This is a genomic window from Breoghania sp. JC706 (assembly GCF_037026715.1).
GTDB lineage: Bacteria > Pseudomonadota > Alphaproteobacteria > Rhizobiales > Stappiaceae > Breoghania.
Genome location: NZ_JBANCG010000006.1, coordinates 1 through 55,598, shown reverse-complemented (window position 1 = coordinate 55,598; position 55,598 = coordinate 1). Strand labels below are relative to the sequence as shown.

The following is a 55,598-nucleotide window of genomic DNA, read 5'->3' as shown; positions in this document are numbered from 1 at the left end:
GTGGGCGGCGTTCTCGATAGCCGCATCGACCGCCGCCTGATCGCCGATCTCCCAGTCGTAGATCAGGTTGCCCTCGCATTCGGGATGGATCTGCGGGGCACCGGCCTTCAGCGCCTCGGCCGGCGTCGTCACCGCCGGCAGTTCCTCCCAGTCGACCATCACCGCTTCGGCCGCGTCCCGTGCCTGGGCGTAGGTGTCGGCGACCACCATGGCGACCGACTGGCCGACGAAGCGCACCGTGTCGGTGGCAAGCGCCGACCACACGCCCATCTTCATCGGCGTGCCGTCCTTGGAGTGGATCATCCAGCCGCAGATGAGGTTGCCGACACCGTCGGCGACGAGCTGATCGCCCGTAAGAACCGCATCGACGCCCGGCATTTCGCTAGCTGCCGAGGCATCGATCGACTTGACCTTCGCGTGGGCGTGGGGGCTGCGCACGAAGGCCACATGGCCCATGCGCGGCAGAGTCATGTCGTCCGTATACCGTCCCTTGCCCGTGATGAAACGCTTGTCTTCCTTGCGCGGCACACGCGCACCGAAGCCTTCAACTCCCATTTCGTCCTCCCTGGGATACCCCTCCCGGGGCTCTCCCTCGTGAAACGTCCCTCCGTCCGGCACCCATTCGAGAAGCTTGTTCTCAGACGAAAACATCATGCAAGCGGTCCCAGGCCGTTTGCCGGCAATTGCAGGTTTCGGCTATTCCGCAGCCGTCGCCATGGCCCCGGCCATCTCGTCGGCAGCTGCCTTGATGGCCTTGACGATATTGTGGTAGCCGGTGCAGCGGCAGATATTGCCTTCGAGCTCATGACGGATGGTCGCCTCGTCGAGCTTGGCGTCGTAACGCTCGATCATGTCGACCGCCGCCATGATCATGCCCGGCGTGCAGAAACCGCACTGCAGGCCGTGATGCTCTCGGAAGGCCGCCTGCACCGGGTGAAGCTGATCGCCCTTGGCCAGCCCCTCGATCGTGGTGACGCTGCATCCGTCGGCCTGGGCGGCCAGCATCGTGCACGATTTCACCGCCTTGCCGTCCACATGGACGACGCAAGCCCCGCACTGCGAGGTATCGCAGCCGACATGGGTGCCGGTGAGCCCGAGCCCTTCGCGCAGGAACTGCGAGAGCAGCGTGCGGCCCTCGATCTCGCCCGTGACGGTCTTGCCGTTCACGGTCATTGAAACCGTTGCCATGAAAAATCCTCCCATTTCGTCATCGATGACCAGCGGCGTCCCAACCGCGTCGCCGCGATTGTGACGCGTCGGCGACCCGTTACATATTCGCAATCAGAATGATGATGATCAGCACGGCAAGGCCGATCAAGCCCCACACCATGGGACCGCCGAGCGTTCCCTTGCCGGCTTCCACTTCCAGCCGCTCCTCCGCGTCGCGAACCGCGTCCTCCATCGCGTTTTCCGCGCTCGCCGTGGCACCGGCGATCGAATGCTCGCCCTCCCCCGACACCTCTTCTTCCGCCGCCGCCTCACCCGCAGCGGCTTGCGCACCGCTGCCGCCGAGGGCCTGCGAGAAGTTGCCGAAGAACTCGTCAGCCATCTTGCGCGCGGTGGAATCGATGAGGCGGGAGCCGAGCTGGGCGAGCTTGCCGCCGACCTGAGCGTGGGCCTCGTAGGTGAGAATGGTCTCCTCGCCCTCTTCGGCGAGGTGCACGTCCGCGCCGCCCTTGGCGAAGCCTGCAACGCCGCCCTTGCCCTCGCCAACGATCGTGTAGCTCTCGGGGGCGTTGATGTTCTCGAACTTGACCTCGCCCTTGAACTTCGCTTTCACGGGGCCGACCTTCGCCGTCACTTCGGCCGCCATTTCATGTTCGCCCGTCTTCTCCAGACTTTCGCATCCGGGCAGGCAGTCTTTCAGGATTTCGGGATCGTTGAGCGCCTCCCAGACCTTCTGGCGCGGCGCCGGGATGCGATATTCCCCCTTCATGTCCATCGCGGACTTACTCCTCCAACATGATCATCTGGCACGATCTTCTGCCATGGTCGTTCGGCGAGCGGCCCGCAACAATTCGGGCTTTTGGCCGAAAGTTCAATCATGCCAAGGTGCTATGATCGAAGACATCGGACACCGCTCTGCAGCGGGTATAGCTTGTCGGCTGGACCGCAGGTTGACAAGCGGCCGAAAACAAAAAAGTTCCGGTAGCGGGCGATTGACCGGGAGCCGGGCCCGCCCTAAGCCAGCGACACCACTTCGCCGACCACTTGCTCAGATGAGGATGCCTTGGCCCGCAAGCCGCCCCGCCAGTCCCACAACCGTCCCGACGCCCGCCCGCAAGACCGCGCCAACAGGGCGAAGACCGCGCGCGTTTCAGCCTCCGGGAAGGACGCGGCATCCCCGAAGCCCCAAGACCATGCGGCCCCGGCTTCGCGCGTGGCCCCGCGCGGCGCACGGAAGGTGACCGGCCACTGGCCCGTGATGCTGGAGACAAAAGGCTGGGACGACTACGCGCTTCTCGACATGGGAGACGGGGAGAAGCTGGAGCGCTACGGGACTTATGTCATCCGCCGGCCCGAGGCCCAAGCGATGGGCGCACGGCGCCTCGCGGCTGCGCATTGGGAGCAGGCGGACGCCACCTTTACCGGCGACATCGAGGAGGAAGGCCCCGGCCGCTGGCGCTTTGCGCGGGAATTGCCCGAAACATGGCAGATGCAGGTGGGCGCGGCGCGCTTCAACGGCCGCTTCATGTCTTTCCGACACGTCGGCGTGTTCCCGGAACAGATCGCCCACTGGGAGTGGACGGAGGCGCGCATCCGGGAGGCCAAGCGCCCACTGAAGGTCCTGAACCTCTTCGGCTACACCGGGCTTGCATCGCTGCTTGCCGCACACGCTGGCGCGGAGGTCACCCATGTCGATGCGTCCAAGAAGGCGATCGGCTGGGCGCGCGAGAACCAGGCGCTTTCCGGCATGGACGACCTGCCGATCCGCTGGATCTGCGATGACGCGATGAAGTTCATCGCGCGTGAGGAGCGACGCGGCAACCGCTATGACGGGATCATCCTCGATCCCCCGAAATACGGGCGCGGCCCCAAGGGCGAGGTGTGGGACCTCTTCCGCGACCTGCCGGCCATGCTCGATCTGGTGCGCTCCGTCATGGCGAAGGACGCGAGTTTCGTCATCCTGTCGATCTATGCGATCCGCGCCTCCTTCCTTTCCAACCACGAACTTATGATGGACGTGATGCACGACCTTCCCGGCGCCGTTGAATCAGGGGAACTGGTGATCCGCGAGAAGGGCGACGCAAACCGGGCGCTCTCAACATCGCTGTTCTCGCGCTGGAGCGCAAAATGAGCGCCGACAGGAACGAGGCCGGACGCCCCGGCCAGGTCAAGACCGTCACCAGCGTCTCCAATCCGGTCATCAAGGAAATCAAGGCGCTCGTTTCCCAGCGCAAGCGACGCAAGGAGGCGGGGCTGTTCGTCGCCGAGGGGCTGAAGCTCGTCACCGACGCAATGGACGCCGGCTGGCCGATCAGGACGCTTGTGTTCGGCGGTGAAGTGCGCGACCAGCCGATGGTGTCGAAGGCGGCTGCCACCGCAAGGGCGCGCGGCGCGCTGGTGCTTGATGTTTCGCGCGCGGTGCTGACCTCAATCACCCGGCGCGACAACCCGCAGATGGTCGTCGGCGTCTTCGAACAGCAATGGGCGGATGCCGGCCGGATTGTGGCAAGCGACGGCGCGGTGTGGATCGGCCTGGACGAGGTGCGCGATCCGGGCAACCTCGGCACGATCGTGCGTACGGCCGATGCGGTCGGCGCCCAGGGCGTGGTGCTGATCGGCGATACGACCGATCCCTTCGCCGTGGAAGCGGTGCGGGCCACCATGGGCTCGATCTTCTATGTGCCGCTCGTGCGCATGAGCCGGGCGGACTTCCTGAAATGGCGGGTCAAGTGGCCGGGCGCTGTCGTCGGCACGCACCTGAAGGGCGAGACCGACTACCGCAAGGCGGACTATTCGCGGCCCACGATGCTGCTGATGGGGACCGAGCAGTCGGGTCTGCCTGAAGAAATGGCGGACGTATGCTCGGATCTCGTGCGGATTCCGCAAGCCGGCAAGGCGGACAGCCTCAATCTGGCCGTTGCCACCGCCGTCATGCTGTTCGAGATCAGGCGCAACAAACTGGAGCTTTGAACGATGCGGCTTTTCGTCTTCGGCCTCGGCTATTCCGCTCGCGCCTTCGTTGAACAGATGCGCGACCGGCTCGACTGGGTCGGCGGGACGACGCGCTCGACGGAGAAGGCATCGGTCTTGCGCGCGGCTGGGATCACGCCCTTTCTCTTCGACGGAGAGACGCCCGGCGCCGGCATCGCCGAGGCGCTCGGCCAGGCGACGCATGTGCTCGTTTCAATCGCGCCGGACGCGAACGGAGATCCGGTGCTCGCCCATTACCGCGCCGATATCGCAGCCGCCCGGCCCGAGTGGATCGGATATCTCTCCACGGTCGGCGTCTACGGCGATCACGACGGGGCCTGGGTCGACGAGGACACCGAGCCGCGGCCAGTCTCCGAGCGCTCGATCCGGCGCGTGGCCGCGGAAAAGGCATGGCTCGACCTTGGCCGAGAGACCGGCATTCCCGTCGGCATCTTCCGGCTTTCCGGCATCTATGGCCCCGGCAGGAACGCGTTCGTCAATCTGGAAAAGGGCAATGCCCGGCGTCTGATCAAGCCCGGACAGGTCTTCAACCGAATCCATGTGGAAGATATCGCCGGCGCTCTTGAAGCCGCGTGCGCCAAACCGACGACGCGCATCTACAACGTCACCGACGACGAGCCGTGCCCGCCGCAGGACGTGGTGGAATACGCGGCCGAACGGATGGGAGTGCCCTGCCCGCCGGCGATCGATTTCGCCACCGCCGACCTCTCGCCGATGGCGCGGTCCTTCTACGGCGAGAACAAGCGCGTCTCCAATGCCCGGGTGAAGCAGGAACTGGGCTACCGTTTCCGCCACCCGACCTACCGTGCCGCGCTCGACCACATGCTCGCCGAAGGCTGGCGCTGAAAGGCAGGATCAGGGAGCAGGCTGCCCCTTTCTGCGCCCCGCTGGACGTTCTACCCTTCGACAACAGCCAGAAGGGGAGGACAAGACATGGCGCACATTCCGCCGCTGCCGCGCGAGACGCATTCCGAATTCCAGGAACGCTTCGACCATTACGAGGCCACCCGGGGCTTCATTCCCAATTCGATCCTGACCATGCAGCGCAGGCCCGCGATCGCCGCCGCTTTCATGGCGCTCAACAAGGCCGTTCTCTACGAGGGCACAGTGCCTGAAGAACTGAAGATGCTGGTGAGCCTGATCGCCAGCCAGGCCGCGGGCTGCCGCTATTGTCAGGCGCACATGGCCAATCTCTCAGCGATCTACCAGGCCTCAGACGCCAAAATCCGCGCCGTGTGGGAATACGAGACGAGCGACCTCTTCTCAGACGCCGAGCGCGCCGCCCTCAACCTCGCCTTCAAGGCGTCGATCGTGCCAAACGCGGTCGAGGAGGCCGATTTCGCAGCCGTAAAGGCCCATTTCGATGAAAGCCAGATCGTCGAGATCGTCGCCTCCATTGCCCTCTTCGGCTATCTCAACCGCTGGAACGACACTATGGCGACGGACCTGGAAGACAAGGCCCGCCAGCTTGCCGAACGCGTGTTGAAACCGGTCGAATGGGAGGTCGGCAAGCACGGGGCCTGACCGGTTGGTCAATACCCCGGCAGCACGAGGATCTTCGGTCGCTCCGGCAGCGCATTCAGCGACAATATCACCGAGGGGCCGGCGTTCACCTGCACCGGCACGTCCTTGCCCATTTCGGCGAGGAACCGGTTGAAGCTGATCTGGCCGAAGTAATGCATGGGCAGGATGATCGAGGAGCGCAGGCGCCGTGCGACTTCAAGCATGCCCTCGCTGCCCATCGTGTAGCTGCCGTCGACCGGCACCATCAGGACGTCGATCCGACCGATCCGGGCGTAATGCTCGTCGGTGAGGCGGTGATGCAAGTGACCGAGATGGCCGATGCACAGACCCGCGACCTCGAAGATGAAAATCGAGTTGCCGTCCGGCTCCATGCCCTGAAAGCCGGAACGAATGTCTGTCGTCACGTTGCGGATGAGCACATCACCGACCTGCAGATGATAGTCTGCCGGCCCCTCACCCGTGTCCCAGCCGCGCAGGACGTGTTCGATCGCGGGATCAAGCAACTCCGTGTAATGGCTTGAATGGGCATGGTTCATCGTGACAACGCGCGGGATCACGCCGCCGGCATTGCCATTGTAGTCGGTGGCGATGGTAACGCCGTCGGCGCTCTCGATCAGGAACGTCGAATGGCCGATGAAGGTGATGCCGACCTCGTGTGGTGACAGCCGGCGATCGACCGCGGCCAGACGGAAGGGCGGCGGCGCCTCGGCAACGGCGAGACAGTGGCTGACGGGTGGCCTATCGAATTGCCTGTCAGGCGCCTGGACAGGCAAAGGCCCCGCCGCCATGGCCGGGACCGTGACAAGGATCGCGAACACCACCGCAACGGCGCGCAGCCACGCAGAGACGTCCGGTTTTGTCATGACGAGCTCCCTACCGTTTCAAAGATCAAGGGTATCTCGGTCACAGAACCAAACAAGACGCTACGTCAGATCCGCCGGCACACATCCTCGTGAAGAGCCGCCGGCGACGCCCGCGCCTTTCAGAAACGAACCGAAAGCCGGCCCGCGAAACTGTGATCGCGACTGTCGTCGGCTATCTGGCCGGAATAGCTCACATCGAAATGCACATCGGGCGTCAGCGTGATGTCGAGCCCCGCCTCCACAAGGGCGGCGTCGTCGGCGATTGGTGTGCCGGAGACCGCGAAGCTGTTGCCACCGGAAAACGCCGCCGTGACCGTGGGTTCGATATCGCCGAAGGCGTGCCGCCAGCCGAAGGCTCCAGATATGGTCGCGTCGACCCCTGTGAGGATCTGGAACGCCGAGGAAACCCGAAGGCCCAGGGTCGTCATCCCGACGTTGGATGTTTCGTCGTCGATCGAAAGCCCGGCGATGGTCGTTTCGCTGTAGGCGTCGCTCTGCACGCCGACATAGGCGAGGCCCGCGAAGGGATCGAGAACCACGCTCCCCATTGGCATTGCATAGTCCGCCTCGCCGAAGACCTGGATCGTATTGGCCGTATAGGACGCGCGTGGTCGATAGCTGGCGGCACCGACGGCGACCGACCGGGCGCTGTCGATATCGTGCCAGGTGTCGGCCGCACCAAAACTGAAAGTCACGGGCCCAAATGCCGCGCCGCCATAGGCGGCGATCGTGAAATTGTCCGCCTTCGAGGAAGAACCGAGCGCGTTGGCATCGTAGAAGCTGCGCCCGTAGCCAACCGCCAGCCCCGCACGGAAGGTGTCGCCGAACGGCATGTCGAGGCCGGCCATGATGCCGGCGGATGTGCGGTCCATCGAGGAGACGCCACCGCCGACAGTGCCGACGGACCCATAGACGCGGGCCCAGGTGTTGAGACCGAGCGGCGCATCGGGGTTCTCGCCGTGAGTACCGACGGCGGCCGAGGATACATCGCCGAAGACGTCGCGGACCCGTGCGTTCATGATCGAGCGCAGATCCGCCGTTTCCAGCACCATGGCGCTCAAGGCGCTTGCCTGTGCCTCGCCCGACAGTGCTGTGAAAGCCTGACGCGCGTCAGAGGTCGTGAGGCTGGTGATCTCGTCGTAGAGCGTCGTGCCGGCCCCGAGGGCTTCCACGGCGCCGGCCACACTCTTCTGGTTGGGCGTTGAGCTCACGTCGGTGAAAGAGGTCGAGGAACGTGTGACGTCCAGTGTGACACTATTGGTGTCATAGCTGACGGCAAAGTTCAGGAACGGCAGGTCGTCGGGCGTGTCTTCATCGTCAAAGGTCGTCGCGATCGTGCCCACCGAGGTCAGGATCGTGTAGCTGGTCCCGGCGGAATAGATGCCGGAGGCATCCACAAAGGACACCGTTCCGGCAAGGGTCGCCGTGCCGCCCACCTCAATCATGCCGGAGAGCCCGTCCGCGTCGACACCGACGACGTAGGTCGTCCCGCTCGACTGCGTGTAGTCCCCGACGACGGTGAGCGTGCCTTCGACGATAATCGTGCCACCGCTCAGGGAGACGTCGTCGGAATAGGACTGGTCGCCGGTGAGGGTCCACGAGCCTGCGAGAATGTTCAGGTATTCGAAATCCGCGCCGCCGGCGAAGGCACCCGCGTCGTAACCATCGCTGTCGAGGTTGATCGTATCCACGCCGTCGCCGCCCTCGACCGTGCCCATAAACGTGGCGCCGGTGTAGACGTTCAGCGTGTCGTCGCCGCCGCCCATGTCGAGCGCCAGTCCGTTGGCACCCGAGATCGTGCCGTAATTGGTGATCGTGTCGTCCTGGTCGCCGACCAGCCTGATACCGTAACCGGCGAGCCCTTCGATCGTGCCGTAGTTGACGATTGTGGTCGCGTAGGGCGCATCGCCGGCGTCGCTGTCGTCGATCAGGATGCCGTTATCGGCGCCGCTGATCACCGCATCCGCCGTGGCGTTGGTGATCTCGCCGCCGCCCATGGCGATGCCTTCGGAGGTGTTGGCCGAGCCGTCCTTCTCGCCCTTGGCGCCGGTGCCCTCGATCGTGCCGTAGTTCGTGATGACGCCATAACCGTCGATATCGACCCCATCGCCGTCGCCGTTTTCCGACACCTCGTCGATCGTGCCGGTGATCGTGCCGTAGTTGATCACGGTGCCGTCGCCGTCGGAGCCGATGCCGGAGCCGTTACGGCCGGTAACGGTGCCGTAGTTCGTAACAGTCAGGTTCGTGTCCGCGGTGATGCCGTGGCGCGCACCGGAGATCGTGCCCCAGTTGTAGATCGTGCCCGCGTTCGCCTGAAGATCGATACCGTCGGAGCTGCTGTCGGCCTCGTCATAGGAAACGATGGTGCCGTAGTTGTAGACCGTGCCGTTGCCAGAGCGCAGCGCATCCGCTCCCGTCGACTGGATCAGGCCGGTGGCACGGTTGGTGATCGTCACGCTCAAGTCGTCGTCGGACAGGTCGTCGAGATCGATGGCCTGTCCGCCACCGGTTGAAATGATTGTGCCCGAATTCTCTATATTGACGGTGCCCTCGGCGCCGCCCTTCGCCATCTTCAGCTTGATCGCGTCGTCGTCGCCGGCAATCGTCGCCCCAGCCTCGTTGACGATCGTGACGTACAGCTTGTCATCCTTGTCGGACTCGATCGCCCGGTCGTCGGACGACGTGATCGTGCCCGCATTGGTGATGGTCACGACGCCGCTGTCGGAATTGTTGATATAGACGGCAGGGTCGCCGGAGACATCCACCGTGCCGCCGGCATCCACCGTCAGGCCGTCGCTGTCCTCCAGCTCGATCTGGGTGGTTACGACCTCGCCGGACACAACGGCGGTGTCGGCGGCGAGCGCCGCCACCGGCGCCACGCCGCCCAAAAGAGCGGTGGCCAGCGCGGCACCGGTCGCCCGCACGACAAGACAGGACATTTACGAAGACCCCCAAGCACAGATTTGAAACCGTGCACTAGCGGGGATTCATGACATCTTAATTACAATCCGGTCTCACAGAACGCACTGTCGTCATGGCTGCACCTTACAGAGACCGTGTCGGGACCCCGCCCCTTACCCCGCGGGCTGGGCCACCATGCGCAGGTAAGGTTTCACGGTCCGGAAGCCTTCCGGGAAAGCCTTTTTCGCGTCCTCATCCGATACCGTCGGCACGATGATGACGTCCTCGCCATGCGCCCAGTTGGCCGGGGTGGCGACCTTGTGCTTGGCGGTGAGCTGAAGCGAATCCACCACGCGCAGCACCTCGTTGAAATTGCGCCCCGTGGAGGCCGGGTACTCGATCTTCAGCTTGATCTTCTTGTCCGGCCCGATGACGAACAGCGAGCGCACCGTGGCGGTGTTGTCCGCGTTCGGGTGGATCATGCCGTAGGCGGTGGCGACAGTCTTCGAAGGGTCGGCGATCAGCGGGAAGTTCAGCGCCACGCCCTGCGTCTCCTCGATGTCGCCGATCCAGGCGCGGTGGTCCTCGATGGGATCGACCGACAGACCGAAGACCTTGACGCCACGCTTGTCGAACTCGTCCTTGAGCTTGGCCGTCATGCCGAGCTCCGTCGTGCAGACGGGCGTGAAATCGGCCGGATGCGAGAACAGGATCGCCCAGTGGCCGTCGATGGCGTCGTGGAACTTGAGCGGACCCTGCGTGGTCTCGACTTCGAAATCGGGCGCGGTGTCACCGAGAAGAAGAGCGGACATGAAAAGCCTCCTCGCTTTTGAAAAGTGAAAAACAAACGTAACGGCAGTGCACAAAAAATCAAACGGCAGCGCAAAAAGAAAGGCCGGCGCGCTCTGACTATCGCGAACCGGCCATCGAAATTCAATCGACTATTGCGGGCGCGGAAACCGCAGCCCGATCAATCGTCCATCTTGAGCGCCTGGATGAAGGCTTCCTGCGGGATCTCCACCTTGCCGAACTGACGCATGCGCTTCTTGCCCTCCTTCTGCTTGTCGAGGAGCTTGCGCTTGCGGGTGGCGTCGCCGCCGTAGCACTTGGCGGTCACGTCCTTGCGCAGCGCCGACAACGTCTCGCGCGCGATCACCTTGGCGCCGATAGCGGCCTGGATCGGGATCTTGAACATGTGCCGGGGGATCAGTTCCTTCAGCTTCTCGCACATGGCGCGGCCGCGCCGTTCGGCCTGGCTGCGATGGACGAGCACGGAAAGCGCATCGACCGGCTCGTCGTTGACGAGGATCGACATCTTCACGAGATCGCCGGCGCGGTAGTCCGTAAGGTGATAGTCGAAGGAAGCGTAGCCCTTGGAGACGGATTTCAGCCGGTCGTAGAAATCGAACACGACCTCGTTGAGCGGCAGGTCGTAGACCACCATAGCGCGCGAGCCGACATAGGACAGATCGACCTGTATGCCGCGCCGGTCCTGGCAGAGCTTGAGAATGGCGCCGAGATATTCGTCCGGCGTCATGACCGTCGCACGGATCCAGGGCTCCCGGATTTCCTCGATCTTGACCACGTCCGGCATGTCGGCCGGATTGTGCAGCTCGATTTCGGAACCATCCGTCAGGGTCATCTCGTAGACCACCGAAGGCGCGGTGGCGATGAGATCGAGATCGAATTCCCGCTCCAGCCGCTCCTGGATGATTTCCAGATGCAGAAGCCCAAGGAACCCGCACCGGAAACCGAAACCGAGGGCTGCGGAGGTTTCCATCTCGAAGGAGAAGCTGGCGTCGTTGAGGCGCAGCTTACCCATGGCGGAGCGCAAATCCTCGAAATCCGCGGCATCGACGGGGAAGAGACCACAGAAGACCACGGGCTGCGCCGGCTTGAAGCCCGGCAGCGCTTGTGTCGTCGGCTTGCGATCATCTGTGATGGTGTCGCCGACCCGGGTGTCGGCCACCTCCTTGATCGAAGCGGTAAAGACGCCGATCTCGCCGGGCAGCAGTTCGTCTTTGATCAGCAGCTTCGGCGTCATCACGCCGACACGGTCGACGTCGTACACCGCGCCCGTGCCCATCATGCGGATGCGCTGGCCCTTCTTGAGCGAGCCGTCGATGACGCGCACCAGCACCATGACGCCGAGATAGGCGTCGTACCAGCTGTCGACCAGCATGGCCTTCAGCGTCGCGTCCGGATCGCCCTCGGGTGCCGGCAGGCGGTGGACGATCGCCTCCAGCACGTCCTCGATGCCGAGGCCGGTCTTGGCCGAGATCATCACCGCATCCGAGGCGTCGAGGCCGATCACATCCTCGATCTGCTGCTTGATGCGGTCGGGTTCTGCCGCAGGTAGGTCGATCTTGTTGAGGACGGGAACGATCTCATGGTCGTTGTCGAGCGCCTGGTAGACGTTGGCGAGCGTCTGCGCCTCCACGCCTTGCGAAGCGTCAACGACAAGCAGCGAGCCTTCGCAGGCTGCCAGCGAACGCGAGACCTCGTAGGCGAAGTCGACGTGGCCCGGGGTGTCGATCAGGTTCAGGAAATACTGCTTGCCGTCCTTGGCGTTGTAGATCAGCCGGACGGTCTGCGCCTTGATCGTGATGCCGCGTTCCCGCTCGATGTCCATCGAGTCGAGCACCTGCTCCTTCATTTCACGCTCGGAAACCGTGCCGGTCGACTGAATCAGCCGGTCAGCCAGCGTCGACTTGCCGTGGTCGATGTGCGCGACAATGGAGAAGTTGCGAATATGGTCGAGTTTCTGCGTCGTCATGGCCGCTCAGATAGCATTGAGCGATGCCGGCGCAAAGCGGAATTGGCGAACGAGCCGATCGCGGGCGCAAAAACAAACAGGGCCGCACAAGGCGGCCCATCTCAAATACAAAGAGGGCCGCACAAGGCGGCCCTCCGTGAGATCGATATGACCTTGTGTCCGGATCAGATCCCGACGGAAACTCTCTTCGCCAGAGGCTGCTCCAGCGTCGATACCTTCCGCCCAGACATCAGGGCCACATTCAGGGTCTCACTCGACATGGGCTCACCTCCTTTCGGTTGTTGACGACTTCCCAAAAGTAGTGCGCATCCAAAGCCGTTCAAGAGCGGGTCGCGCCACCGAATTCACGCAAGAATCCATCGACCTCGGCAAAGGTGACAAGGCGGAAGCGGGCTTTGCCTGCGGGCACGCGCTCGTAAAGCCGCTTCATTTTCTCCCGAGCGGTTTTGCGCGTGCTCCAGATCCAGATCAGAAACTCCAGATCGAAGCGTTCGGGACAGCCTGGCGGCAGATCCGGACGAGCATGTCCATGGAAGCGGAATGTCCGTCTGAGAACACGGAGCGAACGCGTTGCGAGAGGCACGTCGAGCCAGATCAACATGTCGCAACGCTCCAGCCGCTCCTCCCAAGTGGAGGAATGTCCCCCCTCGATAATCCATCGCGGTCGGGCATGGGCTTCGCGGCAAAGCACGTCCACCTCAAGCCTTGGACGCTGGATCCAGTCGCTCTGCCAGAGCAGTTGATCGATATGGACGACCGGCAGGCCGGTCGCGTTGCCGAGCGCCCGCGCAAGCGTGGACTTGCCCGAACCGGGCTGGCCGACAATCATCACACGCTGCATTCGCCCGGCCCGTCGCTATCGCGCCTGCAATACGGAGATGCACTGTTTCGGCAACGCCGCCAGTGTCAGCGGCGGCTTGGGTTTCGCGGGCTTTGCGTCCGGTTTCGGCACCCAGGGTTCGTCCGACATCCACCAGGCAAGCGACTTGCCGCAACCGTCCCCCGGCGGCGGCGGCGCCTGATTTTCACAGGCCGCATCGCCGGACGGACACTTGAGCCGGACATGGAAATGATAATGGTGCCCCCACCACGGCCGAACGACCCGGAGCCATGAGCGGTCGCCCGTCTCGAACTGGCAAAGCGCCTTCTTGATGCCCGGCGAGACGAAGATTCGCGCAACGCGAGGATCTTGAGCAGCACGGCGGATGAGCCTTGCATGTGCGGCGGTGAATTTCTTCGGGTCGACCGTGCGATCGGCGCCTTTCACGTCGAGGCGTCCGCGCAACATGGAGACGGCGGAGACGTTCTCGCGCTCCGAGGCGGTCATCACGTGATCGGGCATCTGCTTCAGCCAGATATCGGCATCGAGCCCGATCTGGTGGCTGGCATGGCCAGATGTCATCGGCCCGCCGCGCGGCTGCGCCATGTCGCCGACCATCAGCCCACGCCAGCCGAGCTTCGGCGCGTCGCGGCCGAGATCCTCCAGATAGTCGATCAGTTCCGGCTGGCCCCAGAAACGGTTGCGCGACAGACGCATGACCTGGAAGCCCGGACCGTTCTGCGGAAGCGCCACAGCGCCGGCCTGACAGCCTTCGGCGTAGGATCCGATCGCCTGCGGCTTCATCGGCGCGGGGCCTTTCGCCTTGCCAAAGTAGTCGCGCGCCGGCGCGTTCAGGCTCACCGTGACCGGCGCCCGGGAAGACGACTCGGGCAAAGAAGGCGCCGTAAGAGACGCCGCCCCCGCTCCGGGCTTGGGGACCGGCAGCGGCTGGGCCGACAACGCGGGGGAAAACGCAAGAACAGCGAAGAGTGCCGAAATCGATCCGGTTCCAAGTACCCGCATCACCGGCACAGGACAGTGCGTCATTCCTCTCCCCTTCTCCACGCGCCGCGCCTGCGGCCTGGGTGATTCGCGCCTGCGATTGAGAAGGGCAATCGTGAGCACATTATGGTTCGGCGTCGCGAGGGAACCGCCGTCAGCCGCCGCTGCGCTCGGCTCCACGCACCGCTTGCCCCACGCCGAATTCGGCCAGCGCCGGCAGCAGACGCCCTTCGATATCCTGCGGGCGCGAAAGCCGGTGGTCGCCGTCACGCACGAGCGTCACCGTCACGTCGCTCGACGGCAGCCGCGAGACCAGTTCCATCGCATGCTGCCAGGGAACGTCCGCATCCTGCATGCCTTGGAGAATACGAACCGGACAGCCGGGGTCGATGGAACCGCCAAGCACAAGGTTCCTGCGTCCGTCCTCGATCAGTTCGCGGGTGTAGATGTAGGGCTCGTCCGAATATTCGGAGGGGCGTTCGTAGCGGCCGGTCGTCTCGATCTGGTGCTTCACGTCATCCGGGAACTCCTTCCAAAGCAGTTCCTCGGTGAAGTCGGGCGCGGGCGCGACGAGAACGAGGCCGGCGACGTTTCCGGTGTGCTTGCGCGACAGGGCGAGAAGCAGCGCAAGCCACCCGCCCATCGATGAGCCGACGATAATGGTCGGCTGTGTGCAGAACCGGTCGAAAACGGCTTGGGTCTCCTCCAGCCAGCGCGAGATGGTGCCGTCGACGAATGCGCCGCCAGACTCTCCGTGGCCCGAATAGTCGAACCGCGTGACGGCATTGCCCGCCTCGCGCGCCGCCCGGGCGACCTCAACCACCTTGGAGCCGAGCATGTCGGACTTGAAGCCCGACAGCCAGATGACGCCGGGCGCCTTGCCGGGCTCGTGGCGCACGGCAATCTGCCGTGCTGCGGCACCTTCGCCCACGGAAAGGAATTGCGGTTCGCGCTCACTCATCTAATAGGTTCCCGTCAAAAGCCTCGCCCCCGAATTCGGGTGTGGCACAGGCGCAAGGAGAATTAAACCCCGTGACGACGATCCTGCAGGTCCTGCCCGAACTGGAAACCGGCGGCGTGGAGCGCACGGCCGTCGATATCGCCCAGGCCTGCACGGCACGCGGCTGGCGGGCGCTGGTGGCGAGCCAGGGCGGGCGGCTGGTGGAGGAGCTTGAGAGCGTCGGCGGCGAGCACATCTTCATGCCGCTTGCCTCCAAGAACCCGTTCGTGATGGCCGCCAATGCCGGCAGGCTTGCCGAGGTCGCGCGGCGCGAAGATGTTTCCATCCTGCATGCCCGCAGCAGGGCACCTGCGTGGTCGGCCCTTCATGCCGCCCGCAAGACCGGCACGCCTTTCGTCACCACTTACCACGGGGCCTATGGGCAGAAAAACCCGCTCAAGAGCCTCTACAATTCCGTCATGGCGCGCGGTGACGCCGTCATCGCCAATTCGCATTTCACCGCCGGTCTCATCCGCGACAGGCATGGCGTTTCGGGAGACCGCGTCACGGTGATCCATCGCGGCACCGATATCGACGAGATCGCCAAGGTTCCGGCAGAGCGGATCGCCCGGCTGCGGGCCGCATGGGGTGTTGAGGAGGGCGAGCGCGTGGTGCTGCAGCTCGCCAGGCTCACGACCTGGAAGGGACAGGGCGTGACGATCGACGCCTTTGCGGCGCTGGACCCGGCTCTTCGAAAGGATTGCGTGCTGATCCTGGCCGGAGACGCACAGGGGCGCGAGGCCTATGTCGCCGAACTGGAAGCGTGCATTGCCTCACACGGCCTGACGGGACGGATCCGCCTCGTCGGCCACTGCGCGGATGTTGCCGCGGCCATGAACGCGGCCGAGGTGGTCACTGTTTCCTCCATCGAGCCGGAGGCGTTCGGTCGCGCGGCCGTGGAAGCACAGGCTGCCGGCAGGCCGGTCATCGTCTCCGACCTCGGCGCCGTTCCCGAGACGGTGCTCGCACCGCCGCAGGTTGCGGCCGACGAGCGTACAGGTTGGCGCGTCCCGGCGAATGATCCGGCCGCCCTGTCGAAAACCTTGAGCGAAGCTCTGACGCTCGACGCGAGGGACCGGGACGCCCTTTGCGCGCGCGCCCGGGCCAATTCGACGCGGTTCTCGCTTGAGGCGATGTGCGACGCGACACTGGCCATCTATAGCCGCCTCCTCGGCTAACCCCTTGGCACTAGGTACCACGGACCCCATATCCAAGTTCGTGAATCGAAACGACACTCCCCACCTGCTTTGGCGGGCTTGGTTGACTTTTCCGCACTTTCGCGGAATTCTGACAACTGCAACGTAAGCGCGCTGACCCTGTTGCCCTGCTCGTGCGCATGCCGGGCGGGGCTGAGTTGTATGGATGATTGTTCGTTGAATGGGCGATTGTCCGGAGCGACCGCGCGGGAATGTGTCGCGTTTCGTTTCCTAGAGCAGCGATCGGCAATTACAGAGGAGATACCGACCATTCGCCGTCCGTTCCGCGCACCGCCGCCCCAGAAGGAGGGGCCGCGCATTAACGAAGACATTCGCGTTCGCGAAGTCCAGTTGATCGACCACGAAGGCCAGAACCGGGGTGTTGTCCCGGTGGAAGAGGCTATGGAGATCGCCGGTGAGGCCGGTCTCGACCTCGTGGAGATCCAGCCGAACGCAAATCCGCCCGTTTGCAAGATTCTCGACTACGGCCGCCACAAGTACCAGGCGCAGAAGAAAGCCGCCGAGGCCCGCAAGAAGCAGAAGACCGTCGAGCTCAAGGAAGTGAAGATGCGTCCCAACATCGACACCCATGACTATGAGGTGAAGATGAAAAGCATGCTGCGCTTCTTCGATGACGGCGACAAGGTGAAGGTGACCTTGCGCTTCCGCGGCCGCGAAATGGCGCACCAGGACCTCGGCTACAAGTTGATGCAGAAGGTCAAGGAAGAGACCGCCGAGATCGCCAAGGTGGAATTCGAGCCCAAGGTCGAAGGCCGCCAGATGATCATGATCCTGGCGCCGCGCTAAGGCGACAGGGTTTTCCGGTTTCAAAGGTTCAAATGCCCGGCCTCGTGCCGGGCATTTTGCTTTGAATGCCGACCTTGAGGGAAACGGCGGGCAAGCGGCAATCCCCCGCTTGCATTGTCGCGCCCTTCCTCCTATAAACCCGCGGTTCCGAGCCGCCCGGCGCAAAGGGCATGCCGCGGTGGCTCACGAATGCATCCAACGATCAGCGGCCTTGCCGGTCCCGTCAGGGGATGAGAGCAGGTCGCGCCAAGAAAGGACGCAAAATGCCCAAGATGAAAACGAAATCGGGCGCCAAGAAGCGCTTCAAGGTGACGGCGTCGGGCCGGGTGAAAGTCGCCCAGGCCGGCAAGCGGCACGGCATGATCAAGCGGACGAAGAAGTTCATCCGCAATGCCCGCGGCACGATGGTCCTCGCGGATCAGGATGCCAAGATCGTCAAGAAGTACATGCCCTACCTCTGAAGGTAGCGGCTAGAAGAGACGACCAGGAGATCAGCCAATGTCGCGCGTCAAACGGGGCGTTACCGCCCATGCCCGTCACAAGAAAGTCATCAAGGCCGCCAAGGGCTACTACGGCCGCCGCAAGAACACCATCCGCGTTGCCAAGCAGGCAGTGGAGAAGGCCGGCCAGTACGCCTATCGCGACCGCAAGGTCCGCAAGCGGAACTTCCGCTCGCTGTGGATCCAGCGCATCAACGCTGCCACCCGCGAGCACGGCCTGACCTACGGCCGCTTCATCGACGGCCTGAACAAGGCCGGCGTGGAAGTCGACCGCAAGGTTCTTTCCGATCTCGCCATCGCTCAGCCGGAGGCCTTCAAGGCCCTGGTCGACAAGGCGCAGGCGGCTCTCGCCTGAGGCTTTAAAGCCTGAAGAGTTGACGAAAAGGGCGCGCCCGCCGGGCGCGCCCTTTTTGTTTGCGCCGAGGACCGGGCCAATAGCGCGGGGATGACAATCGCGCCTGGGGTCGCCTGGGGCCGCCGGGGGCCGACACCATCCGGCCAATCCATGTTGGACCTTGCCCGCGCGGTGCCTATCTACCGGGAAAACCCGCATTTGAAGCCCGGAAGGCCATTCCATGAAACTTTCCGTCCTCGATCTCGCCTTCGTCGGTGAAGGCGAAACCCCGCGCGAGGCCCTGCATCACTCTCTCGACCTCGCCCGCCATGCCGAGAAGCTCGGCTACGAGCGCTTCTGGCTCGCCGAGCACCACAACATGATCGGCATCGCCAGCGCGGCGACCTCCGTCGTGATCGGTTACATCGCGGCCGGCACGTCCAGGATCCGGGTGGGCGCAGGCGGCATCATGCTGCCGAACCATTCGCCGCTGGTGATCGCCGAGCAGTTCGGCACGCTGGAAACGCTTTATCCCGGCCGCATCGACCTCGGCCTCGGGCGGGCGCCGGGCACCGACCAGGTGACGCTGCGGGCGCTGCGCCGCTCCTACGAGAGCGCGGAGAACTTCCCTCAGGACGTGCTAGAGTTGCAGGCGCTGCTGGCGCCGGCGGGCGAGAACCAGATGGTGCGCGCGGTGCCCGGCTCCGGCACCAACGTGCCGCTGTGGATCCTCGGATCGAGCCTCTTCGGCGCCAAGCTCGCGGCCATGCTGGGCCTGCCCTACGCCTTCGCTTCCCATTTCGCGCCGCAGGCAATGGAACAGGCGCTCAGCGTCTACCGCTCGGAATTCGTCCCCTCCGGCGTCATCGACAAGCCGTACGCGATCGTCGGCGCCAATGTCTTCGCCGCCGACACCGATGCCGAGGCCAAGCGGCTCGCGACCTCCCTGCAGATGCGCTTCACCGGCATGCTGCGCGGCGACCGCGGCCTGACGCAGCCGCCGATCGACGACATCGAGACCTACTGGACGCCGATGGAAAAGGCCCGGGTGCAGGAAATGCTTCGCTGCACCTTCATCGGCGCCCCCGAAACGCTGGAACGCCAGCTCTCGGAATTCGCGCGGACCGTGAAGCCGGATGAGATTATCGTGTCGTCATCCATCTACGATCACGCAGCACGGCTGAAATCCTACGAGATCCTCGCCGAGGTCGGGGCGCGAATTTCAGCCGGGGAAGCGGCCTGCGTCTAGCTTGGCGGCACAAAAGCCTGCGAGATCTCGATGAAATCCGGCAGTGCCTCGCAGGCCGCCGAATGAGCGGCGAGATACGGAAAGCGGGCTTCATCGAAGAGATCGCCATGCGCGTCGCGCACGAAGCGCAGCGCGCAGGCGACGGCGATGTCGGCGTGGCCAAGTTGGTCGCCGAACCACCACGGTCCCCGGCGGGCGGCGCGGTCGCGTTCGAGTGCCGTCAGCACGTCCGCGACCTGAGCGCGGCAGCGTGCGATCCAGGTATCGGAGGTCGCCTCGTGCAGCGCGCGTTCGTAGACGAGAGCGACCGCCTTGTCGGCAAGCCCGGTGCCGAGCGCCATGATCTTCAGCGCCTGCCGGCGCCGGACGCCGCTTTCGGCGATCAGCGCGCGCGCCCGACCGGCTATCTCGTCCAGATGATCAAGGATCGCGGCGCTTTCGATCAGGACCTCGCCGTCGTCGAGAACGAGGGTCGGCACGCGCCGCATCGGGTTCACGGCCGCGATCTTTTCGGCATCCCCGAAGACCGACCACGGGCGATGCTCGAAGCCGATGCCATAGAGCCGCATCGCGATGGCGACGCGGCGCACAAAGGGTGAATCGAACTGGCCGATAAGGATCACTGGCATCTCCCGACATGACAGAAGAGCGGGCGCCGGATGATTGGCGAGCCCGGTCGGCAATTAGGCCGACGCCCCTTAAAAAAGACAAGTACAATTGGCGGGGCGGTTCCTCTTTCCGACCCGACCGGAGCCAAAAGGCCAATTGGTCGCATCGTTGCTTGAGAGGCATCGCACAAACGGCTAAACCGCAGGCGGGCTTTGGTCAGGGCAAAGAGGCAGGTGCATGGACAATCTCAAGGCGGAGCTTCTGCGCGGCCTCTGGTACGTGGCGACCGTCGGCTCCGACGTGGCGCCCGGCAAGATGATCTCGAAGAAGCTGCTCGGCGAACTCGTGCTGATCGGACGCGACGCGAAGGGCCGCGTCTTCGCGCTGCGCGATATCTGCCCACACCGGGGCATTCCGCTGTCCTACGGCCGCTTCGATGGCGAGACCGTGCAGTGCTGCTATCACGGCTGGCGGTTCGACACGGCCGGCACCTGCACCGAGATCCCCTCCACCCACGAATACCAGACCATCGATCTGGAAAAAATCACCTGCGGCGCCTACCCCTGCAGGGAGCGGCAGGGACTGATCTGGATCTACTTTTCCGAGAATGGTGAGAAACCTGCGGACGGGCGCCAGCCCGAGCCGCCGATGCTGCCGGGATTTGCGGAAGGCGATGCGCCGAAGCTCGCGATCATGCAGCCCTTCGACTGCTCGGTCGACCATGCAGCGCTCGGCCTGATGGACCCGACTCACGCCGCCTTTGTGCACACCTCGTGGTGGTTCAAGAAGAACGGCGCCAAGCTCCGGCCGAAGGTGAAGGAATTCGCGCCGTCTGAACTCGGCTGGGCGATGGTGCGCCACAAGATCCCGCCGCAGAACATCGCCTACCGCTATCTCCTCGGCGACAACGTCACGACGGAAATCTCCTACCGCCTGCCGGGTCTCAGGATCGAGTATATCGAGGGCGACAAGCATCAGGTGTTGGGGCTCACCACGATCACCCCGATCGACGAGGATCACACCGAGGTCCGCCAGATCTTCTGGGCAAGCATGGGCTGGATCGCGCCCTTCAAGCCGCTGTTCCGGCACCTGATGAACGTCTTCCTCGGCCAGGACCGCCGCGTCGTCATCCAGCAGCGCGAGGGGCTCGTCTACAACCCCAAACTGATGCTGATCAACGACGCGGACACGCAGGGGCGCTGGTGGATGCAGCTCAAGCGCGAGTGGGCGGCATCGGCCGCCGCCGGACGTCCCTTCGAGAACCCGGTGAAGGCGAAGACGCTGCGTTGGATGAGCTGAGCGGAACGGATCAGCCTGAAGTCGCGGCCGCCCGGTGTCCCCAGGCCAGCGTGAAATTATAGCCCGCAGCCCGGAAATCCGAACGATCCAGCAGCCGGATAAAGGCATTCAGCGCGGGCGCGTCGAGAAAACCGTCCGCGATGATCTGTGGACCGATGGCGAGCGCGGTATCGCGATAAAAGCCCGTTGCCGCCAGCGTCGGCGTGTTGATGCCGCCCTGGAGATAGCTGGTCTCGCCATAGCTCTCCACGCGCTCCAGACCGGCCCTCGAAAGACGCAGGGCGAGGCTGCGACCAAGCTTGTAGTCGATGTCCCGGCTTTCGCTCCAGGCGCAGAAGGCCTCCCAGTAGGTCACCCATTCCGGTGTGCGGCAGGTCCAGATCATCTCCGTGTCGGGTTCCATCACCGCAAGCACCCCGCCCGGCTTCAGCGCTACCGCCAGACGCGCGATGATGGCGTTTCGCTCCGGAAGGTGATGCAAAACGTTGCGCGCGAGGATCAGCTCGAAACCCTCACCGTCTCCCTCCTGCAGGATGGGATCGTGCACCACGTCTAGCCTCCGCACGATGACGCCGTCACCCGCCAGGCGTTCGATGAAGCTCGTCTCCAGATCCGTGCACACGGCCCGGCCGGAAGGCCCGACACGTTCGGCTATCCAGCGCGACATGGATCCGTTTCCGGCCCCAACCTCCAGGCACGTCCAGCCGGCGGCGAGGCCCAGTCGTTCCAGCCTGAAGCGGACGTAAGGATCGAGGAGTGACGACAGCAGCCCCAGCCGGCCCTCCTCAACCGGATTGTCGTGTGGCAACACGTATCCCAACATGATTTCCTCCCGGCAATAAATTCATGAAGTGAAACGATCCCAGCATAGCTGCACGCCGAAGAAACCGTCAGCCGGGATTCGCGCGCCACGCATACTTTTTCTTGCCGCGTGGAAGGGTCCGGCCGGCGTTCCCAGACCTTTGCGGGCGCATAACGGCGCGATCTGATTCCGGCTTGCGCTCGCGCGGTCGCCGGGTATGATCGCCGGGCTTTGCCATGGGGCTTTTCGATGACTTTCGGTCGCGGACAGTGCGAGATCGCCACGACGGCGCGGGAAACCGCAGCTGACGGCGCGCGCGCATTCTCCTTCCCTGCCCATCAGGGTCCCGCCTGCGGGCGATTTAGCCGCAACCGCTGACCGCGTCTGCATCAGGCGCGTCGGCGGTGCGCGCAAACGCATCCGAAGCCGCCCCTTGTGGCCTGCCCCGTGTGGATTGTCCTGACGTTTCTGCTAAAAGACCCATCGACATTCCGCCGCTGCCCGCGTGATCCCGCGCGGCGCGAAGATATCGAGTGACCATGTCCGACCTGCAAACCCTGGAATCCGAACTGACGGCCGCCATCGAGGCAGCCGAAGACGAGACCGCACTGGAAGCCCTGCGCGTAAGCGCACTCGGCAAGAAAGGCGTCGTTTCGGAAAAGATGAAGACGCTCGGCAAGATGAGCCCGGAAGAGCGCCAGACCATGGGGCCCGCCCTGAACGGCCTGAAGGCGCGCATCACGGATGCGATCGCGGCCCGCAAGGACGTGCTGGAAGACGCAGCACTCGACGCGCGCCTCGCCTCCGAGCGCGTCGACGTGACGCTGCCGGTGCGCCCGGGGCCCGCCACGGAAGGACGCATCCATCCCGTTTCCCACGTCATCGACGAGTTGACCGCGATCTTCGCCGACATGGGCTTTTCCATCGCCGAGGGGCCGGACATCGAGACGGACGAATACAACTTCACCGCGCTCAACTTTCCCGAAGGCCACCCGGCCCGCGAGATGCACGACACGTTCTTCTTCCCCGAGAAGGAAGATGGCGACCGGCTGCTGCTGCGCACGCACACCTCCACCGTGCAGATCCACACCATGCGCGAGAGCGAGCCGCCGCACCGGGTGATCATTCCCGGCCGGACCTATCGCTGCGACAGCGACCAAACCCACACGCCGATGTTCCACCAGGTGGAAGGCCTCGTCATCGACAAGGGCGCCCATATCGGTCACCTGAAATGGGTACTGCAGGAGTTCTGCAAGGCGTTCTTCGAGGTCGACGACATCAAGATGCGCTTCCGGCCCTCGTTCTTCCCGTTCACCGAGCCCTCGATGGAGGTCGATATCGGCTGCGAATTCGCCGGCAACGAGATCCGCATCGGCGAGGGCAACGACTGGCTGGAGATCCTCGGCTGCGGCATGGTCCATCCGAACGTGCTCCGGAATTGCGGGCTCGACCCGGATGTCTACCAGGGCTTCGCCTGGGGCATGGGCATCGACCGCATCGCGATGCTGAAATACGGCATGCCGGATCTGCGCGCCTTCTTCGACGCGGACCTCAGGTGGATAAAGCACTACGGCTTCCGCCCGCTCGACCTGCCGACCCTGTTCGGAGGCCTCAGCGCCTGATGGGCCCGGGCGCCCGACGCGCCCGCCCGCCGCCGTCCCCTTTTCCGCAAGTAGAGCGATCCAATGAAATTCACCCTTTCCTGGCTCAAGGATCATCTGGAAACGGATGCCTCTCTCGACGAGATCGTCGAGACGCTGACGATGATCGGCCTCGAGGTCGAGGAAGTCATCGACCCGGCCGCCAAGCTCGCGCCGTTCCATATCGCCAAGGTGCTGGACGCCAAACCGCACCCCAATGCCGACCGGTTGAAGGTTCTGACCGTGGACGCCGGTTCCGGCGAACCGCTGCAGATCGTGTGCGGCGCGCCGAACGCGCGCGCCGGCCTCGTTGGCGTCCTCGCCCGCCCCGGCGACTACGTGCCCGGCATCGATGTCACGCTCTCCGTCGGCAAGATCCGTGACGTTGAGAGCTTCGGCATGATGTGCTCGGAGCGCGAACTGGAGCTTTCCGACGAGCACAACGGCATCATCGACCTGCCCGAGGATGCCCCCGTCGGCGCGAGCTACGCCGCATGGGCCGGGCTCGACGATCCGGTCATCGACATCGCCATCACGCCGAACCGGTCCGATTGCCTGGGCGTCCACGGCGTCGCGCGCGATCTGGCGGCGACCGGCCTCGGCAAGCTGATCGAGCCGCGCCGCGAGCCGGTGCACGGCGACGGCCCCTGCCCCGTTTCCGTGACGCTCGCCTTCGGCGATACGCCCTCGCTTTGCCCCGCCTTCGGCCTGCGGCTCGTCAAGGGCGTAAAGAACGGCCCCAGCCCGAAATGGATGCAGCAGCGCCTCATCGCGATTGGGCTCCGGCCGATCAATGCGCTGGTCGACATCACCAATTACATGACCTATGACCGCGGCCGGCCGCTGCATGTGTTCGATGCCGCCAAGGTCGCCGGCAACCTGGTGGTGCGGCGCGGCCGCGCGGGCGAGAAGATCCTCGCGCTCGACGGCAAGGAATATGCGGTCGATCCGAGCATGTGCGTCATTGCCGACGACAATGGCCTTGAATCGATCGCCGGCGTGATGGGCGGCGAGACGTCGGGATGCTCGGAAGAGACCACCGACGTGCTGATCGAATCGGCCCTGTGGGAGCCGATCAACATCGCCCAGACCGGCCGCAAGCTCGGGCTCAATTCCGATGCCCGCTACCGGTTCGAGCGCGGCGTCGATCCCGCCTTCATGATCCAGGGCCTTGAGGAGGCGACCCGCCTCGTCGTCGACATGTGCGGCGGCACGGCGAGCGACATGGAAATCGCCGGCGAGGTACCGGACCACGACCACATCGTCGATTTCCCGCTTGCGGAAGTGAAGCGGCTTTCCGGCCTCGAAGTCTCCCCCGCCGAGATCAAGGTCTTTCTGACGCGTCTCGGTTTCTGGGTGTCGGGCACGGGCTCGATCTGGAAGGTCGCGGTGCCGAGTTGGCGCCCGGACATCGAGGGCAAGGCGGATCTCGTGGAAGAGGTCGTGCGCATCGTCGGCGTCGACAAGGTGCCGACGACGCCGCTGCCGCGGCTCGATACCGTGGGGCGGCAGGTGCTGACCACCGGCCAGATCCGGCGTAACAAGGCGCGTCGCATGCTGGCGGCCCGCGGCCTCAACGAGGCCGTGACCTGGTCGTTCATCCCGCATGCCCATGCAACGCTTTTCGGCGGTGGACAGGACGAGGTCGTGCTCGCGAACCCGATCTCGTCCGACATGTCCGACATGCGGCCGAGCCTGATCCCGGGTCTTCTTTCTGCTGCACAGCGCAATGCAGACCGGGGCAACGGCGACGTGGCGCTGTTCGAGGTGGGCCAGGTGTTCCAGGGCGACAAGCCTGAGGACCAGAAGATGGTGGCGACCGGCGTGCGCCGCGGCACCGCCGTGATGACCGGTGCCGGACGGCACTGGTCGGGCACCGCTCCGGTGGTTTCCGTCTATGACGCCAAGGCTGACGCCATCGCCGCGCTGGAAGCCATCGGCGCGCCGACGGGCAATCTGCAGGTCTTCGCGGAAGCGCCGGGCTGGTACCACCCCGGTCGTTCCGGCACCCTTCGGCTGGGTCCGAAGAACGTGCTCGCCTCCTTCGGCGAGATGCACCCGAAAGTCCTGAAGGCGCTCGATGTCGAAGGCCCCATCGTTGCCTTCGAGGTCCATCTCGATGCGGTGCCGCTGCCGAAGGGCAAGTCCGGCCGCAGCAAAGGAGCGCTCGCCATTTCCGGCCTCACCCCGGTCCGGCGCGACTTCGCTTTCGTCGTCGATGAAGATATCGAGGCGGAAAAGCTGCTGCGCGCGGCGCGTTCGGCCGACAAGGCGCTCATCCAGAACGTCAATGTCTTCGACATCTACCGCGGCACCGGCGTGCCGGAGGGCAAGAAGTCGATCGCGATCGACGTCACGCTTCAGCCGGTGGAGAAGACACTGACGGAAGAGGACATCGAAGCCATCGCGGGCAAGATCGTGGCGGGCGTGGAGAAGGCGACCGGCGGGACGCTGCGCGGCTGACGCACATCGCGGGCGTCGCCGCCTCCGAAGCGGCGCCTCAATACCAATGGCCGAGGCCGCGCACCCGCATGCGCGGCCGCCCCACCGCGGGCACCAGGGAACGTCCGACCTTCGGCCGCGCGTCTGGATACCGGTCGCGGCCGCTTGCGCGCGGCACCAGTTCCATGATGCGGCGCACGCGCTCCTCGGTCGTCGGGTGCGTGCGCAAGAGCGATGGCTCCGGGATCCTGGAGCCCGGCAGGGCCATCGCCTCCCACATGCGCCCCTGTATCTGCTCCAGCTTCACCAGCGCCGCCGCGAGCCCTTCCGGATCGCCGGTCAGTGCGACCGCATCCAGATCGGCATCGTATTCGCGCGTGCGTGACAGGGCGAGCTGCAGCAGGCCGCCGACCGTCGGAGCGGCCAGAAGCAGCAGGATGCCGAGCCACGGCACCCCGACGCCGTTGGCGACCAGCATCGGAAGGTTGAAGAGCAGCATGAACAGACCGATCAGCGACATCGAGCTCGTCATGCGCGAGACGATGTCGGCCAGCGCCATGACACGCACATCGCCGTTGGCGACATGGCTAAGCTCATGCGCCATCACGCCGGCGAATTCGCGCAAGGAAAGCTGACGCAGCAATCCGTCTGTCACGCAGATCACCGCGTCGTCGCGCCCGCCGACGGTGAAGGCATTGAGCATCCTGCTCGGAACGAAATAAAGCTCGGGAACGGACGGAAGATCCGCACGCGCCGAAAGCTCGCGAATGATGTCATGTCCTTCAGGGAACACGTGGTCCGGCAGGCGGCGGGCGCGATAGAGTTTCAGCACCAGCCGAGGCGAGACGCGTGAGGCGAAATAAAGCGAAAGCCCGCCGCCGATCGTGACCCACACGACGCCCTCCAGCCCCGCAAGGGCCCATGCGCACACGGCCAGCAGCATCAGGCTGCCCCCGGCAAGCAGCCAGGTGTGCGCGATATTGAGAAGCTTGTGCCGCCTGCGAACGGTCGGGCTGAGGCGCTGCGGTTCCATCATTGTCCTCATATAGGACGTGAAAATGGAATACGCACCCTGCCGGGACATCGAGACCGGGAGCGCCGGTACGATGACAAGCGTCGTTCAGTGACGCCGGCACCCGGCATCCCGCCGGGCGTCGGGCAACATGACCTTACGCAGCCACATCTCTCAAGAAGGCCTCTACAGCCTCGTTGAGCGCCGTTGCCTGGTTTGCCACATCGAGCGCGGCTTCCTTGACGTCGGCAGCCGAACGCGTGGTCGCCCCCACATCGGTTTGGAGACCTGATATCGTCTCCACCACATGCCGCGTGCCGTCCGCGGCCTCCGCAATGTTGTGCGAGATCTCGTCCGTGGCCGCACCTTGCTGATCCATGGCCGCAGCGATGGACGCGGTGTAGTTGTTGACCTCTTCCATTGTTTCGCTGATGGAACCGATCGATCTGACCGCGTCGACCGTCGATTCCTGAATCGCTGCGATCTGGGAGCCGATTTCCTCCGTCGCCTTCGAGGTCTGCGTCGCCAGCTCCTTCACCTCCGCCGCAACGACCGCGAACCCGCGTCCGGCCTCGCCCGCGCGAGCTGCCTCGATGGTCGCGTTGAGCGCCAGCAGATTGGTTTGCTCCGCGATGGCCTGGATCAGACCGACAACCTCGCCGATCTTGCTCGATGCGGCGGCCAGCCCCTCGACCTTCTCGTTCGACGTGCGCGCGCTCTCCGTCGCCTTGGCGACGACGCGGGTGGTCTGTTCGATCCGCCGGCGGATCTCGCCGATGGACGCTGACAGTTCCTCAGCCGCGCTTGCGACCGTCTGGACGTTCGATGAGGCCTGCCCGGACACCGTGACCGTGTCGGTAACGCGCCCGGTCGTGTTGTCAGCAACGCCGGACAGCGTGTCGGCCGTGCCGCTCATGGTGCTGGTCGTCGTCAGGATCGCCTCAAGCCGCTGCCGGATTTCTCCACGGAAATCGGAGATGCGGGAGGCCACCGTGGCCTGTTTCTCGCGTTCCATCGCCCCGCGCTGTTCCTCTGCCTGGAGAAGGCCGGCGGATTGCGCGCGCGCATCGCTGGACTCATCGACCGCCCGGCGGGACGCGGCAAAGGCGCGGGACAGCCGGTTCACGAGCCACACCAGAACCGCAAGCTCGACGATAACGACCGACGCATGGACAACCACCCGCAGGAAATCGCCGCCGTTGGGAAACACCGCGTATGGAAACAGGAAGTTCAGCGTGAGGTGATGGACGGCGACAATGGCCGCGTAGGCGACGAGCGCCCGCCAGTCCACCCAGCCGGCCAGCATCGCCATGACGGCGAAGAAATACATGTGGGCGTCGATCTGGAAGGACGAGCCGTCATTCGTGCCGGCGAGAGCGAAAACCAGAAGGCTGACCATGGCCGCCATGGAGACGGCCGATACCAGCCGCGTCATCACGCTGGTGGCATCGCGCAACCATGCAAGTGTCGCGGCCACGGCCAGGAAAATCGCCATGATCGAGATCGCCAGATCCGGGCCCCCGTCGTGGTAGAGGGCGACGGCGATCACAAGCACGACGTTGCACCAGATCACACCCACGAAGGCCCGCGCGAATTGCAGCCGCAAGGCATGGAGCGAATTCAGCCGAATATCGGGCTGCACGTTCTCGGACATCAAAAGGCTCTCCCATCAACAAGGCAGCCCCCCGCAGCCGCGGGATCGACCACGATCCACGCTCCGGCAGAATAGAGGCGGCTCACGAAATCCCGGTGCGAGGAGGAGGCGACAACGACCCAGTCGGCGAAGCCGGAGCGCACGAAGCGCCCCTGCGCGGCCGCCACGACCTGCATCGCGGTCGAGGGCGGTTGCCACGGACCGACAATGACCGCAACCCGATCGCCGGATTTCGGCTGCAGACCGATCACGACGATTGCGACCGCGACCAGACCGGCGAAAGTCATAAAGAAAGTCCAGTCACGGATGCTCACGGCAAACGCCCTCCCCGCAATGTGCGCAATAGGCATTTCTTACCTAGGGATATTTAAATTTATACTAATGGTAATTACTGAAATTCGGCATTTTTTCGCAGGCATTTACGTCAAATGACAAGAGAATATGCCGCGTTTCCGTTCCCGCGATGACACGGCATAGGCGCCACTCACGCCGGTGGAGAAAACCGCAAAAGACTGTTCCCGAAAGAGAATTGCGCTGTCGGAGCAGTTGACACGGACCGGCGGAAAGCGAATTCTGCTAGCCCTTCGCTGCGTCAGGGAGGTTTTGCAGGCTCAGGCGCGCGAAGCAGGAGGAAGCTGCGGCACGGTTGCTCTACAAGGACATTTCAATGACCGATGACAGACGGGACGAAACCAATCGCACGCGCAAGGCCGGGCAATCGCCGACCGGGAGGGGATCGCAAGGGGTCAGCCGGCGCTCGTTGATCGCCGGTGTCGGCGGCGGTGCGGCGGCCGTACTCGCCGCACCGGCCGTGGCACGCGCCCAGACCCAGATCGCCTGGAAAATGGCGACGAGCTGGCCGAAAGGATCGCCCGGACCGGGGATGAACGCCCAGCGGTTGGCCGACATGATCACCGCAATGTCCGGCGGCCGGCTGACGGTGCAGCTGTTCGGCGCCGGAGAGTTGGTGCCTCCGTTCGAGGTCTTCGATGCGGTGGCATCGGGCGCCGCCGAATGCGGGCACGCCACCCCGTACTACTGGCAGGGCAAGGACCAGGCCTTTCATTTCTTCACCGGCGTTCCCTTCGGCCTCACTGCCGCGGAGCACGCCGGCTGGCTCTATTTCGGCGGCGGCCAGGAACTCTGGAACCAGGCCTACGAGCCATTCGGCGTCGTCCCCTTCCTGGCGGGTTCGTCCGGGCCGCAGGCCGGCGGCTGGTTCGCCAAGGAAATCAATACGCTCGATGATTTCAAGGGCCTGAAGATGCGCATCGCCGGGCTCGGCGGAACCGTGATGCGGCGGCTCGGCGTCAATGTCGTGCTGCTGCCGCCGGGCGAGATCTTCTCCGCCCTTCAGGCCGGGACGATCGATGCCGCGGAGTGGGTCGGACCGTGGAACGACCTGGCGTTCGGGCTCTACAAGGTCGCCCACTACTACTACATGCCCGCCTTCCACGAGATCGGACCGGCCCTTGAGCTGATGGTCAACAAGTCCGCGCTTGATGCGCTGCCCGATGATCTGAGGGAAATCGTCAAGCGCGCGGCGATGGCCTCGTCGATGGAGGCGCTTGCCGACTTCACATTCCACAATGCGGAAAGCTTCCGTCCGCTGCTCGACAAGCCGGACGTGAAGCTGCGTACCTTCTCGCCCGAAATCGTCAGCGCGCTGGCGGTCGAATCGGAGAAGGTGCTGAACGACATCGCCTCGGCGAGCCCGCTTGCCAAGGAGGTCTACGCCTCCTTCAGCGCCTACCGCGCGAAGGCGGTCGACTACTCCCATTCGGCCGAACTGGCAGCGCTTCAGATGCGCGATCACGGCCTGCAGCAACAGCAGTGACGCCGGTCCGGCCTGTCTGATCGCAGGCACTCGCCGATATCATCGCCGTCGCCCCGAACGAAACCGGGGCGGCGGCGCCTTTTTCGCAAAGGCTTGGGCGAAACCGGCATCCCCAGTCGGCATCCGCAGTCGGGCACCCGTCCAATTTCCCGACCATCACACTGAGCAGATCCACCGCGCAATTGCGCTAGGCGCCGAGCCCCACGGGACAGCTGACGCCCGTCCCTCCGATCCCGCAATAGCCGTTCGGGTTCTTGGCCAGATATTGCTGGTGATAGTCTTCGGCGAAATAGAATTCGGGCATGCTGGCGATCTCGGTGGTGATCTCGCCCAGACCCGCGGCATGGAGTGCCGACTGATAGGCGGCGGCAGAGGCCCGCGCCGCTTCCAGGCTTTCCGCATCCGGCAGAAACAGCGCCGAGCGATACTGCGTTCCAATATCGTTGCCCTGTCGCATGCCTTGCGTGGGATCGTGGCTCTCCCAGAAATGGGTGAGCACTGCATCGAGAGAAAGCCGTGCGGGATCGAACACCACCTTGACGACCTCCGCATGTCCGGTTCCGCCGGAGCACACTTCCTCATAGGTCGGATTGGGCGTCCGGCCGCCGGCATAACCGACCGCGGTCACCCACACGCCGTCAAGCTGCCAGAAGATCCGCTCTGCCCCCCAGAAGCACCCCATTCCGACGAGCAGGCCGACGGTGCCGTCCGGATAAGGCCCGGCAAGAGGGCGACCGTTCACGAAATGACTGGCGGCCGTCGGTATCGGCAGCTCACGGCCGGGCAGAGCTTCATGCGGGGCCGGCAGGCGGGTCTTTCTGCCGAGAAGATCGAACAGGCTCATTTTCGGCTCCTTGCGGTTTGCGGCACTGGGCCAGGCTCGAACTTGGGCCCAGCTTCAGGCGAACAGATCCCATTGCTAGCGTCCCCCATGAGGGGATCCCACACCAGGGCAACTTCGTCACCGAGGGGAAGCGAACACCTAGGCCAAGCCGAATGTCCGGCGGCGGCGCGTCCCGAGCCACACGAAAAAGGCCCCGAGTGCTCCGGCAACGACCCAGGTCGGCAGCATGAGTACCCACAGCATGACCGGGTCCCAGAGCCAGGGGGCCACATTATGCCGAATATTCGCTTCTGCCGCGTTCAACGATTCGGGAAAGAACTCCATCCAGTGCGCGCCGAGCGGCGTGGCGACCAGATGCGAGGCGGCGATCGACTTCGTTCCATCAATCACCGCTGTGACGAGAGCGACGGCCACCAGAAGGATCCCGCCAAGACGTGAAAAGAACGACAGCATCGACTGCTCCAATTGTCTGCGACCATGCGCCGCCTGCGGGACCGGCGGCTTTGACCGGCCCTGGCGAGGGCCACCTGAAGCCCGCGCCACGCTCCTGAAATAGTCCCTTCCTTCCGGCCCGACAATGGCCGGTGCGGCCAGGCTTGCGCACGGGTTGGCGATCATGAGCCGGGATGGCGAAATAGCCCCTTGCGGATAATGCACAAATCCCGTCCGACAGGCCCTTGCGCTTGAGCCAGCGATCGCTATATTGCGCCTCCCGTGGGCACTGGTTCCGGCGCAGCAAATCCTGCTTTATGCGTTGTGCGACCTGTCTCCGCCGAACTGGCGGATACGGCCTGCGAATGGAGAGGTGGCCGAGTGGTCGAAGGCGCACGCCTGGAACGCGTGTAGGCGGGCAACCGTCTCGAGGGTTCGAATCCCTCTCTCTCCGCCACTTCAGTCCCTGAGTGGGCACTGAATTTACGCTATTTTTCCCGGTAAGCGCCTGTAGCAGCCGGGACTTCGATCCCATGATACGAACCTCGCCCTCGGCGACCTCGACGCGCTGCGCGAGCGCGCGCAGGTGGTCGCGGCGGTAGCCGCCGCCTTCGAGACGGATGCGCTGGCGGGCGGTGCTGGCGAAAGCCCGAACCATCTGCGGGGTGACGGCCTTGGAGCCAGAGTTGTCGAGCATGGCCTGCGCCCGGTCGGAATCGACCTTCGCCTGATCCCGGATGGCCTTGAGGCCGTCGATGCGGTCTTTCAGGGCCGGATCGTCGATGTCGGCCACGCCTGCCTCTATGGCGTCGTAAAGACGCTTGAGGCGCAATTCCGATTCGGCGGCGCGCTTGTTGAGTTCGGCGATATGTTCGCGGCGGCGCTCGGACTGCTCCTGCCGCCGGTCGAGCACGCTGGCGAGGATGGTTTCCAGCCGTTCGGGCTGGAGAAGCTGCTGCTCAAGATGATCGGCGACCAGATCGTCCAGCTTCTCCATCGGCACGGCCATGCCGGTGCAGGCGGTCGGCCCCTGCCGCGCCCTCATGGAGCAGGCATAGTAACGATAGCGCCCGCCCTTGCCGGTGCGGATGGTCATGGCCCCGCCGCATCTGGCGCAATGGATAAGCCCGGTCAGCATGGTCGGGCCGCTGATGACGCGGGCGGGCATGACCTTGGGATTGCGCGCCTTGAGGCGGGCCTGCACGGCGTTGAACGTCTCCGTGTCGATGATCGGCGGGACCGGAACCGTCACGATCTCGCTGACGGGTTTCAGTTCCTTGGTCTTGGTCCGCTTGTTGAACTCATGCTCGCCCATATAGGTGCGGCGGGTGAGAATGCGGTGCACCTGACCGATGCCCCAGCGTCCGCCGTCGCGGGTGAAGATGCGGCGCTTGTTGAGATAGGAGACGATGTTCTTGACGCCCATCTGGCCGGTGGTGCCGTCGCCTTCCAAGGCGAGGCGGTAGATCAGCCGCACGGTGTCGGCGTGGAGCGGGTCGATCTCCAGCTTCTTCTTGGTCTTGGCTCCGCGCTGCTCGGCGGCGACCACGCGGTAGCCGATAGGGGGAAGCGAGCCGTTCCAGAAGCCTTGGCGGGCGTTCTCCTTCAAGGCCCGCATCACATGCTTGGCGTTTTCCTTCGACTGGTATTCGTCGAACAAGGCCATGATCTGCCGCATCATGACGTGCATGGGATCGTCGCCCATTTCCTGCGTGATGGAGACGAGCTTCACGCCGTTCTTCGCCAGCTTCCTGACATAGAACTCAAGCTCGAAGTGATCGCGGAAGAAGCGGCTGAACGAATGGACGACAACGATATCGAAGGGCGCGGGTTTGGACGTACCCGCCTCGATCATGCGCTGGAACTCCGGGCGTCGGTCATTGGTCGCCGATGCGCCCGGCTCCACGAAGGTCTCGACAAGCTGATAGCCGCGTGAGGCGCAATAGGCTTCGCCCTGCCGCTTCTGGTCGGGAATGGAGACATCATGCTCGGCCTGCCGGGCCGTCGAGACGCGGAGATAGAGCGCGGCGCGCTGGGGGATCGTGGAAGCGGGTGCGGTCATGTCCGGTCTCCTTCTCAACTGTGGCGGACCGAACAAACAGGATTTTCCTGGCGCGATGCCGCTGGCCGGTCGTCTCTGGCTCAGGCGGCCTGGCTTTCGCTTTCTGCGGCTTCCCTGATCGCGCCGACGATCCATTCATTCAGGCTCTTGCCCGCCGCCGCCGCTGCAATGACCGCCGCCGCGTGGTCGCCGGGATCGAGGCGGACATTGAACTTGCCGGAGAACTTCCGGCGCGGCTCGATGCCCTTTTCCCGGCACATTTCCATGTAGACGGCCAGCGATTTGCCACCTTCCTCGATCAGATCGTGTACATTTTCGGCATAGAAGTCGGCACCGCCATTGAGGCCGACAAACTCGCCGCGCAGCATCTGAATCTCGGGGTCGAAGGCGATGACCGCCTTTTCACCATTGATCTCAACGACATTGTTCATGGCTTCACTCCGTGTTCGTCCAGCCATTTGCGAATGCTGGCGACTGCACCTTTGTCCGTATCCGGCGACGGGTGCGGACGATGAAAGACGCGCACCTCGTCGAAGAGGAAGACGCCGACGCGCGAACCTTCCCGCTCGCTGATCTCTGCTCCGAGGGCCGCAAACAGGGCCTCGATATCGGCCCAGCGGATCGAACCGTTGACGGGCCGGGCGAAGATCAGTTCGAGCGTGGCTCTGTGGCGTTTCTTCATATGTGTTGGTATCATTATTCAGTACCATTATCAAGGTGGATTTTATGCCCCCTCAGCCGCCGGGGCCGAAGAGTTCATCGAAGAAATCGCCGAACCACTGCTCGAACACGGCGATCTCGGCGTCGGTGACCGGTACGGGGTCGGGCCAGTCATCGGTGACGGTCCAGGTGGACATGTCGTATTTGGGCGGTCGGCCCATGGGGACGCGGTAGCCGAGCAAGGCTTCAAGCTGCTCCGATGCGGTGGGCGGCCTGACGCGCCGGATGCGGGACGCACCGTTTCCGGGATCGTCAGTCATCGAAGTCGAACGCGTTGTAGGTCTTCTTGCGCCACGCGACGGGGTTTTCGATCCAGCGGTTGATATCGGATTCATGCCAGCCGGCGCCGTTGGTGCTGATCCTGAGTTTGGCCGGGAACGTTCCCTCGGCGATCTTGCGGTAGATGGTCGAGCGCGACAGACCGGTCCGCGCAAGGACGGTCTTCATGCGGATGATACGGTCTGGCTGATACATGGCTGCGGCGCCTCCTGCTGGTTGCTTCTGGTGATTGCAGAGACCAGACGAAGCAATGAATGCCTCCTGCGCAAGAGGTGTTCAGGTGTCGGCGTACTGTGGCGAAGTATCGGCGGTGAATAGGACGGTTCTCAAAGCCCGATCCCGCGTCCTCTGCCCATGTCGATGCCGTGCGCGAAGGCGAGCGCCGCCCCGAGTCGGCGTCCGCTCTCCATCTGGATACCAAGCTCGGCCTTGCGGTTGGCGAGAATGGATTCCATCTGCGGATCGCGTTCGAGGCTCTTGGCCATATTGCCCATTTCGGCCCGCGTGGACTTGTAGCCGGACATGTCGCCTGCCTGGTACTGGCGCTGGCTGGTCTGGTCGAGGGCCTGCCAGCGCTGCACGAAGCGGTCGGCGCGGAGGCCCGGGTCGCGAGCCGGATCGGCATCCCGCCCGGTGCCACGTCCCGTGCGGATTTCGGCCTCGAGTTGCAGGGCGCGGATGGTGCGGTTGATGCGCCCCGTTCCGGCTTCACGCGCGAGACTGTTGTCCTTGGAATATGCGGCTTCCGCATCCTGCCAGCCATTCGGGCGCACGGCATTGAATGCGTCCCGCGCCGCACCGAGTTCGCGCCGCTGTTCGGCGGAAGGCGTCAGGCCCTCGCGTTTCGCCTCGATGATCGCGTCGGCGGCGCGGGCATGGCGGATCAGCGCATCGGTGCGGGCCTTGCGCATGGCGACTTCAGGATCAACCGCCACGGCCCTTTCCGGCGCGTCCGCCTGCCGCTGAACCGGCGAAGCGGCGTTCGGCTCCTGCGTCCTGTCAATGCCTGACGCCGCCCTGTCGATGGATGCTGCGGGTAGCCGCAGGCCGTCGAACATGCCGCGCACCGTCTCCGGCACCTTGCGCACGATCTCGGCGACGCGCTCGCGGAAGCTGATGCCGCGCCGCTCGGCATAGGCTTGGGCCGGGTCGGCGCGTTCGTAGTCCGTCGCCATATCCTTGGCCCGGTCGCGCGACAGGGCGTTGACCAGCCTGTCCCGGCTGGCGAAGTCGTCGCGGCCATAATGCAGGTCCATGCCGTCACGGTGGCGCGACAGGGCGACGTAGCTGCCATGGGCGTCCATGCCCGGCGTGGCGAGAACATGGGTACGGTCCACCGTCATGCCCTGCGCCTTGTGGATCGTGGCGGCATAGCCGTGGTCGATCCTGTTGTAGTCCTTCAGGTCGAACGAGACATTGCGGCCATCGTCCGTGCGAACGGTCATGGCCTGCGGGCTGACCTGCTCGATGGTGCCGAGCGTGCCGTTCTTCACGCCAAGGCCGCGCTCGTTAGCGAGGAACATGACGCGATCCCCGGCGGCGAAGCTGCGGTCTCCCCGCTCGACGGTGACGCGCACGTCCTCGCCCAGATCGCCAGCCTCCCGCATCCGCTGGCGGGCCGCCTCGTTCAATGCCCGCACCTCGGCGTTGGTGTGAGTGAGGATGATGCGGCTGCTGTCCGGTGACGCCTGCCGCTCCCGGTCCCAGCGCTCGATAAGGTCGCCACGCGCCTGCTCGCGGGTCTCGGCCACATGCACCATATCGTGCGCGTCATAGGCATGGATCGCATGGCCGGTCCTGCCGGTCGCCAGATCGCGCGTGGCGTCCCGCTGCCAGTCCTCGCGCTGGCGGCGCACCTCGCTGATTTCGACACCGGCATGACGCTCATGGAGCGACCGGAAGGCCGCGCCGGCTTCGATGGATTGCAACTGCTGCGGATCGCCGACCAGAACGACCTTGGCTCCGGCTTCCCGCGCGTGGGACAGCACACGCTCCAACTGCCGCGCGCCGACCATGCCCGCCTCGTCGATGACAAGCACGTCGCGGGATGTGAGCAGGTCGCGGCCCTGCCGCCAGCCATGTTCCAGGCTGGCGATGGTGCGCGAGGCAATGCCCGACCCGCCTTCCAGGTTTTCCGCCGCGATGCCGGAGAGCGCCGCGCCGCGAACCTCATAGCCCGCCGCTTCCCACGCCTCGCGCGCCACGCCCAGCATGGCGCTCTTTCCCGTTCCGGCATAACCCACGACGACGCCGAGATCGCGACCGCTCGTGACATGCGCCAGCGCCTCCGCCTGCTCGCCGGACAGGACAAGCCCGCGTCGTTCGGCGCGGGCCAGGGCCGCTTCCCTGTCGCGGTCGCCGACCTCGTGCAAGTCCCTCTCGGCCATCAGGTCCGCCGCGCGGTGCAGGCGCTGTTCGGCCTCGATCATCTCGCGCGTGGTGAACCGGTCCTCGCCGCGTCCGTCTCTGCCCAGTTCGACCAGATCGGGCGCGCCGCGCATCGCGCCCATGACGGCGTTGAACTGGTCCAACCCATCGCTGTACCGGTGCGCGAACATCGCCATATCGCGCCGTGTGAAGGTCGATTGCTGATGCGTGATCGCGTCCAGCGCCACCGATGGATCGGCGATGATCCGCGCGCCGTTGTTACGCGCGATCTCGCGGTGCATCTCCGCGCGATCCGCCGCCTCGATCCCTTCGCCCTCGATCCTCTGCGCGGGCGCGCCGATCTGACTTTGCGGCTCAAGGCCGATGCCCTGCGCTTCCAGACTGCGATGGTCGATCCGCGCATCGATGTCGAGTTCGGCCAGCCGTTCGTTGACGTGATCGGCCCAACGCTCGCGCCAGCGTTCGACCATCTCCGTCCTGTTCCAGTCCCGCACCTTCGAACCGAACCCGTTCTCATCCACGCTGCGCATGGTGAGCATGACATGGGCATGGGGCTTGGGGCTGCCGTCCTCGCCGATATCCCAATGCACGTTGAGATCGGCGATCATGCCCTGATCGACGAACTCGGCCCGTACGAAGTCGCAAGCGAGGGAAATCCCTTGTTCCTGCGTCATCTCTCGCGGAATGGCGAACTCCACCTCGCGGGCGAGCTGGGCGTCCTTCCTGACCTCGAACGCCTCGACATCGTTCCACAGCCGTTCGCGGTCGCTCCATGGCTCAGGCGCGTTCTCCGGAAGCATGACCTCGGAATGGACGACACCGCGTTTGCCGGAGAAGTCGTGGCTGCGTTCAAGCCGGTCGTCGCGCAGCCGCGAGGCCGAGCGGTAGGCGGCGGACGCCACCGCGCTGGAGCCTGCCTTGCGGCCAATGACCTTGACGTGAAGATGATAGATCGCCATCGCGATCCCAACATAGCCACGGAAAAGCGCACGTCGGAACGACGTATAAGCGCGCCCTCGAAATGAAATTCTCGGGAATGCCCGCGCCGTGTCAGACTGTCCCGGCGACAATACAGCATTCCGCGCCACGCTCCACTATCATTGCTCCAACGGCAACTTGCAGAGACGATTGGAGACCATGATGCGCAAGCCACGCGACTATGACGCCGAACTGAAGGCGCTCGAAGACAAGGCCAAAGACCTCAGAACACGCAAGGTCCAGCAACTCGGCGAACTGGTCATCGCCACCGGGGCCGACACGCTCACCGCCGACGAACTGGCGGGCGCGCTGATCGTGCTGGTGGAAACCACCGACGCCGCAAAGAAGGAGGCATGGGCCAAGCGCGGCGCGGCATGGTTTCGGGGCAAATCACGGCGATCTGCATCAGCGCCTGAGCGCAACAGCGGCGGCGCTCAAACGCAACCGGGCGGCGCGCCACCGGCATCAGGCGCAACGGGCGCGGCATGACATGCGCACCTGGCAGGTCGAGCGCCGCAAACGCACGCGGCATCTGATCGAACTCGGCGGCCTCGTCGTCAAATCCGGCGTTGTGGACCTGACCGGCGACGACCGCGCCACGATCCTCGGCGCGCTCATCTGGATGGCCGACAAGCTACAAAGCGACGGCGGACAACGCGCGCGTCAACTCTGGGCCGGAAAGGGAAAGCAGGCGTTCGACGCGGAGCGAAGCGAGCAAAAGGAATCTGCTCCCGCTGCTGCTGCAACGGACACGCCCCATGGCGGTGCATGACCGATGGCGGGCGGCGCGGAGGCCCCACATATCGCAGCGGCGACCGCCATCGCGCGGCAGCGCCGCGCAAAACAATTACGCTTCAAGAGATTGTGCTGCCGCGGCGGCTTGTGCGATCTTGCCGATATTGCGCGGCGAAAGGGCGAATACTGTATGCGAGATCAATATGCCGGAGACGTGAGCGATGTAATCAAATTCGCTTTCCTGCGCGCACTTGCAGGCCAGGATAAAACACTTGGTATCGCATGGTACTACGCGCCGAGTCATGATGGACGTTTGGACGGTCGGCATCTTGAATGGCGGGACGAGAAGGCGTGGCGCGCACTTGACGAGGAACTGCACGCAGGTCTTGCGAACTTGCCGGAACGTAGCGTTGCCGCTCTCGAACAAGCGATGATCTGGCCGGAGGGTACATTATTTCACCGCGAGCCGGTCCCACCCCGGTTAGAACGACATGTGTGGGGAATGCGCAAACGGCACGCGCTTGATGCTGCCGACATTCTGTTTCTCGATCCCGACAACGGGATTGGCGGAGAAACCGAGAAACATGCGACTCTCTCGGAAGTTCGGCTATTGCGCAAACCGGGACGGGCCATCGTCTTCATCACGTTTCCGGGCCGGAACTTAACGCACGATGCTCTTTTGCAGCAACTGCATGAACGGCTTTCTATCGAAACCGGCACCGACAACATCGCCACGTTGCGAACCAACGTGTCCGTGCCGCGCGCCCCCGACTCGTCGTCCTATGTGCAGCGCCAACGCTGGTTCACAATTATGGACCCTGACGCCGACCTAATCGCTAGGGCACACGCCTTTGCCACCGCGCTTGCAAATGTTCCCCGCGTTCGCGCGAAATTGGAGCGTTGGACATGAGCGTTTCCGAAAACATCCGCGCGTTAGCACGCGAAGGATTGAAGGTTGCCGAAATTGCACGGCGGCTGGGGATTCGCTACCAGCATGCCTACAATGTGTTGAAACAGTCTCCTGCGCCGTCATCGGCTGAACGGGAATGTCAGGGGAAGGCGTCAATAGACTTAACAAATGCCCTTGTTCTCGTTTCATGTGTGAGTCAGAAGCTCATCCGACCGGCTCCTGCCCGGCTGCTTTATCGTTCAGATTGGTTCCTCAAAGTCCGAAGCTTGGTTGAAAGCCAAGAGGCTGATTGGCTTATACTGTCTGCGCTCCACGGTGTAGTCGCGCCAGATGTCGAAATTGCCCCCTATGAAAAGACACTCAATGCCGCTGGCGTGCCTGAACGCCGGGCATGGGCTGAAAGCACTTTCCGACAGCTAAACTCACATCTGACCGGACGACGGCGGATCGTGATGTTTGCCGGACTCCGCTATCGAGAATTCTTGGTCCCAGCGTTGCTGGCAGACGGCTATGAAGTGGACGTACCAATGGCGAACCTGCGTATCGGGGAACAATTGGCATGGTTGGGCGCGCGATCATGAGCAGAACAGATGATCTCATTCGCTTGTATCGGATCTTGGACAGGCTGGAATCTCTGACAGGTGGCAAGAGGTATCTCGCTCGGCTCTCCCCTTCGAAAACTTGGCCACGAAGGGGCGTGTATTTCTTCTTTGAACCGGGTGAAACCCGCACGGGTAGCGGTCAGGGGCAGAGGCTCGTCCGTGTAGGCACGCACGCTTTGACAGCAGGAGCGCGTTCGACTCTGCATCAGCGTCTGCGCCAGCATGCCGGAAAGTCATCCAGCCTTGGCGGAAACCATCGAGGGTCAATCTTCAGGTTGCTTGTCGGCGAGGCTCTCATTGCGCGTGGCGACTGCCGCGAATGTCCTTCTTGGGGGATAAAAGGTGATCTGGGGAAGGCCGCAGAGATACTGACTATGCAAAGAGCCAAGTTGGCAATCGCTGAGGCCCCAATCGAAGCTGCCGTATCTGAATATCTGGGCCAATTACCCTTTTTGTGGCTTCCCGTTGACGATGAGCCCGGCGCTGACTCGCTACGCGGTTACATCGAGAGAAATGCGATTGCGCTCACAAGTTGCCTGCACGAACCGATGATTGATCCACCTTCGCCGTCATGGCTGGGGCATCGCTCCGGTCGAGAAAGGGTGCGCCGCTCCGGCCTTTGGAACCAGCGTCATGTGGACGATAGCTACGAGCCTCGATTTCTTGATGTGCTTGAAACAGCTATAGAATGCAGCACAGAATTGTAGAGTGATATAGTAATCAGGGGAATAAATGCATGGCAGGGGCGTCCTTTCAGACCAATCCTATTGACCTTCACCGGCTGCTCGATGAGTGCCATCGGGGCATCATCCAGTTGCCGGATTTTCAGCGAAGCTGGGTCTGGGACGAGGATCGGATCAAGAGTCTGATCGCCTCGATTTCGCGCGCCTTCCCAGTAGGTGCACTCATGTCACTGGACACCGGCGGGCCGGTCAATTTCAAACCGCGCCCAGTCGAGGGCGCTCCAGTGGAAGCTCGCCAGAGCGCGCCGCAATCCCTTTTGCTCGACGGCCAGCAGCGAATGACTTCGCTCTATCAAGTGACGCTGCGTGGGAAGGTTGTGGAAACCGTCACCCCTAAGAAAAAACGGGTGAAACGCTGGTTCTATCTCGACATTGCCAAAGCCATTGACGAGACGGTGGACCGCGAAGAAGCCGTGATCGGTGTGCCAGAAGATCGTATGGAACGCACGGACTTTGGGCGCGAAGTCGCTCTCGATCTCTCCGCGCCGGAAAAGGAATATGCGGTGCTAATGTTCCCGGTCAGCCAGGTATTCGATTGGGATACGTGGCAGGACGGCTTCAACGATCACTGGTCAGGCGAAGAACACAAAGCAATCCGAGAGCAGTTTCGCACCTTCAAGAAAGAGGTGCTCGAAAACTTCAAGATGTATCGCGTGCCAGTGATCGCGCTCGACCGCTCGACCTCAAAGGAAGCTGTCTGCGTGGTGTTCGAGAAGGTGAACACGGGCGGCAAGGCGCTCGATGCCTTTGAACTGGTCACGGCCATGTATGCGGCCTCCGGCCATGAACTGCGCAAAGACTGGTACGGTGATGAAGGTATCAAGGGGCGCCACCAACGGCTTGCCGACACCCTGCGCCCTGCGGATTCTGATACCGGTATTCTGGCCGGTGTCGGCAATACCGATTTCTTGCAAGCCATCTCGCTCTTTTTCACCCGAGACCGGCGGCGTGCTGCTGAACAAGCGGGCAAGGAAGGCAAGGAATTGCCTGCCGTGTCGGGCAACCGGCAAGCCTTGCTCGACCTGCCGTTGGAAGCCTACAAGAAGTATGAGGCGCAGGTGGAACGCGGCTTCATTCAAGCCGCCAAGTTTCTTCACATGCTTCACATCTATCGCATTTTCGATCTGCCCTATCAGTCGCAGATTGTGCCGCTGGCGGCGATCCTGGCTGACATTGGGGATGCGTGGGAGCATGAAGCAAACCGGGCAAAGCTGGTTCAGTGGTACTGGAACGGCGTATTTGGCGAGCTTTACGGCTCCGCTGTCGAAACGCGCATCGCCAAGGATTTCATGGAAGTCACGCGCTGGCTGAGCGGTGGGCCGGAGCCTTCGACGGTCAGCGAAACCATTTTCCGCTCCGACCGCCTGAAAACTATGCGGATGCGGCTTTCAGCGGCCTATAAGGGCATGAACGCCCTGCTGATGAAGGAAGGTGCGCAGGATTTTCGTTCGGGCCAGAAATTCGACCATACGGTGTTCTTCGGGGAAAACGTGGATATTCACCACATCTTCCCGCAGGACTGGTGCAAGGCGCATGGCATCAAGCCTGCCGTGTTCGATTCCATCATAAACAAAACGCCACTGTCGTATCGCACGAACAGGATCATCGGCGGGGTCGCGCCGAGCGAATATCTGGCGAAGCTGGAAAGCGGAAACAGCGCCACGCCGCCTATCGCCGGCGAGAAGTTGGACAACTACCTGCAATCGCACCTGATTGCCCCCTCTCTTCTCCGCGCCGACAAGTTCGAGGATTTCATGGAAGATCGACAAAAGCGCCTGCTTGGCCTGATCGAACAGGCAATGGGCAAGGCTGCCTATAGCGGCAACGTCCCGGAAGAAGGCGAGGACACCGAAGCAGTTGAAGATGACGCTGAGGCAGCATTGCTCCTTTCGACAGGGTGACGCGGCAATGTCGTGCTTTATTGTAGGGCTATGGCGTAGACGTAGTAATCATCACTATCGGTCGCGGCCCGCCATTCAGCCTTTTGATTGACTGATTTTATCGACGTTTTTTCTCGGCGCCGGACAGCTCCTCGCGCTGCCCATCACGCGATGCGCGGGTATCGAACGCACGAACCGTCAACGCCTATCAGATCCCGCATCAGGAAGCGCAAGGGCTGCCGAAAGGCCATCAAGGCGAAGCTGCTTCGGATCCTTGGTTTCGGCAGGTTGCGATGATGAAGCCGTTGCACAAAAGTGCCGTCAACACCGACGGTCGATCAAACCAAGGCGATCGTTGCGGTGACGCCGCACACGACGATCGCCCTGTTGATTGACAAATGAGCGCTCACCCCGAAGGAGTTTAAGGCTCTCAACCCGAACCACGGTCATGAGCACATCCGCACGACGCAGGGGCGCCGCGGCAAGCTCGATGCCGACATGCGGGGGCGCAGCGATCGAGGGTATCTGCAACCGCAGAGATGCGCCGGAGGCTTTCAAGATCCGGAGCTCAGAGCGGACGCGTGCGCGTGACGTAGGCTTCGAAAAAGTCGGAAAAGGTGGCGACGCGCAGCGGCAGCCGTTCGTAGGGCGGGTAGTAGAGCGTCAACCACAGCTGCGGCGGCTGCCATCCCTCAAGCACATGCAAGAGACGCCCTTTCGCAACCGCCTCCTCCACGATGAAATGCGGCAGGAGGGCTATTCCCTCCCCGTTCTCCGCCAGCCGCGCCAGCAGCTCCCCGTTGTTGCCGGCGATCACATGCCCAGCCCTGACCTTCCGGCTACGCCCCTCACAGCGCAGTTCCCAGGTCTCGCCGATGGAGCGCTCGTCATAAGCGAGGCACGTACGCGCCTCGAGTTCGTCGGGCGTCTGCGGCATGCCGTTGGCCGCCACATAGCCCGGGGAGGCCACCATGATGCGCTGCAACGGGCAGATCTTGCGCCAGATGGTCGACTTGTCCTTCGGTGCCTCCGAAATGCGGATCGCCAAGTCGAAATCGTCGGACACGATGTCGATGAGCCTGTCAGTGAGGCTGAGCGAAAGCGATGCCCCGGGATGCGCCACGCGAAAACCTGACACGACGTCCGGCAGGATCTGCTGGCCCAGTGACATGGGAGCGTTGATCCGGATCAGGCCCGAGACGTCGCCATGGCGCTCGCGGATTTCCTCGTTCGCCTGCCTGAACGCCTCCAGCAGCGGAGTGACGCGCGCCGCATAGACCGCGCCTGCCGACGTCAGCGACACATGCCGGGTCGTTCGCAGCAGCAACTGCACGCCGAGCGCCTCCTCCAGCCGTCCGACGGCGCGGGTGACGGTGGGCGGCGTCATCGCAAGACGGCGTGCCGCAGCGGCGAAACTGCGCTGTTCCGCCACCTCGAGGAAGATCCGGACCTGTTCGAAATCAATCATGGCGCCGATTATTTCACTAAATGCAATAATATCAATCTAATAATGTTCATTCCATTTATGAGAGGCTGTCCCCATCTTGCTCCCAAGACAAGACGGAAACGTTGTCGGGAAAAGGAACAGCCGCCATGCTCAAGCAGATTCAAGGTTTGCACCACGTCACGTCGCTGGCCGCCAACGCGCAAGAAAACAGCGATTTCTTCACCAAGGACCTCGGCCTGCGCCGGATCAAGAAGACCGTCAACTTCGATGCCCCGGAGGTCTATCATCTCTACTACGGCGATGAGGTCGGGACACCGGGCTCGGTGATGACCTACTTCCCCTTCCCGCACATCGTGAAGGGCCAGCCGGGAACGGGCGAGGTCGCAGAAACCTATTTCGCAGTGCCGCGCGGCTCGCTCGGCTTCTGGAAGGAGCGCCTTGCCAAGCTGAACGTCGCCGGGATCGGGGAACACGAGGCCTTCGGAGAGAAGCGCCTGCGCTTTGCCGGACCGGATGGCGACGGCTTTTCGCTCATCGAGGTCGACGACGACACCCGCGAGGGCCGGGCCGCCGCCGACATCGGCTCGGCGGAAGCGATCCGGGGTTTCCATGGCGCGAGCTTCCGCCTTGCCGACCCGGCCCCCACCGCCGAACTCCTGAAATTCATGAACTACCAGGAGATCGAGCGGAAGGGCGCGTGGACGCGATACGCGGTGGAGGGCGGCAACGGCGCCGACGTCATCGACATCGAGGCCCTGCCGTCCGCCGACGGCGCCCGCCAGGGGGCGGGCTCCGTCCACCACATCGCTTTCGCGGTGGAGGACCGGGCCGCCCAACTCGCCGTTCGCAAGGCTCTGCTCGACACCGGCTATCAGGTCACCCCGGTCATCGATCGCGACTACTTCTGGGCGATCTACTTCCGCACCCCCGGCGGCATCCTGTTCGAGGTCGCGACCAACGAACCGGGCTTCGACCGCGACGAGGACACGGCGCATCTGGGCGAGGCCCTGAAGCTGCCGACCCGCTACGAGCCGCACCGCGCGGAGATCGAGAAGATCCTCGATCCGATCAACGACTGACCTTCGCCCCGGCGCCCGGGAAAGATCCCGGGCGCCGCACGCTCCAACGGAGTTGCGACATGTCCCTCACAGCCTACCCCGCCCTGACGAAGGCCCCCGCAGCCGATGCGCCCATCGTCTTCGCCTTTCACGGAACCGGCGGCGACGAACGCCAGTTCTCGCAGTTCATCGACGAGATCATGCCCGATGCGGGGCTGATCGCGCCGCGCGGCGACGTTTCCGAACATGGCGCGTTGCGCTTCTTCCGCCGCACGGCGGAAGGCGTCTACGACATGGAGGATCTCGCCGAACGGACCGGGAAGATGGCCGCGTTCATCGCCGCGCACCGGGCGGCAAATCCGGGTCATCCGACCTATGCGCTCGGCTATTCCAACGGCGCGAACATCCTGGCGGCCGTCGCCTTCCTGCACCCCGGGCTGTTCGATCGCGTGGCCCTGCTCCATCCGCTCATCCCGTGGAAGCCCGCGCCCCAGCCGGGCCTTGCGGGAAAGCGGATCCTGATCACGGCGGGCCGGCGCGATCCGATCTGCCCGCCGGAACTGACGGACGCCCTTGCCGCGTATCTCAAGGCCCAGGCCGCCGACGTGACGCTGTCGCAGCACGAGGGCGGGCACGAGATCCGGCAACAGGAGATCGCGGACTTGCGGAATTTCCTGACCGGGGCTCCCGCCCCGTTGGAGGTGACGGCATGACCCTGATCCATGAAAACGTCAATCGCGGGCGCTCGCAGACCGGGTGGCTCGACAGCTTCCACACTTTTTCGTTCGGGGGCTTTCGCGATCCCGCGCGGATGGGCATCGGCGCTCTGCGCGTCATCAACGAGGACCGCATCATTCCCGGCTCAGGTTTCGCCGAGCACGGACATGAGGACATGGACATCCTCACGCTGGTGCTTTCGGGAAAGCTGCGCCACAGGGACACGATCGGCAACGAGACCGTGATCGCGCCGGGCAAGGCGCAGCTGATGTCGGCCGGCACCGGCATCCGGCATTCGGAAATGAACGCGTCGGACACGGAGCCGGCTCATTTCCTGCAGATCTGGCTGATCCCGGAAACCTACGGCGGCGCGCCGACCTATCAGCAGGCCGCCCTGTCGCCGGAGGAGGAAGCACGCGACTGGTCCCTGCTGGCGAGCGGCCGCGACGGCGAGGCGCCCTTGCGGCTTCTTTCCGACAGCCGGGTCCTGATCGCCTTCCCGCAAGCCGGCATGACCACGCGCCTGCCGATCGGCGAAGGCCGCAAGACCTTCGTGCACATCGTCGAGGGGCTAGCGACCATCGGCGGCGAGCGGATTTCGTCCGGTGACGGGTTGCAGGTCGGGGAAAGCAGGCTCCCCGACATCGACTGGATTACCGACGGAAAGGCCCTGCTGTTCGACATGAAATGAACGGGGCCCCCATTTTCGGGGCCCCGATTGTCAGGCGGCCTCCGCCGTTCCGGCCTCGCACAGGAGGCCGAGGACGATCACGGCGGGCGGGACAAGGAAGCCCCACGGATCGGCGAACACGAAGCCGAGCGCGCCGCAGGCGCATCCGATGGCGAACCCTGCGAGGCTCATGCCCATCCGCCGCAGCCGCGCGACGATGGTGCGCCGTGCCTCGTCGTCGGCGGGACCGGCGACGAGGTCGGCGATATCGAGCATGATCTGGGTGGTCGTGCCCGTCATGAGCGTGGTCGGCGGCAAGGCGGCGAGATGCACCTTGTGAAGCGTGTTCTGGATGGCCATCGCGGTCACGAGGACCATGCCGATCGCGATCGCCGGGAGGCTGTCGCCGTCGGCGAAGGGGCCGTGCGCGATCGCGAAGACCGCGGCCGCGCAGAAAAGCCCCAGCTTCAGCGCGAGCATGAGCCGAACGCGGGAGCCCACAGCCCATTTCAGGCGCTGCTCGCTCAGGTGCATGGCGGCCACGACCACGCAGAAGACCGGCAGCGCCAGCAACTTGGCGACGACGCCCTGCGTTCCGAAGACGAGGGCCGCGCCCAGCGTCACGAAGTTTCCGGTCACATGCGCGGTGAACAGGCCGGCAAGCGCGAGGAACCCCAGCGTGTCGACGTAGCCGGCGTTGAAACTCAGAAGAAGCGCGAGACGGGAACGGGTCATGGTCTGTTTCCGGCGTCGGCCCGGCACCGATCCCCGAATACCGGAGAAGCGGTGCCGGGGAAGCGGTGCCGGGCGATTGCGGCGTCTGCCGTGATCAGCTCTCGATGAAGGCCAGCATGTCGGCGTTGATCTCGTCGGGATAGATCGTCATGAAGCCGTGCGGATATCCCTCGTAGACCTTGAGCGTGCCGTTCTTCAGCAGCTTGGCCGCGAGGGGCGCGGAATCGGCGAAGGGCACGATCTGGTCGTCATCGCCGTGCATCACCAGCGTCGGGATCTCGATCTTCTTGAGGTCCTCGGTGAAATCAGTTTCCGAGAAGGCCTTGATGCCGTCGTAATGGGCCTTGGCACCTCCCATCATGCCCTGGCGCCACCAGTTGTTGATGTGCCCCTCGATGACCGTCGCGCCTTCGCGGTTGAACCCGTAGAAGGGGCCGGCCGGGATATCGATATAGAACTGCGCCCGGTTGGCCGCGAGCGTCGCGCGAAAGCCGTCGAAGACCTCGATCGGCAACCCGCCGGGATTGGCGTCGGTCTTCACCATGAGCGGGGGAACCGCGCCCAGAATCAACAGCTTCGTCGCCCTATCCTGGCCCTTGCGCGCCACATAGGCCACCGCCTCGCCGCCGCCGGTCGAATGACCGATATGAACGGAGTTGCGCAGGTCGAGCTTGTCCATCATCGCCGCGACGTCGGCGGCGTAGTGGTCCATGTCGTGCCCGTCGCTGACCTGGGTGGAACGGCCATGGCCGCGCCGGTCGTGCGCGATGACGCGGTAGCCCTTCTGCACGAAGAAGAGCATCTGGGGATCCCAGTCGTCGGCCGACAGCGGCCAGCCGTGGTGGAAGACGATGGGCTGAGCGTCCTTCGGGCCCCAGTCCTTGTAGAAAATTTCCACGCCATCCGGGGTAGTCACGAAATCCTGAGCCATTTCAACGTCTCCTGTGGGTGAGCTTGCGCTGATGGAATTTGCCGCGAAGGCTGGCATCGCCAGTGCGGCCGAAAGGCTTGCACCGGCGATCAACGTTTGCCGGCGGGACATGGGGAAAAATGTTTCATTGGTCATCGACGGCTCCGCGAACGAAAAATGAAGGACGACGCGAGCGGGTCGTCCGGTCCGCCCGGGGAGCCTAGCAACGGCACCGCCCCGGTCTCTTGTCGCTTAGGCTCCAATTTTGAACGCCGCCGCCAACCTCACACCGCCCAGCAGGCGCAGCCGAGCGCGCCCCAGAAGCTCTTGACGTCAGAGACCGGCGCATCCGACGACCAGGCCCGGGCGTGGTCGTGGCCGTGCACCAGGCAGGCGGAGGAACAGCCGCAGCCGGCGGTGAAGCTGACAGCATCGGGCGCGACCGCCTCGGCCCGGAAATCGTCTGAGGCCCCCCACGCGCCGTATCCCCTGAAGCTCCGGACCGGCGACCAGTCCGGCATGGCGGGCGGCAACGGGGTGTCGTCGAGCGCGGCGAAGTCGCCGGCGCCATAGACCACCTTGCCGCCGACCATCGTCAGATCGGAGGTGAGGTCGGAAATATCGGCCTCCGGGCAGGCGAAGAAGTCCTTGCTCGGCACGATCAGGTCGGCGAGCTGGCCCGCCTCGATCCGCCCCTTCAGCCCCTCCTCGTTGGAAAACCAGGTGCCGTTCTCGCTCCACATGCGCAGCGCCGTTTCCCGGTCGAGGCAATTGCGCTCGGGATAGATGCGAAGCCCGCCGACGGTGCGCCCGGTGATCATCCAGGCGAGCGAGACCCACGGGTTGTAGGAGGCGACGCGGGTCGCGTCCGTACCGGCGGAAACCTTCAGTCCGCGATCGAGCATCTTCGCGATCGGCGGCGTCGCCCCGGCCGCCTCCAGTCCGTAGCGCTCGACGAAATACTCGCCCTGATAGGCCATGCGGTGCTGCACGGCGACACCGCCGCCGAGCGCCGCGATCCGGTCGATGGAGCGGTCCGAGATCGTCTCCGCATGGTCGAAGAACCAGTTGAGGCCTTCAAGCGGAATGTCCTCATTGACCTTCTCGAACACGTCGAGGGCGCGCGAGATGGTTTCGTCATAGGTGGCGTGCAGCCGCCACGGCCAGCGGTTTTCGGCCAGCACGCGCACGACCTCTTCGAGCTCGCCCTCCATCTCCGGCGCCATGTCCGGGCGCGGCTGGCGAAAATCCTCGAAATCGGCGGCGGAGAACACCAGCATCTCGCCGGCGCCGTTGTGGCGGAAATAGTCGGTGCCCTGCTTGTATTTCACCGAGGAGGTCCAGTTGAGGAAGTCCTCCTTTTCCTCCTTGGGCTTCTGGGTGAAGAGGTTGTAGGCGAGGCGCACGGTCATCTGGCCGGCATCGGCCAGTTCCTGGATGACGGCATAGTCATCGGGATAGTTCTGGAACCCGCCGCCGGCATCGATGACGCTGGTCACGCCCAGCCGGTTCAGTTCGCGCATGAAGTGGCGGGTGGAATTGACCTGGTATTCGACCGGAAGCTTCGGCCCCTTGGCGAGCGTCGCGTAGAGAAGGCCGGCATTGGGCTTGGCGAGCAGCAGGCCGGTCGGGTTGCCCGCCGCATCGCGCTGGATTTCCGCACCCGGCGGATTGGGCGTGTCCTTGGTGTAGCCCACCGCGCGCAGGGCAGCGGCGTTCAGCAGAGCCCGATCATAGAGATGCAGCAGGAACACCGGCGTGTCGGGCGCGACCGCGTTGATCTCCTCCAGCGTCGGCAGGCGCTTTTCGGCGAACTGGTGCTCGGTGAAGCCGCCCACCACCCGCACCCATTGCGGCGGCGGCGTGATCTCCACCTGCCGCTTCAGCATGGCCATCGCATCGGCCAGCGAGCGCACGCCGTCCCAGCGCAGCTCCATGTTGAAGTTGAGACCGCCGCGCACGACGTGGGTATGATTGTCGATGAGCCCCGGCAGGACGCTCCGGCCCTTGCCGTCGATGACGCGTGTTTCGGGCCCGGCAAGGGCCAGGATCTCCCGGTCGGTGCCGACGGCGGCGAACCGGCCATCGCGAATGGCGAGCGCGGAGGCTGTCGGCTTCGTGTGGTCCAGCGTCGTGACGCGCGCATTGTGGAGGATGGTATCGACAGACATGCGGTTGATCCTTGTTTCTGCCCGGATGCGCCGAAGCGCCTTCAGCCCTCGCCATCATCCCTCGTGTGGACGCGTGGCCGCGTCATCCCTCGTGTGGGCGATTGGCCGCGTCGTCCGGCCGGTGCGCGAGCCGTCTCCCGCCGGGCAGATGGCCGAACATGTGCGGCACGCACTGGCTCGTCAGCCAGGAGACGGAGACCGGCTCGCCGGCCATGACGCGGCGGGCGAGCGGCACCGCCTGTTCGCCGATCAGGATGCCGAGAAGGCCGATGAGGGCCACGACCGGCGGCGCGGGCGAGCGCACGTTGAGGAGGCCGTAGATCGCCCCGACCAGCACGCCGACGAGAAGGGAAAGAAGATAGAGCTTCATGGCCATCGCTCCGTTCGAATGGAGGAAGGCGCATCCGCGCAAGGCACGGATGCGCGCGGGTGCCCGCTCAGTGGCTTTCGGAGGCCCCGAACATCTGCTTGGCGTAGATGATGCCCAGCCCGTAGGCGCCGCCGAACTTCTTCGCGAAGCCCGTGGTCATGTCGTAGGTCTCCACCCTGGCCCAGTCGCGCTGAAGCTCGAGGATGTATTGAAGCGCGGTCATCGGCCGGGCACCGGCCTGGATCATGCGCTCCATGGCCCGCTCGTGCGCCTCGTCGGAGACGTCGCCGCAGGCATCGGCGATGACGTAGACCTCGAACCCCTGCTCAAGCGCCGACAGCGCCGGGCCGACGATGCAGACGCTCGTCCACAGCCCGCACAGAACCAGCCGCTTCTTGCCGATCGCGTTGACCTCGTCGATCACCACAGCATCCTCCCAGGTGTTCATGGACGTGCGGTCGATGAGCGCCTTGCCCGGAAAGGCGTCGGTGATCTCCTCGTACATCGGTCCGGAGAAGGTCTTCTCCGCGACCGTGGTCAGGATGGTGGAGACCTTGAACCCGGCGGCGGCATTGGCGACGAGCGCGGCGTTGTTGCGCAGGAGCACGGCGTCGATTGACTTGGTCGCGAACGACATCTGCGACTGGAAGTCGATCATGATCAGGGTGTGGTCCGGCGGGGAAATGAGCGAAGTCGCGGGGGTGGGCGTCGCATCGAGGGACATGGTCGGGCCTTTGCTGTTGCGGGCTCAAGTGATGCCCGACAGTGTCAGGTCGCCGTCCGTGTTTCTTGTCGGCAAGTGGCGCGTTTTGAACGTTTGATGCGCCGGTCGTGAAATTCGTCCGGGAGATGTTTCGCCGAAAGGTCGCGGCGAAGGGGAATTGCCGACAGCGCCCGGCTCAGTTGAGCGTCGGCGGAGTGACGCCAGCATGCGCCAGAGCCAGCGCCTCGCGGATGCGGGGCTCATCCTTAAGTCCGCATGCCCTAATCACCTCGGCAATAGGACCGCCGCCCCGGGCCAAGATTTCGCGCGCCTTGCCCAGGTGAAACTCCTCCATCCATCGCTCCAGCGTGCGCCCTGTCGTGTTGCGGAAGCGATGGAGGAAATGCTCGCGCGACAGATCGCAAAGCGCCGCGAGATCGCCCACCAGCTCGGCTGCCAGATCTGGCGACGCCACGGCTTCGGCGAAGTGATCCGCGAGATATTCCACGACCGCCTTTTCCTGGAAGGGGCCGAGATATTCCGGCGGCGTGCCGTCAGCTTCGCCCTGTGCCGCGTAGGTCTGCATCAGATGGCTGCACACGGCGATCGCCACATGGCCGATCATCTGCAAATTGGGCGGCTTCAAACCGGCCTTTCCATCGTGCTCGCTCTCGGCACGCTCGATCTCGGAACACAGGGCATTGCCGATATTCCAGACCACCCTGTCGGGAATGCCGCGAAGACACCTGAGCCCGGCCGGCAGCGGCGTTTCAAACCTCTGCCCGATCTCGTCGAAGAGCGCGCGCGGCATGTAGAAGCAAATCGCATCTATCGGCCGGAAAAGCCGGATCGACGCCCCTCCGGCAAGATCGATCAGACACATCGAGCCCCGGCGATAGCGGCGGATTTCCGTCTCGCGACCGTCGGGGCCGACGTCGCAATGCTCGGTATCGGCAAGGTAGAGCGTGAGCAGGTAGGCATCGAGCGGCGGAATGGCGACGAGACGGGACTGCGCATGGCTCGCGTGACCAAGCAGGCGCGTTGCCGAAAAGCGCGCGCCCCCTACCGGGGCCAGGCCGACATGCAGCGCGCGGGGAAGTCCAAAACAGTTCCCCAGATGGTCGGAAAAATCATTCTCCCGCTGCAAGTTCATTCTCCCGGTCCGGGCTGCGGCGGAACGCGAATGGACGCACGTCCCCATCCATCGCACGCTTTTGGCGGCCGAAGTTACTCTTCAGCCGGAGCGTCCAGCCTAGAAGAACGAACGGCTCAATATTGTACAAAAGCATCCTGTCCAATGAACAATCCAGCACGATCCACCCTTTGCAGGGAGAGCCCTCCGACGCGACTGCCGACCACGAGCGTGCCGCAGATCCCTGCAGATTTCCGCCGGCGGCCGCGCGGGATCAACGCGTGAAACGTCTCCGGACACCGCGCCTGGCCCGCACAATAGGGACCACCGGATGCAAAACAGGAGACTATTAGAATAGAACGGACAAACTGTCGCAGCCATCCTGATGCTGTTAGACGGCCGTCGCCGCGCCGTCCTTGTCGATGCCGCCCCACAGCGTTCGCGCCGAATACCGAGGGGGGCCGAACTTGCGAGAGTGGCACATGTCGAACGATACGCGAACCGAAACAGCCCCGCATTTCGATGATCTCGGATGTCCCCTGTCGAAGCTGAATAGGGACAACAGTGCGCTGGCCGCCAATATCAAGTTCCTGCAGAAGGGGTCTTCATCCCAGCAGCTCGGCCAGGTGAGAACGCCGGCCTGCGACCGGGGGTACCTGATCGGCGTGTCCACCACCGGCGGCCACAGGCGGGTGATCCATGACGGTCGACGCAGGAGCGAGCAGATCTTTGCGGCCGGCAGCGTCTATAGCCGCAGCTTCGCGCAGGACTACAAGGCCGACATATCGGGGGCCTTCGATTTCAACCTTATGGAAATCGGCATGGGCGGCCTTGAGCGGATCGCCGCCGGCGCCGATGCGGCCGGAATCCACGGCCTGAAGCAGGGCCAGTGGGACCACGATCCGGTCCTCTTCGGGCTGACCCGTGCTCTCTTCTGCGCCCAGAGCGATTCCAAAACCGGAAACGCGCTTCTGATCAACCAGCTCTCCACAGCCATCGGCATCCATCTCGTGCGTCAGTACGGCGAGGGCCGCATCACCTCGCACATCGCCACGCAGCGTCTGTCGCGCGAGAGCTGCGACCGCGTGGTCGACATGATGGCCTGCGACCTCGCAGGCTCGGTCTCCATCGAGGACCTGGCCAATGCCTGCAGCCTCTCGCCCCGCGTTTTCCTCAAGGCCTTTCGGGACAGCACCGGCAGGACGCCCAGTCAACGGCATCGCGAGTTGCGGATCGAGAAGGCGTGCGACCTCCTGCTCCACACCGATATGCCGCTAAAGGGCATAGCCCACGCCTGCGGCTTCACTGACCAGAGCCACTTCACCCGACATTTTTCGCGCGACAAAGGTCTCTCCCCCGGCCAATGGCGACGCCGCCAGCGCCTTTGAATTCCGCCGCCGAACTCCGACGTCCAGCCGGAACGCGGCTCCCGCACACCCCGAGCCAAGCGCGCAGCGCTGCCCGCCGGCAGCATGCGCGCCGTGCTTTTCCTTTGGACTTCCCCCCGAGAAAACTTACAATCAACCAATCCTAAAATTCGACGATATTGGCGTTGCACTTGATGAAGCACCGGGGGACATCCTTATGGAATCCCGCTTGTCGGACTGCGCGGCACAAGCCCGTCGCAAGTTGGAACCGCTGACGGCTTCGCTCGATCTGGGCGATGTCGAAGTCACCAGAACCCGCCATGACGGCGGCAGCCTGGAAAAGGCGGCTCCCATTCCGCGATCGGACGCCTTCAGCGTCATTGTCCAGTTGCGCCCCTTCAGACGTCACCGGCTCTGGCGCGACGGCGAACTGGTCTACGACGGCGGCCACGCAGCTGCAGCCCTTGCGATCACGGATTTGCGACGGCAGTGGCAATGCCATCACCTCTCCGCCTTCGACAATCTTCGCTTTCGAATTCCGTTTTCCCAAATGAACCGCTTCGTGGAGGAGGCAGGACAACCGAACCTGTGCGTCCTGTCCGCCGAACCTGAGACGACGGATGAGGTCATGCTGGGGCTCGCGCAGGCACTCCTGCCCGCGCTTGGCGATCCTGCGAACGCGCATCCGCTGTTTCTGGAACAAATGCGACTGGCCCTGCTCGCCCACCTGACACGGCGCTACGGCGGACTGCAGCTCACGCGTGAAAGCCGGGGAACGCTGTCGCTGTGGCAGGAAAAGCGCATCGTTGAGTACATGGTCGCGCATTTCGACAAGCCGATTTCAATCGCTCAACTCGCCGGATCCTGCGGGCTCTCGCGCAGCTATTTCATAAAGGCCTTCACCCGAAGTTTTGGCCGCACGCCCCACCGTTGGCTCACCGAATACCGGATCAAGAAGGCGCGCGAGCTTCTTGAAAGCGATGTCCCGCTGGCGGAAATAGCGCTTGCCTGCGGGTTCGCCGACCAGAGCCATTTCACGCGTGTCTTTTCGCAACGAACCGGCGAGACGCCCGCCCGCTATCGCCGTCCTCGCCAATCATCTTAAGGTCGACCCCATGACATCATCCTCCTCTTCGCGCGACGGACGGTTGCCGTTGGCCCGCGTTATCTGAGCAGCTATCCTAGGCAACGAGAGCCGGACGCCGCTTCTCATGTTGCGGTTGGCCTGCGTTTTCTGAACAGCTATCCTGCGAGAGCGCTCAACCCGTTGGAAACGAACGGGATTGAGCCTCTTCGGGAGAGACGAAAATGAGCTCTTGC

The 55,598-nt window shown here is 64.0% G+C and carries 54 protein-coding genes, 1 tRNA gene and 1 pseudogene (1 of these 56 running past the window's edge); 26 read left to right on the top strand and 30 right to left on the bottom strand.

Features of this window, described 5'->3' with window-relative positions; translation table 11 throughout:
- From V2L18_RS13475 to V2L18_RS13465, 3 genes are all read right to left on the bottom strand, one after another.
- Positions 1-555, bottom strand: the beginning of a protein-coding gene (locus V2L18_RS13475) for a xanthine dehydrogenase family protein molybdopterin-binding subunit (protein ID WP_336178785.1). The gene continues 1,812 nt to the left of window position 1, outside the view; only the first 555 of its 2,367 coding nucleotides appear in the window; it begins with the start codon at positions 553-555; its stop codon lies beyond the left edge, outside the window.
- A 141-nt stretch (positions 556-696) separates the two neighbouring features.
- On the bottom strand, positions 697-1,188 hold the full coding sequence (locus V2L18_RS13470; RefSeq protein ID WP_336178784.1) for a (2Fe-2S)-binding protein: 492 nt from the start codon (positions 1,186-1,188) through the stop codon (positions 697-699).
- 79 nt (positions 1,189-1,267) lie between these two features.
- The gene (locus tag V2L18_RS13465; RefSeq protein ID WP_336178783.1) at positions 1,268-1,942 is read right to left on the bottom strand and encodes a carbon monoxide dehydrogenase subunit G; all 675 of its coding nucleotides are present in this window, start codon (positions 1,940-1,942) and stop codon (positions 1,268-1,270) included.
- Positions 1,943-2,404: 462 nt separating this feature from the next.
- Between V2L18_RS13465 and V2L18_RS13460 the strand changes: the two genes are divergently transcribed.
- The 4 genes from V2L18_RS13460 (at position 2,405) to V2L18_RS13445 (ending at position 5,682) form a co-directional block, all read left to right on the top strand.
- Positions 2,405-3,298: a class I SAM-dependent methyltransferase gene (locus tag V2L18_RS13460; RefSeq protein WP_336178782.1), complete on the top strand. Its 894-nt coding sequence runs from the start codon at positions 2,405-2,407 to the stop codon at positions 3,296-3,298.
- Entirely contained in the window at positions 3,295-4,137 is an 843-nt protein-coding gene (locus V2L18_RS13455; RefSeq protein ID WP_336178781.1) for an RNA methyltransferase, read from the top strand. Before V2L18_RS13460 ends, V2L18_RS13455 begins: the two co-directional genes overlap by 4 nt.
- Positions 4,138-4,140: 3 nt before the next feature.
- Positions 4,141-5,004 (top strand): SDR family oxidoreductase, encoded by an 864-nt coding sequence (locus V2L18_RS13450; protein ID WP_336178780.1) that lies wholly within the window; start codon positions 4,141-4,143, stop codon positions 5,002-5,004.
- A gap of 87 nt (positions 5,005-5,091) precedes the next feature.
- On the top strand, positions 5,092-5,682 hold the full coding sequence (locus V2L18_RS13445) for a carboxymuconolactone decarboxylase family protein (RefSeq protein ID WP_336178779.1): 591 nt from the start codon (positions 5,092-5,094) through the stop codon (positions 5,680-5,682).
- Positions 5,683-5,690: 8 nt separating this feature from the next.
- Here V2L18_RS13445 and V2L18_RS13440 read toward each other — a convergent pair whose 3' ends face one another.
- The 7 genes from V2L18_RS13440 to V2L18_RS13410 all read right to left on the bottom strand — a co-directional run bounded on the left by V2L18_RS13440 (position 5,691) and on the right by V2L18_RS13410 (position 15,005).
- Positions 5,691-6,545, bottom strand: coding sequence for an MBL fold metallo-hydrolase (locus V2L18_RS13440; protein ID WP_336178778.1), 855 nt, complete (start codon positions 6,543-6,545; stop codon positions 5,691-5,693).
- Positions 6,546-6,664: 119 nt separating this feature from the next.
- Positions 6,665-9,484 (bottom strand): autotransporter domain-containing protein, encoded by a 2,820-nt coding sequence (locus tag V2L18_RS13435; protein WP_336178777.1) that lies wholly within the window; start codon positions 9,482-9,484, stop codon positions 6,665-6,667.
- A gap of 135 nt (positions 9,485-9,619) precedes the next feature.
- Positions 9,620-10,258, bottom strand: a complete 639-nt coding sequence (locus tag V2L18_RS13430; RefSeq protein ID WP_336178776.1) for a peroxiredoxin — start codon at positions 10,256-10,258, stop codon at positions 9,620-9,622.
- Between the two features lie 158 nt (positions 10,259-10,416).
- Positions 10,417-12,222: a translation elongation factor 4 gene (lepA, locus tag V2L18_RS13425; protein WP_336178775.1), complete on the bottom strand. Its 1,806-nt coding sequence runs from the start codon at positions 12,220-12,222 to the stop codon at positions 10,417-10,419.
- 319 nt (positions 12,223-12,541) lie between these two features.
- A complete protein-coding gene (locus V2L18_RS13420) occupies positions 12,542-13,051 on the bottom strand; it encodes an AAA family ATPase (RefSeq protein WP_336178774.1) in 510 nt (169 codons plus the stop codon).
- A gap of 27 nt (positions 13,052-13,078) precedes the next feature.
- Positions 13,079-14,089, bottom strand: coding sequence for a penicillin-insensitive murein endopeptidase (gene mepA, locus V2L18_RS13415; RefSeq protein ID WP_336178773.1), 1,011 nt, complete (start codon positions 14,087-14,089; stop codon positions 13,079-13,081).
- A 109-nt stretch (positions 14,090-14,198) separates the two neighbouring features.
- On the bottom strand, positions 14,199-15,005 hold the full coding sequence (locus V2L18_RS13410; protein WP_336178772.1) for an alpha/beta hydrolase: 807 nt from the start codon (positions 15,003-15,005) through the stop codon (positions 14,199-14,201).
- Between the two features lie 71 nt (positions 15,006-15,076).
- Here V2L18_RS13410 and V2L18_RS13405 point away from each other — a divergent pair, with 71 nt between their 5' ends.
- From V2L18_RS13405 to V2L18_RS13385, 5 genes are all read left to right on the top strand, one after another.
- Positions 15,077-16,222: a glycosyltransferase family 4 protein gene (locus V2L18_RS13405; protein WP_336178771.1), complete on the top strand. Its 1,146-nt coding sequence runs from the start codon at positions 15,077-15,079 to the stop codon at positions 16,220-16,222.
- 288 nt (positions 16,223-16,510) lie between these two features.
- Positions 16,511-17,047 (top strand): translation initiation factor IF-3, encoded by a 537-nt coding sequence (gene infC / locus V2L18_RS13400; RefSeq protein ID WP_336179124.1) that lies wholly within the window; start codon positions 16,511-16,513, stop codon positions 17,045-17,047.
- A gap of 263 nt (positions 17,048-17,310) precedes the next feature.
- Positions 17,311-17,508 carry a 50S ribosomal protein L35 gene (gene rpmI, locus V2L18_RS13395; RefSeq protein WP_319772643.1) on the top strand — a complete coding sequence of 66 codons (198 nt, stop codon included), beginning with the start codon at positions 17,311-17,313 and terminating at the stop codon, positions 17,506-17,508.
- Between the two features lie 37 nt (positions 17,509-17,545).
- The gene (rplT, locus tag V2L18_RS13390) at positions 17,546-17,902 is read left to right on the top strand and encodes a 50S ribosomal protein L20 (RefSeq protein WP_336178770.1); all 357 of its coding nucleotides are present in this window, start codon (positions 17,546-17,548) and stop codon (positions 17,900-17,902) included.
- 220 nt (positions 17,903-18,122) lie between these two features.
- Positions 18,123-19,130 (top strand): LLM class flavin-dependent oxidoreductase, encoded by a 1,008-nt coding sequence (locus V2L18_RS13385; RefSeq protein WP_336178769.1) that lies wholly within the window; start codon positions 18,123-18,125, stop codon positions 19,128-19,130.
- Here V2L18_RS13385 and V2L18_RS13380 read toward each other — a convergent pair.
- A complete protein-coding gene (locus V2L18_RS13380) occupies positions 19,127-19,753 on the bottom strand; it encodes a glutathione S-transferase family protein (RefSeq protein ID WP_336178768.1) in 627 nt (208 codons plus the stop codon). The two genes, V2L18_RS13385 and V2L18_RS13380, sit on opposite strands and share 4 nt — an antisense overlap.
- Before the next feature lie 223 nt (positions 19,754-19,976).
- Here V2L18_RS13380 and V2L18_RS13375 point away from each other — a divergent pair, with 223 nt between their 5' ends.
- Entirely contained in the window at positions 19,977-21,038 is a 1,062-nt protein-coding gene (locus V2L18_RS13375; protein ID WP_336178767.1) for an aromatic ring-hydroxylating dioxygenase subunit alpha, read from the top strand.
- Between the two features lie 10 nt (positions 21,039-21,048).
- Here V2L18_RS13375 and V2L18_RS13370 read toward each other — a convergent pair whose 3' ends face one another.
- Positions 21,049-21,861 (bottom strand): methyltransferase, encoded by an 813-nt coding sequence (locus tag V2L18_RS13370; protein WP_336178766.1) that lies wholly within the window; start codon positions 21,859-21,861, stop codon positions 21,049-21,051.
- 518 nt (positions 21,862-22,379) lie between these two features.
- Between V2L18_RS13370 and pheS the strand changes: the two genes are divergently transcribed.
- Together pheS and pheT are read left to right on the top strand one after the other, a co-directional pair.
- A complete protein-coding gene (gene pheS / locus V2L18_RS13365) occupies positions 22,380-23,462 on the top strand; it encodes a phenylalanine--tRNA ligase subunit alpha (RefSeq protein WP_336178765.1) in 1,083 nt (360 codons plus the stop codon).
- Between the two features lie 63 nt (positions 23,463-23,525).
- Positions 23,526-25,943 (top strand): phenylalanine--tRNA ligase subunit beta, encoded by a 2,418-nt coding sequence (pheT, locus tag V2L18_RS13360; RefSeq protein WP_336178764.1) that lies wholly within the window; start codon positions 23,526-23,528, stop codon positions 25,941-25,943.
- 37 nt (positions 25,944-25,980) lie between these two features.
- Here pheT and V2L18_RS13355 read toward each other — a convergent pair whose 3' ends face one another.
- From V2L18_RS13355 to V2L18_RS13345, 3 genes are all read right to left on the bottom strand, one after another.
- Positions 25,981-26,955: a zinc metalloprotease HtpX gene (locus tag V2L18_RS13355; RefSeq protein ID WP_336178763.1), complete on the bottom strand. Its 975-nt coding sequence runs from the start codon at positions 26,953-26,955 to the stop codon at positions 25,981-25,983.
- A gap of 136 nt (positions 26,956-27,091) precedes the next feature.
- Positions 27,092-28,588 (bottom strand): methyl-accepting chemotaxis protein, encoded by a 1,497-nt coding sequence (locus tag V2L18_RS13350; RefSeq protein WP_336178762.1) that lies wholly within the window; start codon positions 28,586-28,588, stop codon positions 27,092-27,094.
- Positions 28,588-28,902 (bottom strand): hypothetical protein, encoded by a 315-nt coding sequence (locus V2L18_RS13345; RefSeq protein WP_336178761.1) that lies wholly within the window; start codon positions 28,900-28,902, stop codon positions 28,588-28,590. Before V2L18_RS13345 ends, V2L18_RS13350 begins: the two co-directional genes overlap by 1 nt.
- Positions 28,903-29,255: 353 nt before the next feature.
- Here V2L18_RS13345 and V2L18_RS13340 point away from each other — a divergent pair, with 353 nt between their 5' ends.
- The gene (locus tag V2L18_RS13340; RefSeq protein ID WP_336178760.1) at positions 29,256-30,425 is read left to right on the top strand and encodes a TRAP transporter substrate-binding protein; all 1,170 of its coding nucleotides are present in this window, start codon (positions 29,256-29,258) and stop codon (positions 30,423-30,425) included.
- A gap of 187 nt (positions 30,426-30,612) precedes the next feature.
- Here V2L18_RS13340 and msrA read toward each other — a convergent pair whose 3' ends face one another.
- Together msrA and V2L18_RS13330 are read right to left on the bottom strand one after the other, a co-directional pair.
- Positions 30,613-31,269 carry a peptide-methionine (S)-S-oxide reductase MsrA gene (gene msrA / locus V2L18_RS13335; RefSeq protein WP_336178759.1) on the bottom strand — a complete coding sequence of 219 codons (657 nt, stop codon included), beginning with the start codon at positions 31,267-31,269 and terminating at the stop codon, positions 30,613-30,615.
- A gap of 138 nt (positions 31,270-31,407) precedes the next feature.
- A complete protein-coding gene (locus V2L18_RS13330; RefSeq protein WP_336178758.1) occupies positions 31,408-31,722 on the bottom strand; it encodes a hypothetical protein in 315 nt (104 codons plus the stop codon).
- Between the two features lie 346 nt (positions 31,723-32,068).
- Here V2L18_RS13330 and V2L18_RS13325 point away from each other — a divergent pair.
- Positions 32,069-32,158, top strand: a tRNA-Ser gene (locus V2L18_RS13325).
- Here V2L18_RS13325 and V2L18_RS13320 read toward each other — a convergent pair.
- The 6 genes and pseudogenes from V2L18_RS13320 to traA all read right to left on the bottom strand — a co-directional run.
- Positions 32,129-33,763: pseudogene (locus V2L18_RS13320) on the bottom strand (recombinase family protein); the annotation flags it as partial. The gene V2L18_RS13325 and the pseudogene V2L18_RS13320 sit on opposite strands and share 30 nt — an antisense overlap.
- Before the next feature lie 80 nt (positions 33,764-33,843).
- Entirely contained in the window at positions 33,844-34,194 is a 351-nt protein-coding gene (locus V2L18_RS13315; RefSeq protein WP_336178757.1) for a type II toxin-antitoxin system HicB family antitoxin, read from the bottom strand.
- Complete coding sequence (locus V2L18_RS13310) at positions 34,191-34,445, bottom strand: type II toxin-antitoxin system HicA family toxin (RefSeq protein ID WP_336178756.1); 255 nt, start codon at positions 34,443-34,445, stop codon at positions 34,191-34,193. Before V2L18_RS13310 ends, V2L18_RS13315 begins: the two co-directional genes overlap by 4 nt.
- Before the next feature lie 52 nt (positions 34,446-34,497).
- Entirely contained in the window at positions 34,498-34,743 is a 246-nt protein-coding gene (locus V2L18_RS13305; protein WP_336178755.1) for a hypothetical protein, read from the bottom strand.
- Positions 34,736-34,957 (bottom strand): AlpA family transcriptional regulator, encoded by a 222-nt coding sequence (locus V2L18_RS13300; RefSeq protein ID WP_336178754.1) that lies wholly within the window; start codon positions 34,955-34,957, stop codon positions 34,736-34,738. The genes V2L18_RS13305 and V2L18_RS13300 overlap by 8 nt, the downstream gene beginning before the upstream one ends.
- A 131-nt stretch (positions 34,958-35,088) precedes the next feature.
- The gene (gene traA / locus V2L18_RS13295) at positions 35,089-38,109 is read right to left on the bottom strand and encodes a Ti-type conjugative transfer relaxase TraA (RefSeq protein ID WP_336178753.1); all 3,021 of its coding nucleotides are present in this window, start codon (positions 38,107-38,109) and stop codon (positions 35,089-35,091) included.
- Positions 38,110-38,290: 181 nt separating this feature from the next.
- Between traA and V2L18_RS13290 the strand changes: the two genes are divergently transcribed.
- From V2L18_RS13290 to V2L18_RS13265, 6 genes are all read left to right on the top strand, one after another.
- A complete protein-coding gene (locus V2L18_RS13290; protein WP_336178752.1) occupies positions 38,291-38,617 on the top strand; it encodes a conjugal transfer protein TraD in 327 nt (108 codons plus the stop codon).
- A 1-nt stretch (position 38,618) separates the two neighbouring features.
- A complete protein-coding gene (locus tag V2L18_RS13285; RefSeq protein ID WP_336178751.1) occupies positions 38,619-38,900 on the top strand; it encodes a conjugal transfer protein TraD in 282 nt (93 codons plus the stop codon).
- A 3-nt stretch (positions 38,901-38,903) separates the two neighbouring features.
- Positions 38,904-39,773: a hypothetical protein gene (locus V2L18_RS13280; RefSeq protein WP_336178750.1), complete on the top strand. Its 870-nt coding sequence runs from the start codon at positions 38,904-38,906 to the stop codon at positions 39,771-39,773.
- Positions 39,770-40,354 carry a DUF6884 domain-containing protein gene (locus V2L18_RS13275; RefSeq protein WP_336178749.1) on the top strand — a complete coding sequence of 195 codons (585 nt, stop codon included), beginning with the start codon at positions 39,770-39,772 and terminating at the stop codon, positions 40,352-40,354. The genes V2L18_RS13280 and V2L18_RS13275 overlap by 4 nt, the downstream gene beginning before the upstream one ends.
- Positions 40,355-40,470: 116 nt before the next feature.
- Positions 40,471-41,082, top strand: a complete 612-nt coding sequence (locus V2L18_RS13270) for a hypothetical protein (RefSeq protein ID WP_336178748.1) — start codon at positions 40,471-40,473, stop codon at positions 41,080-41,082.
- A gap of 29 nt (positions 41,083-41,111) precedes the next feature.
- Complete coding sequence (locus V2L18_RS13265; RefSeq protein ID WP_336178747.1) at positions 41,112-43,019, top strand: DUF262 domain-containing protein; 1,908 nt, start codon at positions 41,112-41,114, stop codon at positions 43,017-43,019.
- 547 nt (positions 43,020-43,566) lie between these two features.
- Here the strand turns inward: V2L18_RS13265 and V2L18_RS13260 are convergent.
- Positions 43,567-44,466: a LysR substrate-binding domain-containing protein gene (locus tag V2L18_RS13260; RefSeq protein WP_336178746.1), complete on the bottom strand. Its 900-nt coding sequence runs from the start codon at positions 44,464-44,466 to the stop codon at positions 43,567-43,569.
- A 125-nt stretch (positions 44,467-44,591) separates the two neighbouring features.
- Between V2L18_RS13260 and V2L18_RS13255 the strand changes: the two genes are divergently transcribed.
- The 3 genes from V2L18_RS13255 to V2L18_RS13245 are packed head-to-tail and all read left to right on the top strand — an operon-like array spanning position 44,592 to position 46,911.
- Positions 44,592-45,524, top strand: coding sequence for a ring-cleaving dioxygenase (locus V2L18_RS13255; RefSeq protein WP_336178745.1), 933 nt, complete (start codon positions 44,592-44,594; stop codon positions 45,522-45,524).
- A 59-nt stretch (positions 45,525-45,583) separates the two neighbouring features.
- Positions 45,584-46,216 carry an alpha/beta hydrolase gene (locus V2L18_RS13250; RefSeq protein ID WP_336178744.1) on the top strand — a complete coding sequence of 211 codons (633 nt, stop codon included), beginning with the start codon at positions 45,584-45,586 and terminating at the stop codon, positions 46,214-46,216.
- Positions 46,213-46,911, top strand: coding sequence for a pirin family protein (locus V2L18_RS13245; RefSeq protein WP_336178743.1), 699 nt, complete (start codon positions 46,213-46,215; stop codon positions 46,909-46,911). The genes V2L18_RS13250 and V2L18_RS13245 overlap by 4 nt, the downstream gene beginning before the upstream one ends.
- Before the next feature lie 30 nt (positions 46,912-46,941).
- Here the strand turns inward: V2L18_RS13245 and V2L18_RS13240 are convergent, their stop codons facing one another.
- Both V2L18_RS13240 and V2L18_RS13235 read right to left on the bottom strand, forming a co-directional pair.
- Positions 46,942-47,625, bottom strand: coding sequence for a DUF1275 family protein (locus V2L18_RS13240; RefSeq protein ID WP_336178742.1), 684 nt, complete (start codon positions 47,623-47,625; stop codon positions 46,942-46,944).
- Positions 47,626-47,719: 94 nt separating this feature from the next.
- Positions 47,720-48,613, bottom strand: a complete 894-nt coding sequence (locus V2L18_RS13235; protein ID WP_336179123.1) for an alpha/beta hydrolase — start codon at positions 48,611-48,613, stop codon at positions 47,720-47,722.
- On the opposite strand from V2L18_RS13235, the gene V2L18_RS13230 reads away from it, so the two are divergent.
- A complete protein-coding gene (locus V2L18_RS13230; protein WP_336179143.1) occupies positions 48,588-48,716 on the top strand; it encodes a hypothetical protein in 129 nt (42 codons plus the stop codon). The genes V2L18_RS13235 and V2L18_RS13230 overlap by 26 nt on opposite strands.
- A gap of 103 nt (positions 48,717-48,819) precedes the next feature.
- On the opposite strand, the gene V2L18_RS13225 is transcribed toward V2L18_RS13230, so the two are convergent.
- The 4 genes from V2L18_RS13225 to V2L18_RS13210 form a co-directional block, all read right to left on the bottom strand.
- Positions 48,820-50,706 (bottom strand): amidohydrolase, encoded by a 1,887-nt coding sequence (locus V2L18_RS13225; protein WP_336178741.1) that lies wholly within the window; start codon positions 50,704-50,706, stop codon positions 48,820-48,822.
- A gap of 82 nt (positions 50,707-50,788) precedes the next feature.
- A complete protein-coding gene (locus tag V2L18_RS13220) occupies positions 50,789-51,076 on the bottom strand; it encodes a DUF1427 family protein (RefSeq protein ID WP_336178740.1) in 288 nt (95 codons plus the stop codon).
- Between the two features lie 67 nt (positions 51,077-51,143).
- Entirely contained in the window at positions 51,144-51,800 is a 657-nt protein-coding gene (locus V2L18_RS13215; protein ID WP_336178739.1) for a hydrolase, read from the bottom strand.
- A gap of 175 nt (positions 51,801-51,975) precedes the next feature.
- The gene (locus tag V2L18_RS13210; RefSeq protein ID WP_336178738.1) at positions 51,976-52,932 is read right to left on the bottom strand and encodes an AraC family transcriptional regulator; all 957 of its coding nucleotides are present in this window, start codon (positions 52,930-52,932) and stop codon (positions 51,976-51,978) included.
- Between the two features lie 461 nt (positions 52,933-53,393).
- Between V2L18_RS13210 and V2L18_RS13205 the strand changes: the two genes are divergently transcribed.
- Both V2L18_RS13205 and V2L18_RS13200 read left to right on the top strand, forming a co-directional pair.
- Complete coding sequence (locus V2L18_RS13205) at positions 53,394-54,299, top strand: AraC family transcriptional regulator (RefSeq protein ID WP_336178737.1); 906 nt, start codon at positions 53,394-53,396, stop codon at positions 54,297-54,299.
- 196 nt (positions 54,300-54,495) lie between these two features.
- Positions 54,496-55,383, top strand: coding sequence for an AraC family transcriptional regulator (locus V2L18_RS13200; protein ID WP_336178736.1), 888 nt, complete (start codon positions 54,496-54,498; stop codon positions 55,381-55,383).
- Positions 55,384-55,598 lie beyond the last annotated feature (215 nt).

Excerpts from the sequence above, each read along its gene's own strand:
- V2L18_RS13470 (WP_336178784.1), bottom strand. The coding sequence starts at position 1,188 with ATGGCAACGGTTTCAATGACCGTGAACGGCAAGACCGTCACGGGCGAG.
- V2L18_RS13465 (WP_336178783.1), bottom strand. The coding sequence starts at position 1,942 with ATGGACATGAAGGGGGAATATCGCATCCCGGCGCCGCGCCAGAAGGTC.
- V2L18_RS13455 (WP_336178781.1), top strand. The coding sequence starts at position 3,295 with ATGAGCGCCGACAGGAACGAGGCCGGACGCCCCGGCCAGGTCAAGACC.
- V2L18_RS13450 (WP_336178780.1), top strand. The coding sequence starts at position 4,141 with ATGCGGCTTTTCGTCTTCGGCCTCGGCTATTCCGCTCGCGCCTTCGTT.
- V2L18_RS13445 (WP_336178779.1), top strand. The coding sequence starts at position 5,092 with ATGGCGCACATTCCGCCGCTGCCGCGCGAGACGCATTCCGAATTCCAG.
- V2L18_RS13440 (WP_336178778.1), bottom strand. The coding sequence starts at position 6,545 with ATGACAAAACCGGACGTCTCTGCGTGGCTGCGCGCCGTTGCGGTGGTG.
- V2L18_RS13435 (WP_336178777.1), bottom strand. The coding sequence starts at position 9,484 with ATGTCCTGTCTTGTCGTGCGGGCGACCGGTGCCGCGCTGGCCACCGCT.
- V2L18_RS13430 (WP_336178776.1), bottom strand. The coding sequence starts at position 10,258 with ATGTCCGCTCTTCTTCTCGGTGACACCGCGCCCGATTTCGAAGTCGAG.
- lepA (WP_336178775.1), bottom strand. The coding sequence starts at position 12,222 with ATGACGACGCAGAAACTCGACCATATTCGCAACTTCTCCATTGTCGCG.
- V2L18_RS13420 (WP_336178774.1), bottom strand. The coding sequence starts at position 13,051 with ATGATTGTCGGCCAGCCCGGTTCGGGCAAGTCCACGCTTGCGCGGGCG.
- mepA (WP_336178773.1), bottom strand. The coding sequence starts at position 14,089 with ATGACGCACTGTCCTGTGCCGGTGATGCGGGTACTTGGAACCGGATCG.
- V2L18_RS13410 (WP_336178772.1), bottom strand. The coding sequence starts at position 15,005 with ATGAGTGAGCGCGAACCGCAATTCCTTTCCGTGGGCGAAGGTGCCGCA.
- rpmI (WP_319772643.1), top strand. The coding sequence starts at position 17,311 with ATGCCCAAGATGAAAACGAAATCGGGCGCCAAGAAGCGCTTCAAGGTG.
- rplT (WP_336178770.1), top strand. The coding sequence starts at position 17,546 with ATGTCGCGCGTCAAACGGGGCGTTACCGCCCATGCCCGTCACAAGAAA.
- V2L18_RS13385 (WP_336178769.1), top strand. The coding sequence starts at position 18,123 with ATGAAACTTTCCGTCCTCGATCTCGCCTTCGTCGGTGAAGGCGAAACC.
- V2L18_RS13375 (WP_336178767.1), top strand. The coding sequence starts at position 19,977 with ATGGACAATCTCAAGGCGGAGCTTCTGCGCGGCCTCTGGTACGTGGCG.
- V2L18_RS13370 (WP_336178766.1), bottom strand. The coding sequence starts at position 21,861 with ATGTTGGGATACGTGTTGCCACACGACAATCCGGTTGAGGAGGGCCGG.
- pheS (WP_336178765.1), top strand. The coding sequence starts at position 22,380 with ATGTCCGACCTGCAAACCCTGGAATCCGAACTGACGGCCGCCATCGAG.
- pheT (WP_336178764.1), top strand. The coding sequence starts at position 23,526 with ATGAAATTCACCCTTTCCTGGCTCAAGGATCATCTGGAAACGGATGCC.
- V2L18_RS13355 (WP_336178763.1), bottom strand. The coding sequence starts at position 26,955 with ATGGAACCGCAGCGCCTCAGCCCGACCGTTCGCAGGCGGCACAAGCTT.
- V2L18_RS13350 (WP_336178762.1), bottom strand. The coding sequence starts at position 28,588 with ATGTCCGAGAACGTGCAGCCCGATATTCGGCTGAATTCGCTCCATGCC.
- V2L18_RS13340 (WP_336178760.1), top strand. The coding sequence starts at position 29,256 with ATGACCGATGACAGACGGGACGAAACCAATCGCACGCGCAAGGCCGGG.
- msrA (WP_336178759.1), bottom strand. The coding sequence starts at position 31,269 with ATGAGCCTGTTCGATCTTCTCGGCAGAAAGACCCGCCTGCCGGCCCCG.
- V2L18_RS13330 (WP_336178758.1), bottom strand. The coding sequence starts at position 31,722 with ATGCTGTCGTTCTTTTCACGTCTTGGCGGGATCCTTCTGGTGGCCGTC.
- V2L18_RS13315 (WP_336178757.1), bottom strand. The coding sequence starts at position 34,194 with ATGAACAATGTCGTTGAGATCAATGGTGAAAAGGCGGTCATCGCCTTC.
- V2L18_RS13310 (WP_336178756.1), bottom strand. The coding sequence starts at position 34,445 with ATGAAGAAACGCCACAGAGCCACGCTCGAACTGATCTTCGCCCGGCCC.
- V2L18_RS13305 (WP_336178755.1), bottom strand. The coding sequence starts at position 34,743 with ATGACTGACGATCCCGGAAACGGTGCGTCCCGCATCCGGCGCGTCAGG.
- V2L18_RS13300 (WP_336178754.1), bottom strand. The coding sequence starts at position 34,957 with ATGTATCAGCCAGACCGTATCATCCGCATGAAGACCGTCCTTGCGCGG.
- traA (WP_336178753.1), bottom strand. The coding sequence starts at position 38,109 with ATGGCGATCTATCATCTTCACGTCAAGGTCATTGGCCGCAAGGCAGGC.
- V2L18_RS13290 (WP_336178752.1), top strand. The coding sequence starts at position 38,291 with ATGCGCAAGCCACGCGACTATGACGCCGAACTGAAGGCGCTCGAAGAC.
- V2L18_RS13285 (WP_336178751.1), top strand. The coding sequence starts at position 38,619 with ATGCGCACCTGGCAGGTCGAGCGCCGCAAACGCACGCGGCATCTGATC.
- V2L18_RS13280 (WP_336178750.1), top strand. The coding sequence starts at position 38,904 with ATGGCGGGCGGCGCGGAGGCCCCACATATCGCAGCGGCGACCGCCATC.
- V2L18_RS13275 (WP_336178749.1), top strand. The coding sequence starts at position 39,770 with ATGAGCGTTTCCGAAAACATCCGCGCGTTAGCACGCGAAGGATTGAAG.
- V2L18_RS13265 (WP_336178747.1), top strand. The coding sequence starts at position 41,112 with ATGGCAGGGGCGTCCTTTCAGACCAATCCTATTGACCTTCACCGGCTG.
- V2L18_RS13260 (WP_336178746.1), bottom strand. The coding sequence starts at position 44,466 with ATGATTGATTTCGAACAGGTCCGGATCTTCCTCGAGGTGGCGGAACAG.
- V2L18_RS13255 (WP_336178745.1), top strand. The coding sequence starts at position 44,592 with ATGCTCAAGCAGATTCAAGGTTTGCACCACGTCACGTCGCTGGCCGCC.
- V2L18_RS13250 (WP_336178744.1), top strand. The coding sequence starts at position 45,584 with ATGTCCCTCACAGCCTACCCCGCCCTGACGAAGGCCCCCGCAGCCGAT.
- V2L18_RS13245 (WP_336178743.1), top strand. The coding sequence starts at position 46,213 with ATGACCCTGATCCATGAAAACGTCAATCGCGGGCGCTCGCAGACCGGG.
- V2L18_RS13240 (WP_336178742.1), bottom strand. The coding sequence starts at position 47,625 with ATGACCCGTTCCCGTCTCGCGCTTCTTCTGAGTTTCAACGCCGGCTAC.
- V2L18_RS13230 (WP_336179143.1), top strand. The coding sequence starts at position 48,588 with ATGGAATTTGCCGCGAAGGCTGGCATCGCCAGTGCGGCCGAAAGGCTT.
- V2L18_RS13235 (WP_336179123.1), bottom strand. The coding sequence starts at position 48,613 with ATGCCAGCCTTCGCGGCAAATTCCATCAGCGCAAGCTCACCCACAGGA.
- V2L18_RS13225 (WP_336178741.1), bottom strand. The coding sequence starts at position 50,706 with ATGTCTGTCGATACCATCCTCCACAATGCGCGCGTCACGACGCTGGAC.
- V2L18_RS13220 (WP_336178740.1), bottom strand. The coding sequence starts at position 51,076 with ATGAAGCTCTATCTTCTTTCCCTTCTCGTCGGCGTGCTGGTCGGGGCG.
- V2L18_RS13215 (WP_336178739.1), bottom strand. The coding sequence starts at position 51,800 with ATGTCCCTCGATGCGACGCCCACCCCCGCGACTTCGCTCATTTCCCCG.
- V2L18_RS13210 (WP_336178738.1), bottom strand. The coding sequence starts at position 52,932 with ATGAACTTGCAGCGGGAGAATGATTTTTCCGACCATCTGGGGAACTGT.
- V2L18_RS13205 (WP_336178737.1), top strand. The coding sequence starts at position 53,394 with ATGTCGAACGATACGCGAACCGAAACAGCCCCGCATTTCGATGATCTC.
- V2L18_RS13200 (WP_336178736.1), top strand. The coding sequence starts at position 54,496 with ATGGAATCCCGCTTGTCGGACTGCGCGGCACAAGCCCGTCGCAAGTTG.